This is a genomic window from Streptomyces sulfonofaciens, from assembly GCF_014656295.1.
Classification (GTDB): Bacteria; Actinomycetota; Actinomycetes; order Streptomycetales; family Streptomycetaceae; genus Streptomyces; species Streptomyces sulfonofaciens.
This window is the reverse complement of the sequence record NZ_BNCD01000015.1, coordinates 56161-111715: the sequence shown is the minus strand read 5'-3', so window position 1 is coordinate 111715 and position 55555 is coordinate 56161. Positions and strand designations below refer to the sequence as shown.

Sequence of the window (55555 nt, the reverse complement as noted above, 5' to 3'; positions counted from 1 at the left end):
CGCCGCCCCCCGGGAACACGGTCCCGTGGGCCGGCGCCCCCACCGGCCCCCTGTCCGTCCGGCGCGTTCCGGTCCCCCGGAGCCACTGCCCCTTGGGGACTACTCCCGACCCGCCGAGGTGAAGTTCATGTCGGCGTACCGGTCGCCGGCGACCTGCCCCGCGATCGGTTCCAGCAGCGCCAGCTCGTCGTCGGTCAGGACGACGCGGGTGGCGGCGGTGTTCTCCTCCACCCTGCTGCGCTTGCGGGTGCCGGGGATCGGCACGACGTCGAGCCCGTGCACCGCGGCCCGCTGCTGCACCCATGCCAGGGCGATCTGGCCGAGCGTCGCACCGTGCGCCTGCGCGACGGTGCGCACCGGTGCGAGCAGCGCGGCGTTGGCAGCGGCGTTGTCGCCGGTGAAGCGGGGCTGCTGGCGGCGGAAGTCGTCCTCGCCGAGCTCCTTGTCGGCGCTGACGAACGCACCGGTCAGAAAGCCCCGGCCGAGCGGCGAGTACGGCACGAGGGTGACGCCGAGGTCCGCGGCGGCGGGCACGACACCGGCCTCGATGTCCCGGCTGAACAGCGACCACTCCGACTGCACGGCCGCGATCGGGTGGATGGCGTGTGCGGCACGCAGCTCGGCCCCGGTGACCTCGCTGAGGCCGAGCTGCTTGACCTTGCCCGCCCGGACCAGCTCGGCCATCGTGCCGATGGAGTCCTCCAGCGGCACGCTCACATCGCGGCGGTGCATGTAGTAGAGGTCGATCACGTCGACGCCGAGGCGCTGAAGGCTCGCGTCGACGCAGGCCCGGATGTACGCGGGGTCGTTCCTGATGACGCGCTTGAACGGGTCGGAGGGGTCGCTGCTGATGGCGAACTTGGTCGCCACCACCACGTCGTCGCGGTGGGCGTTGACGAAGGACGAGATGAACCTCTCGTTCTCACCCCCGCCGTAGGCGTCGGCCGTGTCGTACAGCGTGACGCCGAGTTCCAGGGCGCGTTCCAGGGTGGCCCGTGCCTCGTCGGCGTCGGTGGGGCCGTACGCCCAGCTCATGCCCATACAGCCGAGCCCCTGGACGCCCACCCGGGGTCCGTCGCTGCCCAGCCGTGCCGTTGCGATCGCGGTCATGCGCCGCTCACACCCTCTCCGACGCCCGTCCGGCGTCAGCGTAAATGTTGATCTTGTGGTCGAGTACCGCCAGGGTGTCCCGGAGCTCGGCGATCCGGGACAGCACGTCCCGGCGGGTCGCCTCCAGCAGGTCCCGGCGTTCCGCGTAGGTGTGGTCGCCCTGGCGCACCAGCTCCGCGTAGCGGACCATGTCGGCGACCGGCATACCGGTCAGCCGCAGCTTGCCGACCAGCTTGAGCCAGTCCAGGTCGCGGTTCGAGTACTGGCGCTGGCCGGTGTGCGAGCGGTCGACATGGGCCATCAGCCCGATCCGCTCGTACCAGCGCAGCGTGTGCGCCGTCAGACCGGTGAGAGCGACGACCTCGCTGATGGTGTACTGGTCGCGCCCGTCGGGGCGCGGGTGGACCTCGGCCCTGGTGGCACAGGGATCGGCCGGGTCCCGCCCGGCGGACCTGGCCGGTACGCGCATGGTCTCCGTCACCGTCATGGCCACCACGCTATGACCTTCGAGTGCACTCCAAGCAAGCACCGCCCGCAGGCTCGCGGATCCGCCGGAGGTCCTGCGCGCGGAAATCCGCGCGACGGTGCCGGGCGGCGATGGGTACCGTGCCGGCCATGGACTACCCGAGCGCCGTCCGGCGCGCCACCTCCGAGGACGCCGAGGAGCTGGTCAGGCTGAGGAAGATCATGCTCGACTCGCTGGCGCCCAGTGACGACGTCGCATGGCAGCCCTTCGCGGTGGAGGACCTGCGCAAGCGGCTGTCGGATCCGGACGGCGACCTCGCGGTCTTCGTCGTGGACCGGCCGGACGGCGGGCGCGCGGGCCGCGCCTCGGCCCTCGCGGCCTGTGCGGCGGGCACGGTGGAGCGGCGGCTCGCCGGGCCCGGCAACCCCCTCGGCCTGACGGGGCACGTCTTCAACGTCGCAACCGACCCCGACATGCGGCGACGCGGCTACTCACGGGCCTGCATGACGGCGTTGCTCGACTGGTACCGCGGGCGCGGGGTGCCCAGGGTCGACCTGCACGCCTCTGCCGAGGGCGAGCCCTTGTACAGGTCGCTGGGCTTCGCCCGGCACGACGCACCCGCGATGCGGCTGAGCCGCTGACGCGCCCGAGCGACGGCCGGCCCGGGCCGCCACCAGGGACGCCACCGATCCGGGACGCCACCAGGGACGCCACCGATCCGGGACGCCACCGATCCCGGCCGGCACCGGCCCGGGCCATCCGCGCCGCGGGCGCGGCACCCCGCACGTCCACCGCTACCGCCGCCGCCACTGCTTCCCGGTGCACCCGGGCATGAGGAGCGGTGGCGCCGGTCGCTAGGCTCGGGGCATGCAGAGCCTGGCACTGATCGACAACTGGCCCGTGACGGCCGCCGCCACGGCCGTCGTACGGGCGGACGGCACCGTCACGGGGGCCCACGGCCCGGTCGAACGCCGCTTCCCGCTGGCCTCGGTGACCAAGCCGCTCGCCGCCTACGCCGTACTGGTCGCCTACGAGGAGGGCGCCGTCGACCTGGACGAACCGGCAGGGCCCGAGGGCTCGACCGTACGGCACCTGCTCGCGCACACCAGCGGGCTCGCCTTCGACGAGCACCGTGTCACGGCACCGCCCGGCACCCGGCGGCTCTACTCCAACGCCGGTTTCGAGGCGCTCGGCGCCCATGTCGCCGAGGCCACGGACATCCCGTTCGCCGAGTACCTGCGCCAGGCGGTGCTCGAACCGCTCGGCATGGCCGGGACCGCGTTGGAGGGAGACGGATCGCCCGCCAAGGACGGGGTGTCCTGCGTGGCCGACCTCGTGCGCTTCGTCGCGGAGCTCCAGGCGCCGCGGCTGCTCGACGCGCGGACGGTGGCGGCGGCGATGTCGGTGCAGTACCCCGGGACGAAGGGGGTGCTGCCGGGCTACGGGCACCAGAGCCCCAACGACTGGGGACTCGGCTTCGAGATCCGCGGCCACAAGGAGCCGCACTGGACCGGCCGTTCGTCCTCACCGGGGACGTTCGGGCATTTCGGGCAGTCCGGAACGTTCCTCTGGGTGGACCCGGAGGCGGGGCTGGGCTGCGCCGTGCTGACCGACCGGGCCTTCGGGCCCTGGGCGGTGCAGTCCTGGCCGGAGTTCACGGACGCGGTACTGCGCGAGTACGGCCCGGCGGCCGGGCAGGCCTAGACCGGCGCCGGCCACGCGCGGGCCGACCCGCACCGATCGGCCCGCACCACTCGGCCTCGCGCCCCGCCGGACCACCCGGGACAGCGCCGCCTGCGCGCCGGGAGGGCGGCCCACGGGCGTACCGGGGGGCGTACCGGGACCATGGGCGTGGCGCGTACTACGCCATCTCCCACAGCAGCAGCTCCGCGTGGACGTCGCCCACCGCCTGCGCCGCCAGGTCCCGCGCCGCCGTGATGCGGGCCTCGTCACCCGGGCCGAGGTCGGTGCCGTCGATGCGTATCGTGCCGCGGACCACATGGACGTAGACGTGCGGCGCGTCCGGTACGGCGGTGCGCTCCCCGGGGTGCAGACGGCGGACGTGCAGCATGGCGCCCGCGGCGGGCAGGGCGTACGGGGTCGAGTCGGCGATGCCGCGTACCACCTCGTACGCGGGCTCACCGCCCGGCGCGAGCGGGGCCAGCCACATCTGGACGAAGACCAGGGGCAGCGGTCCTTCGTTCCGCTCCACGTGCCGGACACCGGCGCCCGCACTGAGGTGCTGGACGTCCCCGGACCGGACGAGGGAGGCGTGGCCCGCCGAGTCGCGGTGCGTCAGCTCGCCCTCGACGACCCAGGTCACGATCTCCGTATGGCTGTGCGGGTGCTCGTCGAAGCCCGCACCCGGCGCAAGGCGCTCCTCGTTGCAGGCGATGAGCGCACCGAAGCGCAGGTTGTCCGGGTCGTAGTGGGATCCGAAGGAGAAGGCGTGCAGGGATTCGATTCCGGCGGCGGGATCACCGCCGCGCTGGCGCGTGCCGGCGCGCCTCACATCCATCACGCCATCCACGGTAGACCCGGCACCGGACAGGACCGTACCGATAAGGCAGTCTTGTCCCCGTGCCAGAACCCGAAGCCAGCAAGAGCGAACCCGCCCCGCCCGAGGCGCAGGCCCGGAACGGCCGGCCGAGCGGGCACGCCGCCGCCCACCCGGTGCACGCGCACGCCGCGACGTTGAAGCGCCTGGAGAAGTCGTCCGGCAGCCTCGCGGCGCAGGCCATCGCGCGGATGGACGAGACGCTCCCGTGGTACCGGGCGATGCCGCCGGAGAACCGCTCCTGGATCGGTCTGGTGGCCCAGGCGGGCATCGCCGCCTTCACCGAGTGGTTCCGGCGCCCTGACTCCCCGCAGGCCATCTCCACGGATGTCTTCGGGACGGCACCGCGCGAGCTGACCAGGGCGATCACCCTGCGGCAGACCGTGGAGATGGTGCGCACCACGATCGAGGTGATGGAGTCCGCGATCGAGGAGGTCGCCGCTCCGGGCGACGAGGCGGCACTGCGCGAGGCGCTGCTCGTCTACGCCCGGGAGATCGCCTTCGCCACCGCCCAGGTGTACGCGCAGGCCGCCGAGGCACGCGGCGCGTGGGACGCCCGCCTGGAGTCGCTGGTGGTGAACGCCGTGCTGTCCGGCGAGGCAGACGAGGGCGCCGTCTCACGGGCGGCCGCGCTCGGCTGGAACTCGCCGGAGCACGTCTGCGTGGTGCTGGGCACGGCACCCAACGGTGACAGCGAACTGACCGTGGAGGCCATCCGGCGGGCCGGGCGGCACGCCAAGCTCCAGGTTCTGACCGGGGTGCTGGGCGACCGGCTGGTCGTCATCGCGGGCGGCAGCGACAATCCGCTGGGCGTGGCCAAGGGGCTGATCGGGCCGTTCGCCCCGGGGCCGGTGGTGGCCGGGCCCGTGGTGCCCGACCTGATGGCGGCCACCCGCTCCGCCCAGGCCGCGGCCGCCGGACTCAAGGCGTGCTCGGCGTGGCAGGACGCACCACGGCCGGTGTTGGCGGATGATCTTCTTCCGGAGCGCGCGATCGCGGGCGACCCCTCCGCCCGGGAGCAGTTGGTGGAGGAGATCTACAGACCACTGGAGGAGGCAGGCTCGGCACTGCTGGAGACGCTGAGTGTCTATCTGGAGCAGGCGAGCAGCCTGGAGGGAGCCGCCCGTATGCTCTTCGTGCATCCGAACACCGTGCGCTACCGGCTCCGACGTGTGACTGATGTCACCGGCTGGTCGCCCTCCGATGTACGCTCCGCGTTCACACTGCGGATCGCGCTGATCCTGGGGCGCTTGGCCGACGGGGACACGCAGTTCTAAGGTTTTGTCGGGGATCTACAATTCCCCCTCTGGTTCTTCGTCCCTGTCCCCACGGGCGGGCAGCGCCATCCACAAGAGAGAGTGGGAGAGTGCTCGTACTCGTCGCTCCCGGTCAAGGCGCGCAGACGCCTGGTTTCCTGACTCCCTGGCTCGATCTTCCCGGTGCCGCGGAGTCCCTCGCCGCATGGTCGGACGCGATCGGTCTCGACCTCGTCCACTACGGGACGCGGGCGGACGCCGACGCGATCCGGGACACCGCCGTGGCGCAGCCCCTGCTGGTCGCGGCCGGGCTGCTGTCCGCGGCCGCGCTCGGCAACACCCTCGCCCTGGGCCCGGAGGCGCCCGGCGCCGCGGCGTCCGGCCGCGTCGCGCCCGGCGCCGTCGCGGGCCACAGCGTGGGCGAGATCACCGCCGCGGTGTTCTGCGGTGCGCTGGAGGCCACCGCGGCCCTGCGCCTGGTGCGCGAGCGCGGCCTGGCCATGGCGGAGGCCGCCGCCGTCACCGAGACCGGGATGTCCGCCCTGCTCGGCGGGGAGCCCAAGGACGTGCTGCCGGCCCTGGAGAAGCTCGGGCTCACCGCGGCGAACGTGAACGGCGCGGGGCAGATCGTGGCCGCGGGGACCGCTGCGGAGCTCGCCGAGCTGGCCGCCGACAAGCCCGAAGGGGTGCGCCGCGTGGTGCCGCTGAAGGTCGCCGGCGCCTTCCACACCCGGCACATGGCTCCTGCGGTGGACCGTCTGGCACGCGCCGCCGAGGACCTGGTGCCCGCCGAGCCCGTCCTCACCTACGTCTCCAACAAGGACGGCAGGACGGTCGGCACCGGCTCCGCGATCGTCGAGCGCCTGGTGGGGCAGGTCGCCAACCCGGTCCGCTGGGACCTGTGCATGGAGACGTTCGGGGAGCTGGGCGCGACCGCGCTGGTGGAGGTGTGCCCGGGCGGCACGCTGACCGGTCTGGCCAAGCGCGCGCTGCGCGGGGTCAGGACGCTGGCGCTGAAGACGCCCGACGACCTCGACGCGGCCCGTGCGCTGCTGCGCGAGAGCGCCGCACCGGCGCCCGCGGCGGCCACACCCGCGGCGTCCGCCGCGGCAGGCGCCGCGAGGCACACCGACTCACCGGTCGCCGCCACCACGGCCACCGCCACCAAGGCCTGAGAAGGAGCCCCCAGAGCATGTCGAAGATCAAGCCGAGCAAGGGCGCCCCGTACGCGCGCATCCTGGGCGTGGGCGGGTACCGGCCGACCCGGGTGGTGCCCAACGAGGTGATCCTCGAGACGATCGACTCGTCCGACGAATGGATCCGCTCCCGCTCCGGCATCACCACGCGGCACTGGGCGAACGACGAGGAGACCGTCGCGGCGATGTCGCTGGAGGCGTCCGGCAAGGCGATCGCCGACGCCGGCATCACGCCGCAGCAGATCGGCGCCGTGGTGGTCTCCACCGTCTCGCACTTCAAGCAGACGCCCGCGGTGGCGACCGAGATCGCCGACAAGCTGGGCACCGACAGGGCCGCCGCCTTCGACATCTCCGCGGGCTGTGCGGGCTTCGGCTACGCGCTCACCCTCGCCAAGGGCATGGTCGTCGAGGGTTCCGCCGAATACGTGCTGGTCATCGGCGTGGAGAGGCTTTCGGACCTGACCGACCTACAGGACCGCAAGACCGCCTTCCTGTTCGGCGACGGCGCGGGCGCGGCCGTCGTGGGCCCCTCCAAGGAGCCCGCGATCGGGCCGACGGTCTGGGGCTCGGAGGGCGACAAGTCCGAGACCATCAAGCAGACGGTGCCGTGGACCGACTACCGCGAGGGCGCCGCCCACCGGCCCGAGAAGTTCCCCGCGATCACGCAGGAAGGCCAGGCGGTCTTCCGCTGGGCCGTGTTCGAGATGGCGAAGGTCGCCCAGCAGGCGCTGGACGCGGCCGGAATCACCGCCGCCGAACTGGACGTCTTCATCCCGCACCAGGCCAACATGCGGATCATCGACTCGATGGTGAAGACGCTGAAGCTGCCGGAGTCGGTCACGGTCGCCCGCGACGTGGAGACCACCGGCAACACCTCGGCCGCCTCGATCCCGCTCGCCATGGAGCGGCTCCTGGCGACCGGCGAGGCGAAGAGCGGCGACACCGCCCTCGTCATCGGTTTCGGGGCGGGTCTCGCGTACGCCGCCACGGTCGTTACCCTCCCCTAGGCACCTTGTGGATCTTCCGTGGCGTCAGTCGCGGAAGGTGCACGACCTCCGTGCGGAGCCAGCTCCGTCCGGAGAGCCGCCACCCCCTTTATGGATACACATCGAAGGAGCGCCAACATGGCCGCCACTCAGGAAGAGATCGTCGCCGGTCTCGCGGAGATCGTGAACGAGATCGCCGGCATCCCGGTCGAGGACGTCCAGATGGACAAGTCCTTCACCGATGACCTGGACGTCGACTCGCTGTCCATGGTCGAGGTCGTCGTCGCCGCCGAGGAGCGCTTCGACGTCAAGATCCCGGACGACGACGTGAAGAACCTCAAGACCGTCGGCGACGCGACCGACTACATCCTCAAGCACCAGTCCTGACCCGGACCTGAGGCTTGTGCCTGCCGCCACCCGGCGGTGGCGCCGCTGAATCCCTCGTAACCGTGGAGAAAGAATTCCTGTGAGCTCGACCAATCGCACCGTGGTCGTCACCGGTATCGGCGCAACCACACCGCTGGGTGGCGACGTGGCTTCCACCTGGGAGGGCCTCATCGCCGGCCGGTCCGGCGTCGGCCCCCTCGAACAGGACTGGGCGGCCGAGATGCCGGTCCGGATCGCCGCGCAGATCGCCGTGGAGCCGGGGAAGATCATTCCTCGGCCCCAGGCCCGCCGGCTCGACCGCTCGGCGCAGTTCGCGCTGATCGCCACCCAGGAGGCCTGGAAGGACGCCGGCTTCACCGCCAAGGCGGGCGAGGACGGCTCCGTCGACCCGGACCGGCTCGGCGCGGTCATCGCCTCCGGCATCGGCGGTGTGACCACCCTGCTCGACCAGTACGACGTGCTCAGGGACAAGGGCGTACGCCGGGTCTCCCCGCACACCGTGCCGATGCTGATGCCCAACGGCCCGTCCGCCAACGTCGGCCTCTACGTGAACGCCCGGGCCGGTGTGCACACCCCGGTGTCCGCCTGCGCGTCCGGCGCCGAGGCCATCGGCTACGGCATCGAGATGATCCGCACCGGCCGCGCCGACGTGGTCGTGGCGGGCGGCACCGAGGCCGCCATCCACCCGCTGCCGATCGCCGCGTTCGGCAACATGATGGCGATGTCCAAGAACAACGACGACCCGCAGGGCGCCTCGCGGCCCTTCGACGTCGACCGCAACGGCTTCGTGCTCGGCGAGGGCGCGGGCGTGGTGGTGCTGGAGTCCCAGGAGCACGCCAGGGCGCGCGGCGCCGCGATCTACGCGGAGGCGGTCGGACAGGGCATCTCCGCCGACGGCCACGACATCGTGCAGCCCGAGCCCGAGGGCAACGGCATCGCGCACGCCCTCCAGAACCTCCTGCAGAACACCGACGTGCGGCCGTCCGAGATCGTCCATGCCAACGCCCACGCCACCTCGACGCCGGCCGGTGACATCGCGGAACTGAAGGCGCTGCGGAAGGTCTTCGGCGACGAGACCGACCACATCGCGGTGGCCAGCACCAAGTCGATGACCGGCCATCTGCTGGGCGGAGCGGGTGGCATCGAGTCGGTGGCGACGATCCTCGCGCTGAAGAACCGTCTGGCCCCGCCCACCATCAACATCACCACGCTCGACCCGGAGGCGGGCGTCGCGGACATCATCCGCGACAAGCCGCGCCCGCTGCCGCAGGGGCCCATCACCGCCATCAACGACTCGTTCGGCTTCGGCGGCCACAACGTGGTGCTCGCGTTCCGGCTCGACGGTTAGTCTGGGGGGCTGTAGCGGCCGGGTGGTCCGCCGTCCGGGCGCTCCCGCCGGCCGGGGCCACGAACCCCGGCCCCGGGTCCGAGAGGAAGGCGCACCCCCTGAGCACCGAAGCCCTGGAAGCACTGCTCGCCCGCTCGCGGCAGGGCGTGCTGACGACCATCAAGTCCGATGGCCGCCCTCAACTGTCCAACGTCGTCTACACCTACGACCCGGATGCCCGGCTGGTCCGGATGTCGGTCACCGCGGGCCGTGCGAAGACGGCCAACCTGCGCCGTGACCCGCGTGCGAGCCTGCACGTCACCACGCCCGATTTCAGGACGTACGCGGTGGCCGAGGGGATGGCCGAGCTGACGGCCGCCGCCGCCGATCCGCGGGACGCCACGGTGGCGGAGCTGATCGAGGTCTACCGGGCCCTGGCCGGCGAGCACCCGGACTGGGAGGACTACCGCAGGGCCATGGTCGCCGACCGCCGGCTCGTGGTGCGGCTGCCCGTCGCGCGCCTGTACGGCGGCGGCGGTAGCTGAGGCGCCGCTCCCGGGCGCCGACCGGTCCGGCGCGGGCGCGCCGGCACGCCCGGCCCTGCCGCTTGCGGGCTCCCGCCACCGCCGCGTGCGCGTCCACTTCCGGCCGCGCACCTCCGGCATCGGCCGCCTCGGTGCCCTCCCGCACCCTCCGGTGGATCACGCACCCGGGGGTGCGTCCCGCACCACCTGGTGGTTCCCACTCCATACGGGGGATCCCGCACAGCCCGGGGCTCTCACCCCGTCCGGGGGTCCCACACCATCCGGGGGCTCTCACACCACCTGGTGGAGCCATCGCACCGGAGCACCCTCGCCCGCGTAGCGGAACGGCTCCAGTTCGTCGTCCCACGGCTTGCCCAGCAGCCGGGCGATCTCCGCCTGGAGGTCCGCCCCCTCGCGCTGGGCGCGGGCCAGCGCGGCGCGCAGCCGGTCCTCGGGGACCAGGATGTCGCCGTGGATGCCGGTGACGGCGTGGAAGATGCCCAGGTCGGGTGTGGCGGAGTAGCGCTCGCCCTCGGCCGTGGGGCAGGGCTCGGCCGTCGCCTCGAAACGCAGAAGCTGCCAGCCGCGCAGCGCGGAGGCCAGCTTGGAGGCCGTGCCCACCTCGCCCTGCCAGGAGAACTCCGATCTCCAGGTGCCGGGAGCGGCGGGCTGCCTGATCCAGTCGAGGTTGACGCGCGTACCGAGCACGCCCGCGATCGCCCATTCGACGTGCGGGCACAGCGCGCGCGGTGCCGAGTGCACGTACAGAACTCCACGAGTCGTCACCGGGACCTCCAGTGTGGGAACGAGTGCGCCTGCGCCGACGGCCTCGCGCCCGTGCCGAGCAATTTTCCTCAAAAGGGACAGATGTGACGTGATGTAATTTAGCGGAACCGTAACAGCGGATTGCCACGGGGCCGGCCGGCGGCCTGTCGCCGTCGCTCCATGGTGACCCGGTCACCAACGGGGCCGAGGCTACCGTGCGGCGGGGCAGGGAGTGTGACGTACCGTCCGTCCCGCGGCGCGGAGACACGGACCTTTCACTCACAGGGACGCCATGCCCACACAGAGCGGACGACAGGGAACACAGTGGGTCCTTCGCGACACCCGAAAGAGGTCCCGGGCCCTGAAGGGTGACGCCCGGAAGGGACTCGTGGGCGACCATGACAGGACGAAGACGGATCCGCGGCCCACTCGCCGCGATGAGGAACGGGCCACGGCCGGCCGGCACGACCGCCGTCCGGCCGACGCGTACCGCCCGCGCGGCGCGGCGCGCGGCGCGCCGCAGGTCCGGCGGACGGGCCGGCCACACCACACAGGAGGACGTCACGGGGATGCGCAGAAGTAGCCACCGCCCGGCCGCCGCCGTCGCCGTGGCGGCGGTGCTGGGTGCCACGACGCTCACCGGCTGCGACGCGGTCGGCGGCGCCACCGGTACCCGCGGTACCGCGGCGCCCGGCAACGCGGCGCCCGGGCCCGCCGTGCTCTGGGACCGCAGCCCCGGGTCGCTGGCGGCGGTGGGCGACTCCATAACGCGTGGCTTCGACGCGTGCTCGGCGCTCGCCGACTGCCCCCGGGTGTCCTGGGCGACCGGCTCCGACCCGGCGGTGCGCAGCCTCGCGGTGCGGCTGCTCGGCAGGCGGGGAGCCGCCGGGCACAGTTGGAACTACGCCGTGTCGGGCGCCCGCATGGCGGACCTGCCCGGCCAGATGAGACGGGCCGCGGCGCGCCGCCCGGAGCTGGTGACGGTGCTGGCCGGGGCCAACGACGCCTGCCGGAGGTCCACCGCCGCCATGACGCCGGTGGACGACTTCCGCGCGGACTTCGAGAAGGCCCTGCGGACGCTGCGCGCCAAGCTGCCCAGGACGCAGGTCTACGTGGCCAGCGTGCCCAACCTGAAGCGGCTGTGGTCCCAGGGCCGCTCCAACCCGCTGGGCAAGCAGGTCTGGAAGCTCGGCATCTGCCCGTCGATGCTCGCCGACGCCGACGCCGTGGACACCGGGGCCACCAAACGGCGCGCCAAGGTGCAGGCGCGGGTGGTGGCGTACAACAAAGCGCTGAAGGAGGTCTGCGCCAAAGACCTGCGGTGCCGGTACGACGGCGGGGCGGTCTTCGACTACCGCTTCACCACCGCGCAGTTGAGCCACTGGGACTGGTTCCATCCCAGCCGGGACGGCCAGAGCCGGCTGGCGGAGATCGCCTACCGCGGTGTGACCGCGAAGGGGGCGGTCTCCTGATCCACGGCGTTTCCGCGTAGGGTCTCGATCATGGGTACTGAACCTTTCGGCGCGCTGCCCGACGGCACGCCCGTGCACCGCTGGACCCTTGAGCGGGCCGGGGTGCGGGTGCGCGTCCTCACCTACGGCGGCATCGTGCAGTCGGTGCGCACCCCGGACCGCGAGGGCCACGGCGCCGAGGTGGCGCTCGGTTTCGACGACCTCGACGGCTACCTGGAGCACACCTCGCCGTACTTCGGCGCGCTGGTGGGACGGTTCGCGAACCGGATCGGGCAGGCCCGGTTCCCCCTCGACGAGCGGATCTACCACCTGCCCGCGAACGAGGGCCCGAACCTCCTGCACGGCGGTGACGGCGGCTTCGACAAGCGGGTCTGGGACGCCGCCCCGGTGCCGCACGGGGTGCGTCTGACCCGGGTCAGCCCGCACGGCGAGGAGGGCTTCCCCGGCCGCCTGGAGGTCTCGGTGACCTACGCACTCGACGAGGCGGGCGCCCTGGCCATCGACTACTCGGCGGTGACCGACGCCCCCACCGTCGTCAACCTGACCAACCACGCCTACTGGAACCTGAGCGGCGCCGACTCCGGCACCGCGACCGGCCACGAGCTGCGGATCGCCGCGTCCCGGATCACCGCCCTGGCCGCCGGGAAGATCCCCACGGGCGAGCTGGCCCCGGTCGACGGCACCCGTTTCGACTTCCGCGAGCCCCGCAAGACGGGCCCGGGCCACGACCAGAACTACGCGCTGGACAAGGGCGTCACCAGCGTCGCCGAGCCCGTGGCGGAGCTGTACGATCCCGCGTCCGGACGGGTGCTGACGGTGGCGACGACCGAACCGGGGCTCCAGCTCTACACCGGCGACTACATCGACCACGGCCCCTACGGCCCCTGCGCCGGCACGGCCCTGGAGACCCAGCACTTCCCCGACGCGCCCAACCGCCCCGAGTTCCCGAGCACGGTGCTGCGGCCCGGTGCGGTGTTCACCTCGCGCACGGTCTACGGGTTCTCCGCGCGCTAGCCGCGGGCCGCCCGGCCGCCGGGCGCGGCCCGACGGGCGCCGGTGGCCGGTTGCGGTTGCGGTTGCGGTGGCCGGTTGCAGGGCCGACCCCGGGTGGCGGGGGCGGGGTGCGGGGTGCGGGGCAGGCAACGGCCTCGGGCGCCCTTCCCGGGCCCGGCCCCGGGTGGCGGCTCAGAGTTCCAGGACGGTGGTGACCCTGAGGTCGGCGACGGAACGGCCCGCCTGGACGGTGTACGCGCCCTTCATCGCGGCCCAGCCGCCGCTCGGCTCGTCCCAGGTCTCGAAGGCGCGGGGGTGCAGTTCGACGGCCACCTCGACGCTGCGGCCGGGGGCGGCCTCGACCCCGGCGAAGCCGGCCAGCACCCGGGCGGGACGCTCCGCCTCGCCCTCGCCCCGGTCGACCGGTCCCACGTAGACCTGCACGACCTCGCGCCCCGGACGCTGGCCGGTATTGCGCAGCCGGACGGTGGCCGTGGTGTCGGTGACGGCGATCGACTCGTAGGTCCAGTCCGTGTAGCCGAGGCCGTGCCCGAAGGGGTAGACCGGTGCACGGCCCGCCCGCTGCCAGGCGCGGTAGCCGACGAAGACGCCCTCCCGGTAGCGCAGGTCGCCGTCGACCGGGGTCACCTCGGTCACCGGGGCGTCCCGGAGCGCGCCCCAGGTGGTGGGCAGCCGGCCGCCCGGCTCCGCGGCGCCGAGCAGTACATCGGCGAGGGCCGCGCCGCCCTCCTGGCCGGGGAACCAGCTCAGCAGCACCGCGGCGACCTCCTCGCGCCACGGCAGCTCCACGGGGGAGCCGGCGTTGACCACCACGACGGTGTGCGGGTTGGCGGCGGCGACCGCGCGGACAAGGTCGTCCTGGCGGCCGGGGAGGGCGAGGTCGACCCGGTCGAAGCCCTCCGACTCGACACGTTCCGTGGTGGCCACCACCACCACGGCGGCATCGGCGGCCGCGGCCGCCTCGGTGGCCTCGGCGATCAGCTCGTCGGCGGGGCGCCGCGGCGGACGGTGCAGCAGTGAGAAGGTCACCCCGGGCAGCGGCGGCACGTAGCCCTTGTCGAGCGTGTTCAGCAGTGAGATCTCGACGGGCTCGCCCGCGGTGAGGGGGACGCTCGCGCGTTCCACCGGGGCCCCGAAGAGCGACTCGAACGGGTCCGAGGGCGCGCTCGACTCCTCGGCGCTCTCGTACACCATGGTGAGGGAGACACGGGCGTCCCCCAGGGGCACCCCGAACATCGAGTGGTCGTCCGGGGAACCGTCGGACCGCTGGACGCCTTCGTACACCACCCGGTCCCCGACTCTGAGTCTGAACGCGCCGACGCCGCGGGTGCCGAGCAGGTGGTCGCCGCTCTCGCGCGGGGTGAAGGTGCCGGTGATCTCGATGCTGTGCAGGGCCTCGGAGGTGACGCCGTCGGGCAGGCTGTCGCCGATCCACTGGAGCTTCCCGGTGGGCAGCGGGCATCCGCCGAGCACGGTGCCCCGCGCGTTGCGGCAGACGGCGCGCAGTTCGAAGCCCTGGTCGGCGGTGGACAGTTCCTCGGCGAGGTCGACGCCCAGGGACCAGCTCACCGCGCCGTCGGGCAGGGCCGCGGTGAAGCCGTCCAGCGGGGAGACGACGTGGTCGGGGAAGACGGTGGCCGAGCCGCCGCCCTGCGCCCTGGGGTCGCGTGCGGCGGCGCCGATCAGAGCGACCCTGCGCAGCCGGGCCGGATCCAGCGGCAGCGCCCGCCGGGCGGCACCCGGTTCGCTGCCCTCGCCTGGCGCGAGGGCGCCGGGCACGCAGGGGCCGGGCAGTAAGGCGTTGCGCAGCAGGACGAAACCGCGGCGCGCGGCCTCGCGGGCCAGCGCCCTGCCGTCGACATCGGGCGGCAGGTCCCCGGCCGGCACGGCCGGCACGGCGCCGGCCAGCACCCCGACCCTGGCGGCCAGCCGCAGCACGCGGCGCACCGCCCGGTCGACGGCGGCCTCCTCGACCTCGCCGGAGCGCACCGCGGCGGCCAGCGCCGCGCCGTAGACCGTCTCGGGACCGGGCATAGTGACGTCGAGCCCGCCCGCGAGGGCGCCGGCGGTGGAACGGGCGGCCGCCCAGTCGGAGACGTTGACGCCGTCGAAGCCCCACTCGCCGCGCAGCACGCCCTCCACCAGCTCGCGGTGCTCGCTCATCGTGGTGCCGTTGACCGCGTTGTAGGCGGTCATCAGGCCCCAGGGGCGCGCGGAGGCGACCACGGCCTCGAACGGGGCCAGGTAGACCTCGCGCAGGGTGCGGTCGGACAGGACGCCGTTGACCGTGAAGCGGTCGGTCTCGGCGTCGTTGGCGACGAAGTGCTTGACGACGGCGCCCACGCCGCCGGACTGCACGCCCTGCACATAGCCGGTGCCGATCACACCGGTGAGGTACGGGTCCTCGCTGTACGCCTCGAAGTGCCGGCCGCCGAGCGGTGTGCGCTGAAGGTTGAGCGTGGGGGCGAGCAGGAGGTGCACGCCCTTGCGGCGGGCCTCCTGGGCGAGCAGCCTGCCGACGCGGCGGGCCAGGTCCTGGTCCCAGGAGGCGGCGAGTGCGGTGGGCGAGGGCAGCGCGACCGACGGGTCGTCCGCGGTCAGACGCACGCCGCGGACACCGATCGGGCCGTCGGACAGCACCATCGAGCCGAGGCCGATCTCGGGGAGCGCGGGCATCGACCACATGTCCTGTCCCGCGAGCATCCGGGTCTTGCCGTCCAGATCGAGCCCGCCGAGCGCGGCTTCGACGACCGCCTCGCGCGCCTGGTCGGCCGCTGTCTGGGCCATGGCGGTGCCTCCTACTCGATCGCTCCCCCTGACGTGCGTACGCCGGCATCCGCGTCAGGCACTGTCGGTGTGGCGGTCCATCCTGCATGCGGCATCTGTAGATCGGTAGGTTTCGTTACCTTGATGTGACCATGTGCCCGTACGGTCGGCAGTCGGACGCCGGGGGGCGGCAGGGCGGGCGGCCACCGCCGCGAGTGGGTGGAGGAGGGGAGGGACCGGGACAGCACGGGAGAGGCGGGCATCGGAGCATGGTGGACAGGGCGAAGGGGCCGGGCAGGGGTGACGGGCGGCGTGCGGAGATCCTGCGGGCCGCCTACGAGGTGATCGCCGAGCGCGGCTACCGGGGCGCGACGCTGGGCGCCGTCGCCGAGCGTGCCGGCCTCACCCAGCAGGGCCTGCTGCACTACTTCCCCAGGAAGGAGGCGCTGCTGCTGGCCATGCTGGAGAAGCGCGACGAGTGGGACGCGGTGCCCGAGGGGCGGTGGCGGCTCGATCTGCTCGTGTCGCTGATCGAGTACAACACCATGCGCCCGGGCGTCGTGCAGGCGTTCTCCGCGCTGCTCGGCGAGAGCGTCACCGAGGAGCACCCGGCGCGCGCCTTCTTCACCCGGCGCTACACGCGGTTGCGCCAGAGCATGGCCGGGGTGCTGCGCGACGCGTACGGGGACGTGCTGCCCTGCGGGCTGACGCCGGAGCGTGCGGTACCGCTGCTGGTGGCGGTGATGGACGGCCTGGGATACCAGTGGCTGCTCGATCCGGCGGCGGTGGACATGCCCGCCGCGTTCACGGACTTCCTGTCGCTCCTGACCGGGCCGCCGGCCGAGACCGGACGGACGGCGTCCGGCAGGGCCTGAGAGGGACCGGGCCCGCCCGGAATTGACCGAATCGGCCCGCAGGTGACCGAGTCGGCCCGAGAGGACCAAGCCGGAGCCGGTACCGATGGGACGACCGGACCCGGTCGAACGGCCGGACCCGGTCGAACGGCCGGGACAGACGGAACGGCCGGGACAGACAGGCGGCCGGGACAGACCGAACGGCCGGGACAGACGGGCGGCCGGGACAGACGGGCGGCCGGGACAGGTGGGCGTGCGGGCCCGCCTGTCCCGGCCGCGGCGCCGGGGCTCAGGTGTCCTGGCGGCGGATGTGCGCAACGATGCGGGCGATGTCCTCGTGGGCCGTTTCGGGCCTTTGCGCGGCCGCGGCGTAGTGCTCCCGGATCGCGGCCATGACGGGCAGCGCCACGGCGTCGGTGGCGAGTTCGGTGTCCTTGCGCGCCAAGGCCATGTCGAAGTGCAGGCCCTCGGCGAAGGCCCGTGGCACGGCGCCGCCGAGTGCGCCCGACTCCAGCGTCCTGCGCACCGTCTCCTCCGGCAGGCCCAGCGCGTCCCCGAGCGCCAGCGCCTCGGCGACCAGTGCCACGCCGCCCAGCAGCGAGGCGTTGACCACCAGTTTCAGCGCGGCGGCCGAGCCGAGCGGTCCGGTGGGGGTGACGGTGCCGAAGTGGGCCAGCACCGTCTCGACGGACGCGGCGTCGCCGCCCGCCAGGATCCCGAGCTGTCCGGCCTCGGCCTTGTCGGTGCTGCCCATCACCGGCGCGTCCACCAGCGTCACGCCCTGCGGTACCCGTGCGGCAAGGTCCCGTACCGCCCGGGGGCCGATGGTGGACATCTCGGCCCAGCGGACGCCGGGGCGCAGCACGGGCAGAAGCTCCTCGGCGACGCCGTGCACGGCCGGCGCGTCGGCGAGCATGGTGATGACGACGTCGGCGTCGCGGACCGCGTCGGCGGGGGACGCGGCCGCCGTCGCGCCCCGTGCGGTGAACGGCTCCGTCCTGGCCGCGGTGCGGTTCCAGACCGTCAGCGGGTGGTCGGTGTCCAGGAGCTGACGGGCCATCGCGGCACCCATGTGCCCGAGCCCGAGGAATGCGATCTTGTCCATGGCCCCGACGCTAGGCCGGGCCCGGGACGGGAGCAAGCGCAGCCGCCGTCCCGGGCCCGGCGGCGCCCGCGGCGAAGCGTGCGCGGCCGCCCTCACTCGTACGCGGCGGCCGCACTGCGCAGTGCCGCGGCGACCGCGTCGGGCGAGTAGGGGCCGGGGGCGCCGGGGCGGTAGGTGACGGACGCCAGACGGCCGCTGTAGCGGAAGGTGCCGTGGCGTTCGTGCACCGGCCAGGACACCGGCGACTTGCGGTCCACGCCGACGCTGATGCCCTGCAGGGGCGCCATGCCGATGAGCTGGTGCACGCTGTCCGGCGCGGCGCGGCGTGCGCCGTCCACGTCGAGGGTGAAGCTCCAGCGCAGCCCCTCCTCGGCGGTCGCGGACAGCAGGACCTCGCGGGTGCCCGCGGTCAGTGGACCGGCGTCGGTGTCGTGCAGCGCGCCGTAGGCGTTGTAGGCGAAATGCAGGTGCCCGTCCTCGACGTAGAGGCTGTACCCGCCGCCCTGGTCCCCGTGCGAGACGAGGACTCCCGCGTCACCGTCGGCGTGGGACTCCAGGCGGACCGCGATCTCGAAGGAGCGGAACGAGATCAGCCGGGAGGAGCGGTAGCGCTCCAGCTCCGGTGTGCCGGGCAGCAGGGTGAGCGGGCGCAGGTAGCGCTCGTCGGCGGGGTGGCGCAGGGCGAGGGCGGCGCTGCCGTCGGGCAGCGGGAAGACCCCGTTGCGCCAGGCGGCCCGCTCCCACGCCGCGGCCAGCTCCCGTACGGTGCCGGGCCGCTCGGCGGCCAGGTCGTGGATCTCGGTGGGGTCGGTGCGGATGTCGTACAGGGCCCACTCGGAGTCGTCGTAGGGGGTGCCGGGGCGGTGCAGGGTGACGAGTTTGCAGCCCGCGCGGTAGTAGCTGCGGTTGCCGGCCGTCTCGCAGTACTGCTCGTGGTGGGTGGAGGCGGCACACGGGTCGGCGAGCACGGCGGCGAAGCTCGCCCCGTCCGTTTCTTGGACGGGGGTGCCGTGTCGCTCGGCGGGGCGCCGCAGGCCCGCGAGGTCGAGCAGGGTGGGCAGGATGTCGGTGACGTACTGGTACTGCGGCCGCACGCCCCGCGCCAGCCTGCCGTCCCGCACGCCCTTCGGCCAGGAGAGCACGAAGGGCACCCGCACGCCGCCCGCGTAGGTGTGCCCCTTGTAGAGCCGGAAGGGCGTGTTGGAGGCCATGCCCCAACCCCGCGGGTAGTGCACCAGGCTGCGCGGGCCGCCGATCAGCTCGGGGTCGCGGTCGACGTCCGGGTCCCAGTCGCCGGGCAGCCGCGGCTGGTGCACGAAGCGGCTGAAGTAGGAGCGGGTGCCCTCGGCACCGCCTTCGCCGGTGCCGCCGTTGTCGGAGGTGAACAGGATGATGGTGTTGTCCAGTTCACCGAGCGCGGAGAGGGTGGCGGTCAGGCGGCCCAGGTTCCGGTCGACGGTGTCGACCATCGCCGCGTAGACCTCCATGTAGCGGGCGTACAGCCGCTGCTGCTCGGGCTTCAGCGCGTCCCAGGCGGGCACGTCGTGGCCGGCCTCGCTGTTGCGCTCGGGCAGTTCGGTGCCGGGCGGGAACAGTCCGGCGGCGAGCTGGGCGGCGAAGCGCCGCTCGCGCAGCGCGTCCCAGCCGTCGTCGTAGCGGCCGCTGTGCCGTTCGATGTCCTCGGCTCTGGCCTGGAGCGGGCCGTGCACGGCGTTGTGCGACAGGTACAGGAAGAAGGGCTTGTCCGGTCGTGGGCGCGCAGCGACGTGACCATGGAGATGGCCTGGTCGGTGAGGTCGTCGGTGTGGTAATAGCCCTCGGGGAAGGATTCGACGTCCAGTGGCGTGTTGTCGCGGACGAGTTGGTGCGGGTGGAAGAGGCTGGTGAGGCCCTCCAGGACGCCGTAGTAGCGGTCGAAGCCCTTCTGCAGCGGCCAGTTGGCGAGGTCGTCGGCGGCGTTGGACGCGGAGTCCCGCACCAGGTGCCACTTGCCGACCGCGTAGGTGGCGTAGCCGGTGTCGTGCAGCAGCTCGGCGAGGGTGGGGACGTCGTCGGCCACCTCCATGCCGTATCCGGGGAAGCCCGGGTCGGAGTTGGCGACCGAGGCGTAGCCGACGCGGTGCGGGTTGAGGCCGGTGAGCAGGGCTGCGCGGGCCGGTGAGCACAGCGGCATGGTGTGGTAGTTGGACAGCCGTACGCCGTCCGCGGCCAGTGCGTCCAGGACCGGCGTGGGGATCTCGGAGCCGAACGGGCCGATGTCGCTGTAGCCCATGTCGTCGGTGAGCACGACGACGACGTTGGGCGCGCCGGCCGGCGCGGTGTGCCGGGGCGGCCAGGCGGGCGCGGACGCGGCGAAGGTGCGTCCGACGCGGCCCGCGAAGCCGTCGTACGGGTCGCGCCGGGCGGCCCCGGGGACGACGGGCCCGGCTCCGGGTCCGCCGGGTCCTGCTCCCGGTCCGCCGGGTCCTGCTCCCGGTCCGCCGGGGCGGGACCCGGATCGTGCGGGTTCTGGCGTGTCGGACGCGGTGTTGCCGGACGCGGTGTTGCCAGACGCGGAGTTGCCGGACGCGGCATTGCCGGACGCGGCATTGCTGGGGGTCATGCGACTGCCTCCCTCGGAGTCGTCCGTGCGGGTGGGGCGCTGAGGGGCCGTGGGGCGTGCGGGTCCGGGTCGGGTGCGGCGGTGAGCAGGGACCTGGTGCAGGGGGCCCGTGGACGTGCGCGGATGTCGTCGGCGGTCCCGGTCTCTCCGGCGCGCCCGTCCCGCAGCACCGCGATGCGGTGGCCGACCTGCCGCACCACGGCGAGGTCGCGGGCGGTGAGGACCAGTGCGAGGCCCAGGTGGCGCTGGAGGCCGGTGGGCAGGCCCGCGATCTGCGCCTGCACGCACACGTCGGGGGCGGACACCGGCTCGCCGCGGATCAGCACGGGCGGTTCGGGGCCAGGGCGCGGGCGATGCCGATGCGCCGACCGCCGGCCGCCGGCCGCCGGAGAAGGAGACCGGCCGGCCGCCGGCGGCGGACTCGTCCGGACCGACCTGCCGCATCGGATAGTCGGATAGGAGGGGGGCGCTGTGCGCGGGGGGCGTGCGGCGCCCGAGGAACGTGCGGCGGGCGACACGGGCGCCGGGTGCCGCTCAGGCGCCGGAGGCTTCGCGGTGTCCGTGGTGAGGGCTCAGCCGGACGAGGTCAGCGGCGCCCGGGAGCGGGACCGGGGCGGGCGCGGCCGCCCGGGCGGCGGCTGCCGCGGCGGGGCGTCAGATGCGGACGGCACAGACCGCGCTGGCCTGTCGGCAGAGGTCGACATGCCTGCGGGAGATGAGGCGCACATCCGGATTCACGCGAGCAATATGACAGCGCCCGGGGAACCGGTCAACCACGCACCGCCCCCGACGAGCGGTCTCATCCGGCCCCGGTGCGGGGTCGGCACGGCCGCGGCACGGCCGCGCCCAGGGCCTCCGCGCCCTTGGGGGGATCCCTGAACAACCGGCTCAGGACGACCGTGGGCGCGGTGCCCAGGGGTCGCCTCGGGGCCGGTATACGGACCGACGATGCGTTCCGGTTCTTCGCACGCGTGCGACCGGTGGACCGCCGTGCCGGGGATCTCCTCCGGGTACGCCGACTCACGGACGCCGGACAGCTCGGTGGTCACCACCAGGTCGGGTCGAGGACGTCGGGCAACAGCCCGGTGGCCCGGCCGAACGCGCCGCCCGTCCGTCACTCGGACGCCGCGGGCGCGACTGTTGCCGCGGTGTGAAATCGTGCCGTCAGGCGCGCACCCGCACCGGTGCCCGCTTCCGACCGCCGGACGCACCGCGGCGGGTGCGCGGAAAGAGCAGGCCAGGGCCGCCGGGGCGGCTGCCTTACGATGGCCGGCCGGCCGGAGTGCAGGCGCCGGCTCAACCACTCGCGTACGGTCCGCGCCGAGGCCGCCCGTCCTTGACGCACCGGTGGCCGGCTGCGACGCTCCGGTCCATGTCCGCGATGACCGTTCCGACTCCGCGGCACCGCCACGCTGCCGGGCCCCGCCCGGCGGGGGCGTGTACCGGCGGGCGCCCGGCCGTGCTCCGCCGCCGCTGAGCCGCGCGCCCCTCCCGGCGCCCCTCGCGTTCCCCGGTCCGCGTCCCGCCCGCCCGCCCGCAGCGTCCTGTTCGCCTCCCGCGTCCCGCCCTCCGTCGTGTGCACCGCGTCCCTCGCGTCCCGCCGGCTCCTCGCGCCAGCCCGCGCACCCTGGGGCCGCCGCCCACCGTGCCTCCGCCGCTCCCGCGCCCGCCCCGCCCCACGCCTTGCGGCCGGGCCCCGCCCCGCGCGGGGCCGCGGTCCGCCGGGTCCCGATTGCTTCCGCTCCCGGGCAGACCAACTCCGGAAGGACACCGCCCATGACCTCCGCCCCTCCCACCGACGCCCCCTTCCCCGCCGGGCCCGCCGGCCCCGCCGGCCTCACCGTGCAGAAGGTCGGCGGCCGACTCGGCGCCGTGATCTCCGGTGTGCGGCTCGGCGGCGACCTCGCCCCCGAGACCGTGGCCGCCGTCCGGGCCGCGCTGCTCACGCACAAGGTCGTCTTCTTCCACGGCCAGCAGCACCTGGACGAGGAGAGCCACGAGGCGTTCGGACGGCTGCTCGGCTCACCGGTCGCGCACCCCACGGTCCCGTCCGGCGACGGCCGTTACGCCCTGCGCATCGACTCTGACTACGGCGGCCGTGCCAACCAGTGGCACACCGACGTCACCTTCGTGCCCGCCTACCCCGCCTTCTCCATCCTGCGGGCACTGGTCGTCCCGCCGTACGGGGGCAACACGATCTGGGCCAACACGGCCACCGCGTACAGCGCCCTGCCCGCGCCGCTGCGCACCCTCGCCGAGAGCCTGCGCGCCGAGCACTCCAACGACTACGACTACGCGGCGCTGCGCCCCGACGCGCTGCCGGAGCAGTTGGAGCACTACCGCGAGGTGTTCACCTCGACGAAGTTCCGCACCGAGCACCCGGTCGTCCGGGTGCACCCGGAGACCGGTGAACGGGTGCTGCTGCTCGGCAACTTCGTACAGCGGATCGTCGGTCTCACCGGCCGTGACTCAAGGGCGCTCCTGGAACTCTTCCAGCGGTACGTCGAGAGCCCGGAGAACACCGTCCGCTGGCAGTGGCAGGTGGGCGACGTGGCGATCTGGGACAACCGCGCCACCCAGCACTACGGCGTGGACGACTCCGACGACCACGCACGCAGGCTGCGCCGGGTGACCGTCGACGGCGACGTGCCGGTCGGTGTGGACGGCCGGGCCTCGGTGCTGCTTGCGCCGAAGGCCGTGCCCGAGCCTCCGTTCGGCGCCCCGTCCGGCGCCTCGACCGCGGCGCCGGCGGCCGCGTGAGCACTGCCGCCCCGCCCCCGGCGCGGCCGGTGCCCGGCCAGGCCCCCGAACGTCCTCGTGGTCCTCACCGGCCGGCAGCACCGGAACACCACGGCACGAGCGGCAGTCCGGCGGCGGCCCGGTCCGGCATCCGCCGGGCACCACCCGCCTGATGCCGACCCCGTCGGCGGCGGCCGGGATCGCGGTGCCGGACGGGGTGCGGGGGGGGCCTTACTGCCGCTGCTCGTCGGCGGCACGGACGAGGTGCGGCCGCCGGGCGTCCTGGTGCGGATCAGCGGGGACCAGGTGGGCCGTGCGGTGCGCGGCGTCCGGTCCGGGTACCGGCCGCGGGAGCACCGTGGGCGGTGGCCGGCTCCCTCGGGACAGGCTCCCTGGGGACCGGCTCCCGCGGGTTCGGCGGGACAGCTCCCGCGGGGGGTTCGGCTCCCGCGGGGGACCGGCTCCCGCGGGTTCAGCGGGTGGCTCCTGGTCTTCCCGCGGCCCGCGCCGCGAGCCGGTCGACGCGGTCCAGGGCGGTGTCGAACGGGGCCTGCCCGGCCAGGAGGCGGCGGCACTCGACGAGCGCGCGCGGCCAGTTGACGGTGACCGCCGCGCACAGCCGCCCGCTGTCGTCGCCGTACAGCGCCCCGCCGCGTGCCGTGCCGCCGGACAACCGCCCGACGACGGTGTGGCGGGTGGCGTCCGCTGGTGTGCCGGCGATCTGGATCTTCCAGTCGTACTGGTCGCTCCACACGTACGGAACGGGCGCGTAGGGCTGCGGGTGCTCGGGGCGGGTGATGTTGCGGGCCACCAGGGCCGCCTGGTCGACGGCGTTGGTCCAGTGCTCGACACGCACCCGGGTGCCGTGTCCCGGGTGGTACCAGCGGGCGACGTCGCCGGCCGCGTACACGTCCCCGGTCCCGACGGCTCGGCAGAACTCGTCGCAGACCACACCGTCGTCCAGCAGGAGTCCCGAACCGGCCAGCCAGCGGTCGTTCGGTACCGCGCCGATGCCGACCACGACGGTTGCGGCGGGCAGCACGGTTTTGTCGGTGAGCGCGACGCGGAGCCGGCCGGATTCCCCGGTCACGGCTTCGACGCCGGTGCCGAAGCGGGTGGCGACGCCGTGCCGCTCGTGCAGGGCGGTGAAGTGGGCGCCGACCTCCGGGCCGAGCAGCCGGCCCATCGGCACCGGCAGCGGGTCGACGACGGTGACCGCGCAGCCGAGGCCGCGTGCGGTGGCCGCGACCTCGGCCCCGACGAAGCCGCCGCCGACCACCACCACGGGACCGCCGCGCAGCAGGTCGGCGCGGAGCGCGGCACTGTCGGCCAGGGTGCGGACCACGTGCAGGCCGGACCGTACCGGCCAGGGGGACGGGCGGGCGGCGGCGCCCGTGGCTATCACACAGGTGTCGTAGGCCAGTTCGGCGCCGTCGGCCAGGCGCAGCCGCCGGGCGGCCACGTCCAGGCACCGTGCCGCGCTGCCGAGGCGCAGTTCGATGCGGGCGAGGTGGGCCTCCTGCGCGGTCAGCAGGGTGACCTCGTGGGCCTGCCGGGCACCGGACAGGAACTGCTTGGACAACGGCGGCTTGTCGTACGGCGGCCCCGGCTCGGCGCCGACGAGGACCACCCGGCCGTCGTAGCCCTCGGTGCGCAGCGCCTGCGCGGTGCGCACACCGGCCACCGAGGATCCGACGACGACGGTGGTGCTCATGCGTCCTCGATGGTGAGCGCCGAGACCGGGCAGCTCCGCGCGGCCTCCTGGAGCCTCGGCAGGTCCTCGGCACCGATGCGCTCCTTGAGCAGGACGACGGTGCCGTCGTCGTCGATGTCGTAGGCGTCGGGTGCCCCGGCGACGCAGTTCGCGTATCCCTGGCATGCGCCGAAGTCCGCCTTGAGGACGGGCATGGTCCGGCTCCTTTCGCGTCGTGCACGCGTGTCGTGTGCGGGCACCGGCGGTGCGGTGCGCGCGGTGCGGGGGGGGTGCGGTACGGGGTGGTGCAGTGCGGGGTGGTGCAGTGCGGGGTGGCGGGTCAGGCCTTGACGCCGATGCCGCCGTCGGAGTGCAGGGCCGTGCCGGTGATGCCGCGGGAGCGGTCGGAGGCGAGGAACACATAGCTCCAGGCGTGGTCGGCGCCGGAGAGCGCCACCCGCAGCGGGACCCGGCCGGCCAGTTCCTCGGCCCGGCCCGGAGTGCTCCCGAGGCTGCGCTCGTCCATGCCGAGGCTGCCCAGGCCCCGCAGGTCGGTGCCCAGGGTTCCGCCGGGTGCCACGCCGTTGACCCTGATGTCGGGGGCGAGTTCGTGGGCGAGGGTGGTGACCAGGCCCCGTACGGCGAACTTGGACGAGACGTACAGCACCCCGCCCCGGCCGGGGAAGTAGCCTGAGGTGGACTCGGTGAGGACGATCGAGCCGCGGGACGCGCGCAGGGCGGGCAGGGCCGCCTTCACCGTGTGCAGGTGGCTCTTGACGTTCACCGCGAACATCTCGTCGAACGCCTGGTCGAGGAGGTCCGCGTCCAGTTCCCCGATGCCGCGGTAGAAGTCGAAGACGCCGACGCAGTCGACGAGGACGTCGAGTCCGCCGAAGGCGTCGACGGCCCGTGCCACCGCTTCGTCGTTGGCGGCTCGGGTGGTGGCGTCTCCGCAGGTCACCGGGGTGTCCGGGACGGCCTCGCGGAGGGCGTCGCACTTGAGCGGGTCGCGTTCGAGGACGGCCACGCGCGCGCCCTCCTGCCGGAAGGCGTCGACGACCGCGCGGCCGATGCCGGATCCCGCGCCCACCACGAGCGCCCTCTTCCCGTCCAGCCAGTCGCTCATGCGTCGTCCTCCAGGAGCGGTCCGAAGGGGTGGCCGACCATCGCCGAGAAGGTGGCCGTGTTCTGCCAGGTCAGTGCCTCCAGCTCCAGCGGGCAGAGCGCCACCCACTGGCCGGAGCGGGTGGACTCGATGAGCAGCCGCGAGCCGTTGCGGGTCTCCACCCGGCTGACCCGGACCTCGGAGAACTCGTTGCCGACGGTGAGCGGTTCGCCGCTGGTGCGGGCCGCCAGGGCGTCGCGCCGCGCCGCGGCGCCGCGGGCGGCGCGCGCGTCCTCCTCCTCTCCCTCCCAGCGCAGGTTCACAGGAAGACCGCCAGGTTCTGCATACGGATCACCGAGTCGTCGACGAGGATGGTGCGGCGCGCGAGCCGCCAGCCTTCCGCGTCCCTGCGCAGCAGGTCCTCGCGGCCCGCGGAGACCTGCGCGGCCTCGCGGACGTCCCCGCGGCTGCGGTACAGCAGCACACCGGACTCGACGACGATGTGGTCGGGGTCGTCGGTGGCGAAGGTGCGCACATTGGTCAGATGGTGGCGCAGCCTGGACGGCGGGTCCTCCGTCCAGGCGTGCTCGGTCAGGAAGCGGGCCACGCGGCGGCTGAGCGAGTACTTGTCCTCGTCGAAGTGGGCCATGCCGGGCGCGGTGTCGAAGCCGGCGCCGAGGGCGGTGGTCACCCGCACCGGCATCACGTAGTGGATGTCGTCGGTGAGCAGGGTGAGCCACTCCTCGTACTCCTGGGCGTCCAGCAGGTAGGCCTCGTCCACCAGCCACCGGTGGGCCGTCAGGTGCCGCTCGTCGCCGAACGGGAGCGTGCGCCCGGTGCGCCGGGTGCGGGGCGCGCCGGCGCCGAGGACGGCGCGGGAGGAGTGGGTGTCGCCCGGGGTGGTGCCGGGGCGGTAGGCCGGTGTCGGTGCAGGTGCCGGTGTCTTCGGGATGGTCATGCTCCGTTCACCACCGTGTTCGGGTCGCGGGACGGCTCGGGCACCGGGCCGCCGACGTGTGTCGCGGTCGCCGAGCGGGCCGGGGCGGCGAGATGGTCGGCCCACTCGTTCAGCATGGCCCGCTGGTTGTACTCGCCGTAGCCGGTACGGGCGGTGCCGGGGCCCGCGAACTGCTCGGGCGTGAGGGCGGGCACCACCTCCGTGTCGTCGGCGAGGATGCCCATCCGGCTGTTCAGCCGCAGCCTGCGGGCCATGGAGCCGGCGGCGGTGTTGGTGAGCGAGACCCAGTTCTCGACGTCGTCCTGCTCGAACATGCCGGTCGAGCCGAAGCACATCAGGTAGGCCTTGTACGAGAGCTTCTTGAACTCCTCCGGCGCCTCGGCGTCCACCGCGAACCAGGACAGCACCTCGGTCTCGTCCCTGCCGACCGGCTGCCACTGGCGCAGGGAGATGAACGGCAGCACGGCCTCGCTGTCCGCGACGCGCGGCCAGTTGTGCACGAGGCTGAGGTTCGGGAAGGCGGAGGCCGCGGAGATCATGAAGCCGTCCTGGCCGACCACCCTCAACTGCTCGGCGGACCAGGACCGCTTCATCCGCTCGATCATCTCGTCGGGGTAGCCGACGTAGCGCAGCCGCTCCTCCAGCGAGCCGGGCGGCAGCTTGTACGTGGTGCCGCCGCCGCGGCCCGCCCAGTAGGTGCAGCCGTCCTTGCGCTTCTCCGCCTTCGGCTCGCGGAACAGCCCGATCTCGACGACGCTGGTGTGCGTCTGGGGCGTGTGGTACATGTCGCCGGCGAAGTTCTCGGCGCCGATCTTCCAGTTCGCCTTCACGCGCCAGCGCTGCGGGCCGCGCAGTTCGATGCCGCTCGGGCTCTGCCTGGTGTAGTAGTCCAGGTAGAAGGTGAAGTCGCCGAGGTAGTCGCGCAACGCGGGCGCCTCGGGGTCCATGCTGACGAAGACGAGGCCGTTGTAGCTGTCCAGCCTGGGCGCGGGCAGCAGCCGCTGGCCCTTGCGCCGGAAGCCGGCCTCGCCGCCGTACGCGTCCTGGTGGAAGGGCAGGCCGACGATCCGGCCGTCGTTGCGGTACGACCAGCCGTGGTAGGGGCAGCGGAAGTGCGAGGCGTTGCCCATCTCCGCGCGGCACACCTGCATGCCGCGGTGCAGGCACATGTTGAAGTGGGCGTGCACGCTGCCCTGCTCGTCCCGGGCGACGATGAAGGAGTCGTCGAGGACGCGCCGGACGACGTAGTCGCCGGGCTGGGGGATCTCCGACTCGTGCGCCACGAACATCCAGGCGCGGCTGAAGAGGCGCTCCTTCTCCAGCTCGAAGATCTCCTGGTCGTTGTAGATGTGGGCGGGGATCATCCCGCGGCGCACGTCCTCGAAGACGTCGGCATGGTCGTCCATCGCGACCTTCCTCCCTGACCTGGGCCCAGTGCTGACTTTTTCTCCTGAGCAGATATGTCCTCTGTCAAGTAGAACAACGATCCCGGATGGCGTCAACTGCCCTCTTCCATGGCCGATCAGCTAACCCCCAAGGCGGTCCAAGACATGCAAAAGGGACGCAGGATGCCCGCGCAGAAGCGCGGGACCTGCGCAGGCGGCCACGGCGCGCCCGCGGTCGCGCACCCGGCCGGGCCCGTGCGAGTCGCCGCCGCACGGGCCGGCCCCGTGCGGGTCGCCGCCGGGCGGCCGGTCCGGTGGCGGGGGGCGGCTGCCCGCGCGCCCGCGTCTCGTCAGATGCGCAGCTCCCGCAGCCCTTCGGGCAGCACGCGCGCGGGGGACGGCGCCGCGCCGTCGTCCGCACCGCCCACGCCGAGGTAGTGCCGGCTCACGTCGTCGTCGGCGAGCAGGTCGGCGGCCGGTGCGCGGTGGGTGACGGTGCCGTTGGACAGGACGATGCCCTGGTCGGCGGTGCGCAGGGCGGCGGCCGCGTTCTGCTCCGCGAGCACGACCGCCGTCCCGGTGTCGGCCAGTTCCCTGACGACGTCCAGGATCTGGCCGACGTACGCGGGCGCGAGGCCGAGCGAGGGCTCGTCGAGGAGCAGCACGCGCGGCTCGCCCATCAGGGCCCTGCCGACCGCGACCATCTGCTGCTGGCCGCCCGAGAGCATGCCCGCCCGGCGCTCCGCGAAGTCCCGCAGCACCGGGAAGAGGCCGAAGACCCGCTCGAACCGCAGCCGGGCCGCAGCCCGGTCGCCGGGCGCGCGGTAGCACCCCATCTGGAGGTTCTCCCGCACCGTCAGGTCCGCGAACAACTGCCGGCCCTCCGGCACCAGGCTGAGCCCCCGGCGGGCCACGGCGTGGGCGCTCCGCCCGGTGATGTCCTCGCCGAACAGCCGGATCACCCCGCTCCGCACCGCGTCCAGTCCCGCCAGCGCCCGCAGCAGCGTCGACTTGCCCGCGCCGTTGGCCCCGATCAGCGCCAGCACCTGCCCCTCGGCGACCTCGCAGGTGACGTCGCGCAGGGCGCGGGTCGCGCCGTGGCGCACTTCGAGCCGCTCCGCCTGAAGGATCATGCCGTCGCTCCCAGGTATGCCTCGATGACGGCGGGGTCGCTGCGCACGTCCGCGGGCGTGCCGTCCGCGATGACCCGGCCCGCGTCCAGGACGAGGATCCGCTCGCCCACCTTCATCACGAGGTCGATGTTGTGCTCGATGAGGACGAGCGCCACGCCGGAGGTGTGCACCGCCCGCAGGACGTCGGCGAGTTCCGCGGTCTCGGTGTCGTCGAGACCGGCCGCGGGCTCGTCGAGGAGCAGCACGCGGGGGCCGCCGGCGAGTCCGCGGGCCACCTCCACCAGGCGCTGTGCGCCGGCGGGCAGATCGGCGGCGGGCCGGTCGGCGAAGGCGGTGAGGCCGAGGAAGTCCAGCAGCGCGGCGGCCCTGCCGCGCAGGGCGCGCGCCTCGCGTCGGGCGCGCGGCAGGCGCAGTCCGTCGCAGAGGAAGCCGGAGCGGGTGAAGTGGTGCGCGCCGAGCATCACGTTCTCGCGGACGGTGAGCAGGGGCACGAGCCGGGCCGACTGGAACGTCCTCATCAGGCCGCGGCCGGGCAGCCGGTGCGGCGGCAGGCCCGTGATGTCCCGGCCGTCCAGCAGGACCTCGCCCTCGTCGGGCCTGGTGAAGCCGGTGACCATGTCGAGCACGGTCGTCTTGCCTGCACCGTTCGGCCCGATGACGGCGCGGGCGCTGCCGGCCCGTACCGAGAAGCTGACGCCGCTGACCGCCTGCACGCCGCCGAAACTCCGGCTCAGCGATCTGACCTCCAGCAGGGGTGTGTCGCTCATGGTGTGCTCCTTCGCCGGGCCAGCGCCTTCGCCGTGCCCCACAGTCCGCGCGGGAAATAGGTCATGACCACGATCAGGACGATGCCGGCGACCAGCGGTTCCCAGCGCGAGAAGGTCTGCCCGGCCTGCGGCAGGCCCTGGAGGACCAGCGCGCCGAGCAGCGGCCCGACCAGGGTCCTCGACCCGCCGAGCGCCAGCATGATCACCACACTGAAGGCGACCGTGACGCCGATCACGTCCGGTGAGATGAATCGCAGGTAGAAGGTGTAGAGGCTGCCCGCCACCGAGGCGAAGACGGCCGAGGCGACGAAGGCCCGGGTCTTGTAGCGGGCGGTGTCGATGCCGAGCATGGCGGCCGCCGGGGTGTCCGCGGCCACGGCGCTCAGGGCCCGGCCGGTACCGCCGCGCTGGATGCCGGCGACGAACCAGGCCCCCGCGGCGCAGACCACCAGCAGGACGTAGTAGTTGGCGCGGTCCGAGAACACGGTCCAGCCGCCCAGTTGCAGGCTCGGCACGGCGACGAGCCCCGAGGGCCCGCCGGTGAGGTCGCCGAGCCCGCTCGCCAGCGACTCGGTGATCACCGCGAGGCCCAGGGTGGCCAGCGCCAGGTAGTAGCCGCGCAGCCGCAGCAGCGTCGTGCCGAGACCGGCCGCCACCAGCGCGGACACCAGGGCCATCACGACGGTGGCGAGTGCGGTGGGCCAGTGCAGCCGCAACGTGAGCAGGCCCGCGCCGTAGCCGCCGAGGGCCATGAAGAGCGTCTGGCCGAGCGAGACCTGACCGGACAGGCCGGTGAGGAGGTCGAGGCCGAGCACGACGAGGAAGAAGACGCCGACGACCACCAGCAGCCCGACCCAGCCGGGCACCACGAAGGGCAGCACCGCCGCCACCGCGATCGCCGCGAGGGCCGCCACCGGTCCGCGCAGGCGGCCGGGGCCGTGCGCCGCGCGGTGCACGGCGCCCGCGCCGCCGCGCACGCTCTGGTCGGCCCCTCGGCCGGGGACACGGACGGTGCTCATCGGCGTACCTCGCTCACCTTTCCGAACATCCCGCTGGGCCGGAGCAGCAGCAGCGCGATCAGTGCGCCGATCGCCACCACCTCGGCCAGTTGGCTGCTGATGTAGCGGCTGAAGACGGCCTGGAGCAGGCCGAGGACGAGACCGCCGACGACGGCTCCCGCCTTGCTGCCGAGCCCGCCGGCGACCGCGGCGATGAAACCGGCCACCGCATACGGGGTGACCGTGCTGAACTGGAGGAAGGTCACCGGGATCACGGTCGTTCCGGCCAGGGCGGCCATCGCGCCGGAGAGGCTGAAGGCGATCAGCCGGATCCGGTCCGTGTCGACCCCGAGCAGTTCGGCCGCCTGCGGATTGCCGGCGGTGGCGCGCATCACCAGACCGAGCCGGGTGCGGTGCAGCAGCACCCACACGGTGGCGACGGACAGCGCGAGGACGCCCACGATCCAGATGTACTGGGAGTTGATGCGCACCCCTGCGGCGACGGCGGTGCCACCGGGCGGGAAGGGCCGCATGGTGTAGGGGAGGTTGCCCCAGACGAGCAGCAGAAAGCCGCCGATGGCCTGCAACAGCCCCACGGTGACCAGCAGCATCCGGTCCGGGGTGGCCCGCCGCGCACCGGGCAGCACCACGATCCGGTCGACCACCGCGAGGCCCGCCGCGAACATCACCACCACGATCGCGGCGACGGCCAGCGGAGCCCACCCGGTGTGCTGTTGCAAGGAGACCGCCGTCAGCGCGGCGAGGACCACGAAGCCGCCCTGGGCCAGGTTGATCACCCGGCTGATCGAGTACACGAGTGTCATGCCGAGCGCGATCAGGGCGTAGACGCAACCGTCCACCAGGCCCGAGACCACTATCTGAAGAGTGCCTGTCACCGTCCCCTACCTTCCCGCGTAGGTGAAGCCCTTGGCGGTCGCGCGCACCACGGCCACGTCGTCGGCGCCGAGGCCCCGGTGGTCGCTCGGGGCGAAGGAGTAGGTGCCGAGCACGCCCTGGTACGCGCTGGTCCTGCTCAGTTCCGTGACCGCCTCCTCCGGGTCGCCCTTTGCGCTGTGCAACGCCTGCGCGAAGAGGTGGACCGCGTCGTAGGCCACGCCGGGCCCGAAGTCGGGCTGCTCGCGGAACCGGTGCCGGTACGCGGTCTGGTAGGAGCGGACCAGGTCCGCCGCGTCCCCGCCGCCCGCCTGGTCGGCCCAGAAGTCCCGGGTGGCCGGGATGAGCAGGGTCTTGGGCGCGTACTCGGCGATGCGCTGCATGAAGGTGAAGGTGAGGTTGGCGTCCGTGGTGGCCACCGGCAGGGTGCTGCCGGACTGCGCGAGGCCCTTGAAGGCGACGCCGGCCGCCGCCCCGCTGGCCCACACGACCAGGGCCTGGGGGTGGCCCCCGCCCGCGACCTGGAGCTGGGGGGTGACGGAGATGGCGTTGGGGTCGTAGCCGGCGGCACCGGTCAGGCGCATGCCCGGCTCGTTGGCGACGGCCTCGTGCACCGCGCGGGCACCGTCGATGCCGCTGGCGTCGGTGGTGGTCAGCAGGCCGATCCGGGTGATGCCGCGGCGGTGCCAGTAGCCGACGAGGCGCTCGGCGAGCGCGCGGGTGTCGGCGCTCGACGACCAGGTGGTGGAGCCGGGCGCCGGGCGGATGCCGGGCGAGAGGCAGTAGTCGATGCGGTGGCCGCTGGTGGCCAGCGGTGCGACCGCGTTACAGGATCCGGCCACCGACGGGCCGATGATCGCGCCCACCTGCGCGAGCATCTTGCGGGCGGCGAGTACCGCCTGCGCCGGGTTGCTCTGGTCGTCCGCGGTGCGCAGGGTGAGCCGGTGGCCGTTCACACCGCCCGCGCGGTTGATCTGGTCCACCGCGAGCCGGGCGCCGCGCAGCTCCCCCACGCCGAGTTGGCTGGCGGTGCCGGTCTGGCTGGTGACGAGTCCGATGGTGTACGGATCCCCGCCGGCGGCGGACGCCTGGCCGCCGCAGCCGGTGCACAGCACACCGAGGGCGGTGACCGCGGCGGCGGCGAGGCCGCCCCGCCGAGCTGCCCGGGCGCCCCGGCGCCCGGCGGTTCCGGCACCCGGGTGCCCGGCGGTCCCGACGCCCGGCGGCCGGGCGGTGCGCGGCGCCCTCGGCGGCCGGAGCCCGAAGGCCGCGGCCAGACTCGGCCAGCCCATGAGATCAGCTCCCTTTTCTGCAATGAAGAAGGTTGCTCTGTCCTACAGTGAGGTTGGGATCCAGTCAATACATCGCGTCGTATGTACGTCCCCATATCCACCACCGAACGCGCTTTGGAAGGTCGACGGCGCGGAGCGGTGGGCACGGAACAGGGCCGTGAGGAAGGGACCGGACGAGGACCCTCCGGCAGAGGTGGCCTATTCTTCTGCTATGAAGAAAAACGCGGACGACGTGGCGTCCATCGGCGGCCCGGAACCGCAGTACCCGATCGAGTCGGTGGACAACGCCCTCAAGATCCTTCTGCTGCTGGGCGAGCGCAGCGAGCTGCGCCTCACGGACGTCGCCCACTACCTGGGAGTGGCCACCTCCACGGCCCACCGGCTGCTCGCGATGCTGCACTACCGCGGTTTCATCCGGCAGAGCGAGCGCGGCAAGGCGTACGAGGCGGGCACGGCACTGACCGGTGTCGCCTTCTCGGTGCTCCAGCGCTTCGACGTGCGGTCCACCCTCCACCCGTTCCTGGAGCGGCTGAACGGGGAACTGGCGGAGACGGTGCACCTCGGGATCCTGGACGGCACCACGGTCCGGTTCATCGACGCGATCGAGAGCCCGCGCGCGGTCCGCGTCGCCTCCCGGCTCGGCCAGTCGATGCCGGCGCACTGCACGTCGACCGGAAAGGCGATGCTGGCCCAGTTGACCCCGGCCGACCTGCACCGCCTCTATCCGGACGAGGAGTTGGAAGGGCTGACCCCGAACTCCATCCGGCGCCGCTCCGAGCTGGAGTCGGAGGTCGAGGTGGCCCGGCGCCTCGGCTACGCCACCAGCAGCGAGGAGAGCGAGGAGGGCGTGACCTCGGCGGCCGTGGCCTTCCCCGCCCGCCGCACCCCGATGCAGATGGCCTTCAACGTCTCGGTGCCGGTGAGCCGGACGAACCGCACGGACCTGCGCCGGATGAGCACGGTCCTGCGCGAGACCGTCGACGAGGCGACGGCCCTGCTGCACTGACGGCGGCCGGCCGAGGGGTTGGCAGGGTGCGCACGGTGCACGGTGCACGGTGCGCATGGCGCACGGTGCGCGTCCGATCGGCGACGGGGCCGGCGCCGGGGGCGCGCGCTGCCGCCGCGCCGCTCCCCCATTCCCGGTGGCATGCTGGCCCGATGTCCACACCTGTGCCCGCGCCGCTCGGCGCGCTCGTCGAGGAACTGCTCGAAACACCCGGTCCGCTGCCCATCGTCGCCGCCGGGGACCCGGTGCTGCGCCGCCCCGCAATGCCCTACGAGGGCCAGTTGCCGGGTCCGCTGCTGGCCCGGCTCCTCACGGCGATGCGGGAGGCCATGCACGCCGCTCCCGGCGTGGGCCTGGCGGCACCGCAGGTCGGGATCCCGCTGCGGATCGCCGTCGTCGAGGACCCGGCCGAGGTCGCCGAGGAGGTGCGGGACGCCAGGGGGCGGGTGCCGCAGCCGTTCCGGGTGCTCGTGAACCCGTCGTACGAACCGGCGGGGGCGGCCCGCGCCGCCTTCTTCGAGGGCTGCCTGAGCGTGCCTGGCTGGCAGGCCGTGGTGGCCCGGTACGCGCGGATCAGGCTACGGGCCGAGGACGAGCACGGACGGCGGGTGGACGAGGAGTGCGCCGGGTGGCCGGCGCGCATCGTGCAGCACGAGACGGACCACCTCGACGGCATGCTCTACCTGGACCGCGCCGAGCTCCGCTCGCTCACCTCCCAGCAGGCGCTGGTGGACCGTTGGGCGCAGCCGACTCCGCACACCGCGGCCCGTGCGCTCGGCTTCAGCCTTCCTGTGGACGGCTGACCGGCGGCGCGGGCGGTCCGTCCGACGGGCCGGGGGGCGGCGGGGCGAGGGGCTGGGCGTACTCGCCCGTGCCACCGGCCCCGCCGTCAGGTCCGCCCCCCGGCACCGTCTCCTCGCCGAGCAGTTCACGGGCCATCAGGGTGGCGCCCGCGACCGCGCCCGGCATCAGGAAGACGGCGACCAGCGGCACCACGAAGGCGGCGGCGAGCGGCGCGCCGAAGCCCCACACCAGGGACCTGCGGGCACGCAGCAGGGCGAGCCGGTCGCGCAGTTCCACGTCCCGGCGTTGCAGCGCCACCGCCGTCAGCTCCTCCACCAGGAAGAAACCGGTGACGAAGAAGCCCACCACGGGCACCACGGTCTGCCCGACCCCCGGCAGGAAGCCGAGCGCGAAGAGCAGCACGCCCCAGAGCGTGGCGCGCACCAGGATGCGCAGGCTGTCGCGGGCCGACACCCACAGTCCGCGCCAGAGCGGCAGCCGCGACTTCGGGGCGGTGCCGTCCGGCGAGACGGAGCGGTCGACCCGTTCGGACAGCGCCTCGTAGAAGGGCTGGCCCACCAGCAGCGTCACCGCCGTGAAGGTGAGCACGGCGAGCAGCAGCACCAGCGCGAACAGCACTGCGGTCAACAGCCCGCGGAAGAGGCCGGCCCACGGCGAGGGCCAGTCGTCGGCGAAGGGCGTAGCCCAGCCGACCAGGTCGTCGCCCCAGACGGCGAGGGCGGTCAGCAGGGCCAGGTAGAGCACCAGGGTGACCAGCCCGGGCAGCAGGGCGAAGCCGTACTGCCTGCCGTGCCGGGCAACCCATCGCTGCCCCTTCACCAGATGGCCGAAGCCCGCCCCGAGATCACGCATGGCGGGCACCTTACCGGCAATGCCCGCGGCGCCGTCCGGGTCGCCCGCGCGAGGTCACCCGCGGCAGCCGAGGGGATCTCGCCGAGATGGTGCAGCAGGGCACGGCGCAGCACCGCGGGCGCACGTGCCGTGCCGCATCGGCATCACCGCGCCACAGGCGTGTGTGCGCGGGCGGCCGTGCGCGGAACACCACGGGGCTCTCCTTTCTCCGCGATTCCTTTGCCCGGAGGTGTCCACACGGGTCCCGCACGGGTGCGTAATCATCGCCGCGCCGACCTCGCGGAAGGATTTCCAGACGGGTTTCCTGAGCGGTTTCCTGGGCGGTTTCCTGACGGATTTCCGGGGCACTTCCTGGCCGGTTTCCTGAGGGGTCTGTGACGGGTTTGCGGGATCCTTACGCGCCCTCGCCCGCGGGCCGGCCCCGCCGTTTTCGGTGATTGAGCAGTTCACGGTTGCAGGCACCTACGACGTCCTGGCGCCCCGCCGCCCGCGCGGCCTCACGCCGGCCGCACAGCGCCGTGCAGACATCGCATCCGGCGGTCGGCACCGGCTCGGACACCGCGACCTGGCCGGACGCCGGGTCCGGGGCGGCGGCCGGGCGCGTCCCGCTCAGGCTCCCGCCCCGCCGCGCCGAAGAGCCTCGGCGATCAGCCGGGCCGTCCGCAGGTTGCAGCGGCCCAACTCCACCAGCGGACGGGGCCTCTCGTCCGCGTACGCCGCGGGCTCCACCCGCAACGACGGCAGCACGACGCCCGCCCCGTGCAGCGCCGCGCACAGCTCGTCGCGTACGTCCTCGGCCTCTTCGATCCGCTCGGCCGCCGCCCGCCGGATTTCTTCCGCGCTCATTCTTCCCGAGATCCTCGCGTCAATGGTCCTGTCCTGCGCCGAAAAACACGGGGAGCCGACGACCGGGCCCGAGTTCACCTTCCCGTGGGCCGCGTTAATCCTTTCGGGCGACGGCGACTTCCCGTAATCCGAGCATCGTCCCGCGTACGTACGATCTGAAGAGGGCGGGCATCCCGACGCCGCCCTGGAACAATGGGGGTTCACATGGCACGTCCGCTGCGCGAGCTGACGCCGTACCGCTCGAACAGGGATTTCTACGGCGCGGAAATGCGCCGCCACCGCACCGGTGCGGAGATGTCGTTCGACACGCTGGCCGCGCGGATCCCGTACAGCAAGAGCCAGTTGCACCGCGTGGAGACCGCGGAGATGCTGCCGCCACCTGGCCTGTCCGCCGCCCTGGACCGGCTCTTCGGCACGGACGGCCTCTTCGACCGGTTGAGCGAACTGGTCCGGCAGAGCCAGGAGATCCATCCGGAGCAGTACCGGAGGAGCATGCGGATGGAGGCTCGGGCGCAGTTGATCGAGGTGTACAGCGGGGAACTCGTGCCAGGGCTCCTCCAGACCGCTGCCTACGCACAGGCGCTCTTCCGCGTCAGCAAGCCACAGGCGAGTGACGAGGGGATCCAGGAACTCGTCGCGGCTCGGCTGAGCCGTCAGGAGCGTCTGCGGTCGGTTTCTCCGCCCCGGCTCTCCGTCATCCTCAACGAAGCGGTGGTGAGGCGTCCTGTCGGAGGCCCGGCAGTGATGCGGGAGCAGTTGGCCGCCGTACTGGACGTGGCGGACACCCGAACGACAGTCGTCCAGCTCCTACCGTTCCGCAACGGTGAACATGCCTTGATGGGAGGCACACTGAAGCTCATGACCCTCGACGACGGCACGTCAGTGGCCTGGGACGAGAGCATCGTCACCGGGGTGCTCCTCGAGGACGAGGAGACCGTCTGCGATTGCCGGGACAAGTACGACCTGCTCAGGACCTACGCCCTGCCGCCGGGCGAGACGGCATCGTTCATCCGAACAGTCATGGAGGAGTTATCCGCATGAACAACTACCCTCTTCACTCCGCGACGGGGTGGGTCAAGTCCACGTACAGCAACGGGGACGGCGGCGACTGCCTCGAATGGGCCCCCGCCGCCGCCCGCAGATCCGGCACCGTCCCCGTCCGCGACTCCAAGACCCCGTACGGGCCCGTGCTCGCCATACCGGCGCACCACTGGTCGTCCTTCGTCACCGCCGTGAAGCACGGCGAACTCCGGGCCCCGTAGGGAGAAGGGGTCGAGCCCGACGGCCCGGCCCCTTCGCTCCACCGCGCCCGTGGCCGACCCGCCGCACGGGCGGGCCTCAGCCACCCAGGCTGACGACCATCTTCCCCGTGTTCTCACCCCTGAGCATGCCGAGGAAGGCGTCCACGGCCTTCTCGATGCCCTCGGCGAACGTCTCGTGGTGGCGCAGCTCGCCCGAGCGCAGCCAGCCGGAGACCTCCTCGACGAAGCGCGGTTGCAGCGCCGCGTGGTCGGTGACGAGCATGCCCTGCAGGCGCAGCCGCTTGCCGATCGCAAGAGCCAGGTTGCGCGGCGCCGGGGTGGGCTCGGTGGTGTTGTACTGGGCGATCATGCCGCAGAGGGTCGCACGGCCGTGTGGGTTCATTTGGCCGATGGCCGCCTCCAGGTGCTCGCCGCCGACGTTGTCGAAGTACACGTCGATGCCGTCCGGCGCGGCCTCCTTGAGCTGCTCGGCCACCGGTCCGTCCTTGTAGTTGAACGCCGCGTGGAAGCCGTACTCCTCGAGGAGCAGCTTGACCTTGGTGTCCGAGCCGGCCGAGCCGATCACCCGCGAGGCGCCCTTGAGCCGTGCTATCTGCCCGGCCTGGCTGCCCACGGCGCCGGCCGCGCCCGAGACGAAGACCGCGTCGCCCGGCTTGAGCGAGGCCACCTCCACCATGCCCGCGTACGCGGTGAGGCCGGTCATGCCGAGCACGCCGAGGTACGCGGAGAGCGGCGCGAGCGAGGTGTCCGCCTTGGTGGCGGCCCGCGCGTCGAGTTCCGCGTACTCCCGCCAGCCGAGGCCGTGCACCACGAGGTCGCCCGGGGCGAAGCCGTCGGCCGCGGAGGCGATGACCTCGCCGGTCGCGCCGCCGTCCATCGGACGGTCGAGCTCGAACGGCGGCACGTAGGACTTCACGTCGTTCATCCGGCCGCGCATGTACGGGTCCACCGAGAAGTGCAGGTTGCGGACCAGGATGCGGCCCTCGGCCGGCGCGGCCACCGGTTCTTCACGCAGCGCGAAGTCCTCCGGGACGGGCCAGCCGTGGGGGCGGCGCACCAGGTGCCAGGCGCGGCCGGTGGTGGGGAGCTGCGGGGACGGGGCGGTGGTGCCGGACATGGTGGAAGGCCTCCTGTGACAACGCGGTTTTCCTCGAACCGAGGCCGCCGCTTCCCTCTCCACGGTTCCGGAGAGGGAAGCGGCGAGCAAAAGCTTCAGCCTCTGAAACACCATGCTCGTAGATATTTCATGTTGTCAAGTAAACGGGTACCCTGTGGGGCATGACGACCACCCCTGCCGCGCGGACCGACCCGCTGACCGTTGAGGTCGTCGACCTCATCGGCAGTGTGGTGGCGCGCTATCACCAGGAGTACGAGCAGGCGGCGGCCCGGCACGCGCTGACGGGAGCCCAGGCGCGGATACTGAGCCTGCTGAGCGTGGAACCGCTGCCGATGCGCCGGATCGCCCGGGCCATGAAGTGCGAGCCGTCCAACGTGACCGGAATCATCGACCGCCTGGAGGCGCGGGGCCTGGTCGAGCGCCGCCCCGATCCGGCCGACCGGCGGGTGAAGCTGGCCGCACCCACCCGGGAGGGCGCGCGCACGGCGCGGAGCCTGCGCGACTCCCTCGACTTCGCCCGCGAGCCGCTCGCCGGGCTCTCCCGGCAGGAGCGGCTGCTGCTGCGGGGGCTGTTGCGCCGCATGCTGGGAGAGGATGCGGGTTAGCGGACGCAAGCGGTCGTGCGGCCATGACGGCGACCACTGGACCGGTCGGCCCAGGCCACTGTCACGCCGTCTTGATGATGCCTCCGTCGATCACGAGATCCGTGCCGGTGATCCACCGCGCCTCCGGCCCCAGCAGGAACGCGACGGCCGCGGCGACCTCCTCGGCCTCGCCCATCCGGCCGAGCGCGATGTTCATGCTCGCCGGCACGCCCTCGTCCAGTATCTGCTCGCGCGTGGCGCCCGACGCCGCGGCCATGCCGTCGGCCATCCCCCCGTCACCTGTCCAGCTTGGCGTGCGGACCGGCCCGGGCGACACCGCGTTGACCCGGACGCCTCGCGGCGCGAACTCCTCCGACAGCGTGGTCGTGAGGTTGGTCAGCGCGGCCTTGTGCGCGGAGTAGTCGACGACCATGGGGAACGGCAGTCGTGCGTTGATCGAGGAAACGTTGACGATCGCCCCGCCGCGCTCCAGCAGGGCCGGCAGCAGCGCACGGGTGAGCCGCACGGCCGACAGCACGTTGGCGGCGAACCCCTGCTCCCACTGCTCGTCGGTGACATCGAGGAAGGAACTCCGGGCGCCGAACCGCCCGACGTTGTTGACGAGCGCGTCCACCCGCCCGCGCACGAGCGCCGCCTCGGCGAGCGCCTGCACCCCCTCGGCCGTCGACAGGTCGGCGCGCACCACGGTCAGGTCGTCGCGCTGCTCCGGCACGGCCGAGCGGGAGCCCGTGACGACGGCGTAACCGTCCTTGCGCAGGCGCTCGACGACCGCCGCACCGATGCCCTTCGTCCCACCGCTGACAACGGCCACCTTGTCGCTCATCACTGCCTCCTAGTTCGGGAACGTTCGCTCCCGTATGACCCACACACTAATACGGGAGCGACTGTTCCACAACTTGGGTAGGATGGACGCATGCCACGGCCCCGGGAGTTCGACGAGCAGCAGGCGGTCGCGCGCGCCGCGGAGGTTTTCCACCGGCACGGCTACCACGCCACATCCACACGCGACCTGAGCGAGGCGCTCACGCTCAACCCGAGCAGCCTCTACCGGGCGTTCAGCGACAAGCACACACTGTTCCTGCGCGCGCTGGACCACTACCAGGCATCCGAGTCCGCACGCGCCGCCGCGGCCCTGGGGGACGGCCGGCCCGTCCGCGCGGCACTGCGCGACTGGCTCACCTCGATGGTCGCCCCGTCCGAGCTGCCGGGCTGCTTCGTCGTCCACACCGCCGTCGAGCTGGGCACCGACGATCCGGAAACGGAAGGGCGCGTGCGCGCGGCCTTCGACGGCACGAAGACCGCCGTCGCCGAGCTGCTGCGTCGCGGCATCGCCACCGGCGAACTGCCGGCCGACCTCGACGCGGACGCCACCGCCGACCTGCTGTTCACCATCCTCACCGGCCTCCGGGTGCGCCACCGCGCCGGCCAGGACCCGCAAGAACTGCGCGCGACGGTCGACCAGGCGCTGCGCCTGCTCGACTGAACACGACGCGGACCCGCGCGCTCGCCGGCCTTCGCACACGGCCAGTGCACACACGGCACCGCCCGCGCTGGACGGCTCCAGCATCCGCCCAGGGGTGCGTTGAGCACCGTAAGCGAGTGCGACGCGGCGGCGAGCTGGGTGATCACCGGTGGCGGTGCTTGGACCGGCAACGAAGACCGGCCACAAGTAGCGCAGCACCGTCGAACCGGCGATCAGCCGGCCGAAACAGCCCCGGGCAGTCGCCACCCGCTACGACGAGCGCGGACACGTCCTCCTCGGCACCGCCACAGCAGCAACCCTGGTCACCCGGCTGCGAACATGACCGCCCGGACAAGTCCTAGTCGCACACCCACACGATGACCCAGGTGCACGAGCGGGACGGGCTCGGCCGGGGCTGGGACGGGGGCGGCTGGGAGGCGGTGGGGGGAGGGGGGTCCTGCGAGCCGCCGCCGGGGGCGCCGGGGGCGGAGGTCGGGGTGCCACCGGGGGCGGGGGGCCGGGTGTCCTCGCCCCGGCCGTCGCCACCGCCCTTCCCGCCGTCACCGCCGCCCTTGCCGTCCGCGCCGCCCTTGGCGTCCTCGCCCTTCTCGGCATCCGGGCCGGACGCCGACGAGGCGGCAGAGGTGACGCCGGCCTCCGGGGCGCCCGCGGACGGGGCGCTGCCGGACGAGCCGGCACCGCCGGGGGTGCCGTCGTCGGCGGGTGCGGCATCGGAACCGTCCGGAGCCGAGGCGTTGTCGGCGCTCCTGAACGGTGTCTCGATATGGATCTCGGCCAGGCTCAGGGCGCCCAGCGCGAGCACCAGGCCCGCGCCGACGACCAGTGCCCTGCGCCGCTTGCGCCGGTGGACCGCCCTGCGGCCCGCGCGTCCACGGTGGCCCGCGCGGACGTCCTCGGCCTCCTCCTCGCCCTCCCAGGCGCCGTCGACAGGGGCCGCGGTGCCGTCGGCGCGCGTCTCGGCGTAAGCGCGGCAGTCCTCGGCGGGCGTCCCGCACCCAGGGCACGCATAGGCGCCGTTGAGGTGCCTGCGGCACGGGTGGCAGTAGTCCATGACGCACGAAGGCTAGGACGCGCGCATGGCGTGAAGAAAGCCACGGCTGTGAAAGTTGTGTGCAGGGGGAAGGGATGCCGGTGTGCCGTCCCACCAGTCCGCGGTGACAGGTCCCTCACATCGCGATATGTCCCCGCCAGGGGCCTTGCGGGGACCCGCCCGGGTGGTACACAACCATTGACACCCCCGGTGTCGCGTCTCTACTGTCACGCCAGCATTTCGAACGTATGACGAAATATCGAACATGCCCGGGCCGGCCGACGCGCCGTCAGCGAGCAGCACTGGGGAGCTACCGTGCGCATCACGGGAATCAGCACGCATGTGGTGGGAACGCCTTGGCGCAACCTCACCTACGTCCAGGTGCACACCGACGAGGGCCTCACGGGAGTGGGTGAGACCCGGATGCTGGGCCGCACCGACGCCCTGGTCGGCTATCTGCGGGAGGCGGAGGCGAACCACCTCGCCGGCTCCGACCCGTTCGCCGTGGAGGACCTGGTGCGCCGGATGAAGTACGGCGACTACGGGCGGGCCGGTGAGATCGTGATGTCCGGCATCGCCGTCGTCGAGATGGCCTGCTGGGACATCAAGGGCAAGGCGCTCGGCGTACCGGTGTGGCAGTTGCTCGGCGGCCGGGTCACCGACCGGGTGAAGGCGTACGCGAACGGCTGGTACACCACGGAGCGCACCCCGGACGCCTACCACAAGGCGGCGCGGGCCGTGGTGGAGCGCGGCTACCGCGCCCTGAAGATCGACCCGTTCGGAACCGGCCATTTCGAACTCGACCACGCCGAGACGCGGTACGCGGTCTCGCTGATCGAGGCCGTGCGGGACGCGATCGGTCCCGAGGCGGAGCTGATGCTGGAGATGCACGGCCGCTTCTCGCCCGCCACCGCGGTGCGGCTGGCCCGCGAGATGGCGCCGTTCCACCCGGCCTGGCTGGAGGAGCCGGTGCCGCCGGAGAACCTCAAGGCCCTCGCGAAGGTGGCGCAGAAGGTGGAGATGCCGATCGCGACCGGCGAGCGGATCCACGACCGCATCGAGTTCCGCGAGCTCTTCGAGGCACAGGCCGCCGACATCATCCAGCCCGACGTCGGCCACATCGGCGGCATCCTGGAGACCCGGAAGCTGGCGGCCACCGCCGAGACGCACTACATGCTGCTCGCCCCGCACAACGTCGGCGGCTCGGTCCTCACCGCGGCCTCGCTGCACGTCGCCGGCTGCACACCGAACTTCAAGATCCTCGAACACTTCAACGACTTCGCGGATGCCGAGATCAAGAAGGTGGTCAAGGGCGCACCGCAGGTCGACCCGGAGACCGGCTGCTTCGAGCTGCCGACCGCGCCGGGGCTGGGCGTCGAGCTGGACACCGACGCGGCGGCCGAGTTCCCGCAGCAGCAGGCGCGGTTCGACCTGTGGGCCGAGGGCTGGGAGAAGCGGGCCCCCAAAGGCACCGCGCGGGCCGCGCGCGGTGCCGGTGGTCCGCGGTGAGCAAGGGCGGGGTGCCGGGCGAGGCGGTACTGGTGGAGGCGCCGGGCACCCACCGCCTCGTCCGGCACGAGCCGGTGCCGCCGGGACCTGGCGAGGCGCTGGTGCGGGTGCACGCGTGCGGGATCTGCGGCAGCGACCGCGAGATCCTGCGGGGGCAGCGGCCCGACGGCTACGTGCGCTATCCGCTGGTGCCCGGGCACGAGTGGTCGGGCACCGTCCTGGCGGTCGGCCCCGGGGTGCCAGGGGAGCTGGTGGGGCGCAAGACCGTGGGTGAGGGGTTCCGCAACTGCCAGGTGTGCGCACGGTGCCGTACGGGCGAGACGACGCTGTGCACCGCCGGGTACGAGGAGACCGGCTTCACCCGGCCGGGCGCCATGGCCGCCACCCTGACCCTGCCCGCCCGGCTCCTGCATCCGCTGCCCGACGGTGCCGACCTGTCCGCGGCCGCCCTGCTGGAGCCCGCCGCCTGTGTCGCGGCCGCCGCGCTGAAGGCGGACGTGCACCCGGGCGAGCGGGCCGCCGTGGTGGGCACCGGCACGCTGGGCATGCTGGCGGTGCAGTTCCTCGCGGCCTCCTCCCCCGCCGAGCTGCTGGCCGTCGGCGTGCACGACCACCGCAGGGCGCTGGCGCTCGGCCTGGGGGCCGGCGGCTTCCATGTGCGGGACGGCACGGACGGCACGGACCTCCCGGGCGGCTTCGACGTGGTCGTGGAGACCGCAGGATCCGCCGCAGCCGCCCGCGAGGCGGCCGCGCTGCTGCGGCGCGGCGGACGCCTCGTGCTCGCGGGCATCCCCGGCCCCGGGGCCGCCGGGCTCGATCCCACGGACCTGGTGGTGCGGCAGATCACGGTGCTGACGGTGTTCGGGGCGCCACCGGCGGCCTGGGCGCACGCCGTGCGCGCCTTCGGCGCCGGGCTCCTCACGCCCGCGCCGCTGATCACCCACGAACTGCCGCTGCGGGACTTCGGCCAAGCCATCGAACTGGTCGAGGCCGCCGCCCCCGAGACCGGAAAGGTCCTGCTCAGGCCCTGACCGGCCGCCGCACCCCACCCGGCACGCTCCCCCGTCCGCCAGGCCACGGCCGCTCCTCCACCCGTCCCTTCCACCAGGCCCCTCAGCACCGCGCCCTGCCACCGGGCCCTGCCCACCAGGTCTCCCACCGCCCGCCCCCATCACCGCCCCGATCACCGCAACGACATCACCGCGAACATCACCACGAACGCTAAGGACAGCCCGTGACCGACAAGCCCCACGCGGCACCCCGACGGCCCGGCGAGCGGGCGCTCGACGCGCTCGGCCTGGCCGGGCCCCCGCTCCTCGACGCCGACGCCTCCCCGCACGCCTTCCCCGACGGCGGCACGTGGCGCACCGAGATCCCCTCGGTGGAGGGCCCGGAGGCCCTGGCCACGGTCCTGCGGGAGGCCGCTCGGCTCGATGTGCCGGTGCACCGCATCAGCCAGGGCAGCGGGGTGTGGATGCTCACCGACTCCGAGATCGGCGAGATGGTGGCGGCCTGCGCCGAGCACGACGTCGAGCTGTGCCTGTTCACCGGGCCGCGCGGCACCTGGGACACCGGGGCCTCCACCCGCAGCCCGTCCGGCGGCGGCGGCCTGCGGGCCCGCGGCCACGACGCACTCGCGGGCTGCGTGGAGGACGCGCTGCGCGCCACCGAACTGGGCGTCAAGTGCGTGCTCGTCGCGGACGAGGGCGTGCTGTGGACGCTGCACAGGATGCGTGCGTCGGGCGCCCTGCCCGCGGACACCACGTTCAAGGTGTCGGCGCTGGTCGGCCCGGTGAACCCGGCCTCGTACGCGGTCTGGGAGGGCCTGGGCGCCGACTCCGTCAACGTTCCCTCGGACCTGACCCTCCAGCACTTCACCGAGATCCGCAGGGTCGCCCGCGCCCCGCTCGACCTCTACGTGGAGGCGCCCGACGACCTCGGCGGCTATGTGCGGATGTACGACGCGGCGGAGCTGGTCCGGCGCGGTGCGCCCGTCTACCTGAAGTTCGGCGTCTCCAAGGCACCCGCGATCTACCCGTACGGGGCCCATCTGCGGGACGTCACGCTGGCCACCGCACGCGAGCGGGTGCGGCGCGGCCGTCTCGTCCTCGATCTGCTGGCACGGCACGGCGCCGACGGCGGGATGTCGCCGCTCGGCTCCCGGCTGCCCGGCGGGCTCAGGCGCTTTCCCCAGCCACCGGAAGGGAACTGACCATGCGCACCCGCACGTCCACTACCCCGCGGCCGCCCGCCGCGGCATCCGCCCGAAGGCCGCGGCGCCCGGCCCGCCGCGCCGCCGCGGCCGCGCTCGGGCTGCTGCTCGCCGCCTCGGTCACCGCCTGCGGCCAGGAGGCCAAGGGCGGCAGCCGCTACCACCCGGACAGCGCCAAGGGCAGCACCATCGGCATCGCCATGCCCACCAAGTCCTCGGAGCGGTGGATAGCCGACGGGGAGAACATGGCGAAGCAGTTCCAGAAGGCCGGGTACAGGACCGACCTCCAGTACGGCGACGACCAGGTGGAGAACCAGGTCTCGCAGATCGAGAACATGATCACCAAGGGCGACCGGCTGCTGGTGATCGCCGCCATCGACGGGCGCGCGCTCACCGACGTCCTGGCCCGCGCGCACGACCAGGGCATCCGTGTCATCTCCTACGACCGGCTGATCCTCGGCACGCCCTACGTCGACTACTACGCATCGTTCGACAACGAGCGGGTCGGCAGGCTCCAGGGGCAGTACATCCTCGACAGGCTCGGGCTGAAGAAGCCGGAGAAGGGGTCGGGGCACACGTACAACATCGAGCTGTTCGCCGGCTCGTCCGACGACAACAACACCAAGTACTTCTGGAACGGCGCCATGAAGGTGCTGAAGCCGTACTTCGACTCGGGCCAGCTCGTGGTGCGCAGCAGGCAGACCCGGATGAACCAGGCGTTCACGCTGCGCTGGGACGGCGGCACCGCGCAGAAGCGGATGGACGACCTGCTGACCAAGAACTACGGCACGCAGGACGTGGACGCGGTGCTCTCGCCGTACGACGGGATCTCGATCGGTGTGCTCTCGGCGCTCAAGAGCGCCGGGTACGGCACGAAGGACCACCCGCTGCCGGTGGTGACCGGCCAGGACGCGGAACTCGCGTCGGTGAAGTCGATCATCCGCGGCGAGCAGACGCAGACCATCTTCAAGGACACCCGCAAGCTCGCCGCGCAGGCCGTGCAGATGGGCAACGCGGTCCTCAACCACAAGAAGCCGGAGGTCAACAACACCACCGACTACGACAACGGCAAGCGGATCGTGCCGTCGTACCTGCTCGACCCGGTCTCCATCGACAAGTCGAACACAAAGCTCCTTGTCGACCAGGGCTACTACACGAAGAAGCAGCTCTCATGACCGGGCCAAGGGCGGGCGGCGCACCCGAGCCGCACGACGGACCCGGGGCACACGACGGGCCCGGGGCGGACGGGGCCCCGGCCGGCGCCGGCGGCCGGCCGCTGCTGGAGATGCGCGGCATCACCAAGACGTTCCCGGGCGTCAAGGCGCTCTCCGACGTCCGGCTGACGGTGCGGCGCGGCGAGATCCACGCGGTGTGCGGTGAGAACGGTGCCGGCAAGTCGACGCTGATGAAGGTGCTCAGCGGAGTGCACCCGCACGGCAGCTACGAGGGGGAGATCCTCTTCGACGGCGAGCCGGTGGCGTTCAGGGACATCCGGGCGAGCGAGCAGCGCGGCATCGTGATCATCCACCAGGAGCTGGCGCTGGTGCCCTACCTGTCGATCGCGGAGAACATCTTCCTCGGCAACGAGCAGACCCGCCGCGGCGTCATCGACTGGAACGGGACGCAGCGCAGCGCGGCGCGGCTGCTGGCCAGGGTGGGGCTGCGCGAGAAGCCGGCCACGCCGGTGGCGGACCTCGGCGTCGGCAAGCAGCAGCTTGTGGAGATCGCCAAGGCGCTCTCGAAAGAGGTGCGGCTGCTGATCCTGGACGAGCCGACGGCCGCGCTCAACGACGAGGACAGCCGGGCGCTGCTCGGCCTCATCGGCGAGCTGCGCGAGACGGGCATCGCCTGCATCCTCATCTCGCACAAGCTGAACGAGGTCCGCCGGATCGCGGACACGGTGACCATCCTGCGCGACGGCCGCACCATCGAGACGCTGCCGGTGCGCACCGCCCCGGACGCCGAGCCGGAGGTCTCGGAGGACCGGATCATCCGGGGCATGGTCGGCCGCGACCTGGACCACCGCTTCCCGGACCGCACCGCCTACGAGGGCGAGGACGCCGGCACCGTCGCACTGCGGGTGACGGGCTGGACGGTCCGGCACCCGGTGGACCACCAGCGCACGGTCGTCGACGACGTGTCGCTGACGGTGCGGCGGGGGGAGATCGTCGGGGTCGCCGGGCTGATGGGCGCGGGCCGCACCGAGCTGGCGATGTCGGTCTTCGGCCGGTCCTACGGGCAGTACGTGGCCGGTGCCGTGGAGGTGGACGGCCGGCCCGCGGACACCCGCACGGTGCCCGCGGCGGTCGCGGCCGGCATCGCGTACGTCACCGAGGACCGCAAGCGCTACGGCCTGAACCTCATCGACACGGTGCACCGCAACGTCTCGCTGGCGTCCCTGCCGCACCTGGCGCGCCACGGCATCGTCGACGAGCACGAGGAGCGGCGGGTCGCCGAGCGGTACCGGTCGTCGATGAACATCAAGACGCCCACCGTCTTCGAGGAGGTGGGCAGGCTGTCCGGCGGCAACCAGCAGAAGGTCGTGCTGAGCAAGTGGATCCACGCCGGGCCCGAGGTGCTGATCCTCGACGAGCCGACGCGCGGCATCGACGTCGGCGCCAAGTACGAGATCTACACGGTCGTGGACCGGCTGGCGGCGCAGGGCAAGGCGGTGCTGTTCATCTCCTCGGAGCTGCCCGAGCTGCTGGGGATGTGCGATCGGATCTACACCATGGCCGCGGGCCGGCTGACCGGTGAGGTCAGCCGCGCGGAGGCCACCCAGGAAGTGCTGATGCGTCAGATGACCATGGATGGAAGCCGAGGCAGCTCATGAGCACCACGACCACACCGCCCAGCGATCCGCCGGTCCCGCAGGCGGTCATCCCGTCCACCGGAACGGCCCTGCTGCACAGCCTGCGCACGAACATGCGCCAGTACGGCATGCTGGTCGCACTGGCCTTCATCGTCGTGCTGTTCGAGATATGGACGGACGGCACCCTGCTGCTGCCCAACAACGTCTCCAACCTGGTCCAGCAGAACAGCTACATCCTTATTCTTGCCATGGGCATGATGATCGTCATCATCGCGGGCCACATCGACCTGTCGGTGGGCTCGCTGGTGGCGTTCGTGGGCTCGGTGGCCGGCGTCCTGATGATCAAGAACGATATGCCGTGGGTGCCGGCGCTGCTGCTCTCCCTGCTGATCGGCGCGGTGGCCGGGGCCTGGCAGGGGTTCTTCATCGCCTACGTGGGCATACCGTCCTTCATCGTGACGCTGGCCGGGATGCTGCTCTTCAGGGGCCTGACGCAGATCATCCTCGAAGGGCAGTCGATCGCCCCGTTCCCCGGCGGTTTCCAGGACATCGCGCAGGGCTTCATCCCGGAGATGGGCCCCTACACCCAGTACCACAACCCGACCCTGGTGATCGGCCTGGTCGTGGTGGTCTGGCTGCTGGTGCAGCAGTGGCGCGACCGGCGGCGGCAGCTCAGGTACGAGCTCGAAGTGGTGCCGGTCGGGCTGTGGGCGCTCAAGTGCGGGGCGATCACGGCCGCGGTGGTGGCGTTCACGCTGACGCTGGCGAGCTTCCACGGCGTGCCGGTGGTGCTGCTGATCATGTGCGCGCTGCTGATCGGGCTCGGCTACGTGATGCGCAACGCGGTGGTCGGCCGGCACGTGTACGCGCTCGGCGGCAACAAGGCCGCGGCGATGCTCTCGGGCGTGAAGGACAAGCGGGTGACGTTCCTGGTCTTCGTCACCATGGGCGTGCTCGCGGCCCTCGCGGGCTGTGTCTACGCGGCACGGCTGAACGCGGCGACACCGAACGCGGGTCTGAACTTCGAGCTGGAGGCGATCGCCGCGGCGTTCATCGGCGGTGCGTCGATGAGCGGCGGCGTCGGCTCGGTGCTGGGCGCGGTGATCGGCGGCCTGGTCCTCGGCGTGCTCAACAACGGTATGTCGCTGGTCGGGGTCGGAACCGACTACCAGCAGGTCATCAAGGGCCTGGTGCTGCTGACCGCGGTCGGCTTCGACGTATGGAACAAGCGCAGGGCAGGACGGTAGGGGCCCTTCGCGGCCCACGGCGCCCCCGGGTGCCCGCGGGGCCGCGGCGCTCGCGCCCCGTGGCGTGGCCGCGCCGCGGGGCGCGAGCGGCCGTCCACCGGCCGCGGTGGTCCGGCCGCGCCCCGAGCAGTCCCCCCGGGCCGGCGGCGACTGCCGGTCCCGTCGTGGTCACCCGCGCCCCTGACGGGGCGCGCCCGCCTCGCAGGAGCGCGGGGGACGCGCGGCGGGCCCCGGCGGAGCCGCCGGGCCCGCCCGGACCGCCTCCGGTCGGAACGGCAACCAGAACATCGAGGAAGGCAGGAGCTGCACATGACCACGAGCAGGCGCACCATCCTGGCCGGGGCGGCGGGCACCGCCGCCGCGACGACCGCGGCAGGCGGCACCGCCCGCGCCGCCACCGGCGCCGCGGGGACCGCCCCGGCGGGGAGCCGAACGGGCCGCGTCCCCACGAAGGAGCCCTTCGGCTCGCTCCCCGACGGCACCGCGGTGGACCGCTGGACCCTGGAGCACGGCGGCATCCGCATGAAGGTGCTGAGCTACGGCGGCACCGTCCAGAGCCTGGAGCTGCCCGACCGCTCGGGCCGGTACGCGAACGTCGCCCTCGGCTTCGGCACGCTCGACGAGTACCTGGCGTCCACCACCTACTTCGGAGCGCTGATCGGCCGGTACGGCAACCGCATCGCGCACGGCCGCTTCACCCTGGACGGCACCGGGTACCAACTGCCGCAGAACGACGGCGACAACAGCCTGCACGGCGGCACCCAGGGCTTCGACAAGCGGGTGTGGGACGTGGCCCCGTTCGCCGACCGCAGCGGCGTGGGCCTCGTCCTCGACTACGTCAGCGCGGACGGCGAGATGGGCTACCCGGGCACCCTCACGGTGCGCGTCACCTACACCCTCACCGCGGACGCGAGCTGGCGCATCGACTACCTGGCGACCACCGACAAGCCCACCGTCGTCAACCTCACCAACCACACCTACTTCAACCTCGCCGGTGAGGGCAGCGGCGACGTCTACGGGCACGAGCTGGCCCTGGACGCCTCCCGCTACACCCCCGTCGACGCCACGCTCATTCCCACCGGCGAACTCGCGCAGGTCAGGGGCACCCCGTTCGACTTCAGAGCGGGCAAGCCGGTGGGCCGCGACATCCGCGCCGACCACGACCAGCTCCGCAGGGCACGCGGGTTCGACCACAACTGGGTGTTCGACAAGGGCATCACCGCCCGGCCCCGGCAGGTCGCCGTCCTGCGCGACCCGGGCTCGGGGCGCACCGTGCGGATCGCGACCACGGAACCCGGCGTGCAGTTCTACTCGGGCAACTCCATCGACAACGACGGGTCCCTGCTCGGCACCTCGGGCCGCCTCTACCGGCAGGGCGACGGGCTCGCGCTGGAGACCCAGCACTTCCCGGACTCGCCGAACCAGCCGTCGTTCCCCTCGACGGTGCTGCGTCCCGGCGAGACCTACCGCTCGACCACGGAGTACCTCTTCCGTGCCTGACGCCGCCTCCCACGCCGCCGGAAACGCCCGCTTCACCCTGGACGCCGACTTCACCGTCGGCGAGGTCGACCCGCGGCTCTTCGGCTCCTTCGTGGAGCACCTGGGGCGCTGTGTGTACTCGGGCGTCTTCGAGCCGGGCCATCCGGCGGCCGACGGGGCGGGGCTGCGCACCGACGTCCTGGAGCTGGTCCGCGAGCTGGGCGTGACCACCGTGCGCTACCCGGGCGGCAACTTCGTCTCCGGCTACCGCTGGGAGGACTCGGTCGGCCCCGTCGAGGAGCGCCCGCGCCGCCTCGATCCGGCCTGGCACTCCACCGAGACCAACCGCTTCGGGCTGAGCGAGTTCATCGCCTTCGTACGCCGCCTCGGCCCGGAGGCGGAGCCCATGCTCGCCGTGAACCTCGGCACGCGCGGCGTCGCCGACGCGCTGCGGCTCCAGGAGTACGCCAACCATCCTGGCGGCACCGAGCTGTCCGGGCTGCGCAGGGCGCACGGCGACGAGGAGCCGTTCGGGATCCGGCTGTGGTGCCTGGGCAACGAGATGGACGGGTCCTGGCAGATCGGCGCCAAGACCGCCCGGGAGTACGGCCGGCTGGCCGCCGAGACGGCGCGCGCCATGCGCCGTCTCGACCCGGCCGTGCAACTGGTGGCCTGCGGCAGCTCCCACCAGGCGATGCCCACGTTCGGCGCCTGGGAGGCCACCGTCCTCGAAGAGGTCTACGAACTGGTCGACTACGTCTCGCTGCACGCCTACTACGAGGAGGTGGACGGCGACCGCGACTCGTTCCTGGCCTCGGCCGTGGACATGGAGTCGTTCATCGAGAACGTCGTCGCCACCTGCGACCACGTGGGCGCCCGGCTGAAGTCGGGCAAGCGGATCGACCTCTCCTTCGACGAGTGGAACGTCTGGTACATGAGCAGGTTCCACGAGGCCACCGCGGAACCCTCCGCCGAGTGGCCCGAGGCGCCGCGGCTGCTGGAGGACCACTACTCGGTCACCGACGCCGTCGTCGTCGGATCGCTGCTGATCGCGCTGCTGCGGCACGCGGACCGGGTGCGGGTGGCGTGCCTGGCGCAGTTGGTCAACGTGATAGCGCCGATCATGACGGAGCCCGGCGGTCCGGCCTGGCGGCAGACCACCTTCCACCCCTTCGCACAGGTCTCCCGGTACGGTCGCGGCCAGGTGCTCGACGTCCGGGTGAGGGCGCCGGCACACCGCACCGCGGCGTACGGCGAGGTGCCGCTGCTACAGGCGACGGCGGTGCGGGACCCGGACACCGGCGCCGTCACCGTCTTCGCGGTCAACCGCGATCAGCACGGATCGCTGCCCCTCGACGTGACCCTGCACGGCCTCGGGGTGACCCGGGTGGTCGAGCACACCGTCCTCGCCGACGCGGACCCCGAGGCCCGCAACACCCGTGATGCGCCCGATCGTGTGACACCCCGTCCGGTGGCCGGGACCACGCTCGCGGAGGGTCGTCTGCGCACGGTTCTCGAACCGCTGTCCTGGAACGTCGTGCGCCTGGTGTGACGGCGGTCGGGGCACGGGCGGCCCCGCGGGTCCTGCCGGGCGGGACCCGCCGAGAGCGGCGGCCCGCACCAGGGGATGGGTGCGGGCCGCCTTCACGTCTCTCAACTGGCCATCGAAGCCAACGTCAAGCACTGGCACCTGACTCACCAGCACCCGGACCTCCGACGCTTCTTCCAGACCAAGACCGCCGAGCTGGCGACGAGAAGGACCTCGAACGCGCAAGTCCACAGCGCCGGGCAGGGGGGCTCTCACAGTACCTGTATCACCAGGGTCTTCCAGCCGTCCAAGACGCTTGTCAACCTGGTTGAGCCGAAAACGGCAAAACTCCATGGGCACGCACTGAAGCTCTACCCTCATCAGTTCAATTCCGGCTGCACCGAACGCGCTACCGTGCGGGCGCATTCTTCCCGCGACAATAGGGACGGAGACCAATGGCGGACGACCAATTCACCACTCACATAGAACTCTTCGATCTGAGTGGGAAGTACGCCCTTGTCACTGGCGGCACCAGGGGCATTGGGATGATGATAGCGCGCGGCCTTCTCCAGGCGGGCGCCCGCGTCGTTATCAGCTCACGCAAGGCAGACGCGTGCGCGGAGGCACAGCAACTGTTGTCCGAATTCGGCGACGTCAGAGCAATTCCCGCCGACCTGTCCAGGCGCGACGAGTGTCAGCGCCTCGCTGATCTCGTCAAGGCCGACTCGGGCTTTCTGGACATCCTTGTCAACAACGCGGGAGCGATGTGGCGCGAGCCGCTGGCGACGTTCCCGGACGAGGGCTGGGACGCAGTGATCGACCTCAACCTCAAGTCGCCGTTCTGGCTCGTGCAGGCGCTGCTCCCCGCACTTCGCAGGGCGGGCACCGCCGATGATCCCGCGCGGATCGTCAACATCGGCAGTATCGCCGCCATCCACGTCGCCCAGGCGCCCAACTACTCGTACGCCAGCAGCAAGGCAGCACTCCATCAACTCACCAGAGTGCTCGCCAGGGAGCTGGGCCCACAGCACGTCACGGTGAACGCGGTAGCACCGGGAGTGTTCCCGTCGCAGATGATGGCGTCCACGCTCGATGCCATCGGGGACACGATCTCAGCGGCGGCCCCTCTGCGCCGGCTCGGCCGCGACGACGACATGGCGGGTATCGCCGTGTTTCTCGCCAGCCGGGCCGGGTCCTACCTCACGGGCGCCATCATCCCGGTGGACGGCGGCGTCGCGACGACCGCAACGGGTACTCCTTAGGCTGCGGACGGGCTTACGGTGAGGGGATGGCTACGGTGGATCTACGCACCGAGATCCGGGAGTTCCTCAGTTCGCGTCGCGCCCGCATCGCACCCGAGCAGGCGGGCCTGCCCGCTTACGGCGGCAACCGTCGGGTCAAAGGTCTGCGCCGCGAGGAGGTAGCGCTACTGGCGGGCGTATCGGTCGACTACTACGTGCGCATGGAGCGCGGCAGCCTCGCTGGTGCCTCCGATGGCGTGCTCGACGCGTTGGCCTCTGCCTTGCAACTCGACGAAGCCGAGCGCGACCACCTGTTCCACCTCGCGCGCCAGTCCACGGTCCCCAGCAGCCCACGCCGGCGGAGGCCTGCCGTGACGGTGCGCCCGACGCTGCAGCAGGTGCTCGACGCGATCTCCGATGCGCCGGCCTGGATCAGTAGCGGCCGTTACGACGTGCTCGCCATGAATCAACTCGCTCGCGCGCTGTATTCACCGGTGCTGGCCGACCCGCGACGGCCCGCGAACGCAGCGCGGTTCGTCTATCTGAGCCCCGAGGCGGCCAGAGATTTCTTTGTCGACTACGACCGAATTGCCGGTGACGTGGCCGCGAAGCTGCGCATGGAATCCGGCCGCAATCCGCACGACGAGGAGCTGATTGCCCTGGTCGGCGAACTGTCGACGTGCAGTGAGCTGTTTCGGCAGCGGTGGGCATCTCAGGACGTGCGGCTGCACCGGTCCGGCCGCAAGCGTGTGCGCCATCCGATCGTCGGCCGGCTCGACCTGGACGTCGAGTCCCTGGTATTGCCCACCGAACCCGGCCTGCACCTCAACGTCTACACCGCACCTGCGGGCACACCGACCGCTGACAATCTAGCGCTCCTGGCGTCGTGGGCGGCCACCCAACAGACGCTGGCGACCGAGCTCGAAGCACACAACGGATAGTCCAACCCCTTCAGCCGTCACCTCACTGACCGCTACACGACATCCGCCGGGACAAGCGGTCCACCGGCCGAGAACCGAAGTATGCACGCAGGGCTTCCCGACCCTCGATCCGGCGCCCGTCATATGGCAATTCCACACCTGTTTCAGCCCGCGAAGGACGGCTGCGGCAGGCCCCGGCCCGCGTCAGGGACCACCAGCAGCGACCCGGACAGCGGGTGCGGGGCGCTGAG

At 72.7% G+C, this 55555-nt stretch carries 53 protein-coding genes and 2 pseudogenes (1 of these 55 cut by a window edge); 28 read left to right on the top strand and 27 right to left on the bottom strand.

Annotated features, from left to right (window positions below):
- Positions 1-99: 99 nt before the first annotated feature.
- Together IE313_RS23495 and IE313_RS23490 are read right to left on the bottom strand one after the other, a co-directional pair.
- Positions 100-1110: an aldo/keto reductase gene (locus IE313_RS23495; RefSeq protein WP_189935484.1), complete on the bottom strand. Its 1011-nt coding sequence runs from the start codon at positions 1108-1110 to the stop codon at positions 100-102.
- A gap of 7 nt (positions 1111-1117) precedes the next feature.
- Positions 1118-1597 (bottom strand): MerR family transcriptional regulator, encoded by a 480-nt coding sequence (locus tag IE313_RS23490; RefSeq protein WP_189935482.1) that lies wholly within the window; start codon positions 1595-1597, stop codon positions 1118-1120.
- A 128-nt stretch (positions 1598-1725) separates the two neighbouring features.
- On the opposite strand from IE313_RS23490, the gene IE313_RS23485 reads away from it, so the two are divergent.
- Both IE313_RS23485 and IE313_RS23480 read left to right on the top strand, forming a co-directional pair.
- The gene (locus IE313_RS23485; RefSeq protein WP_189935480.1) at positions 1726-2217 is read left to right on the top strand and encodes a GNAT family N-acetyltransferase; all 492 of its coding nucleotides are present in this window, start codon (positions 1726-1728) and stop codon (positions 2215-2217) included.
- Between the two features lie 226 nt (positions 2218-2443).
- Positions 2444-3280, top strand: a complete 837-nt coding sequence (locus tag IE313_RS23480; RefSeq protein WP_189935478.1) for a serine hydrolase domain-containing protein — start codon at positions 2444-2446, stop codon at positions 3278-3280.
- A 157-nt stretch (positions 3281-3437) separates the two neighbouring features.
- On the opposite strand, the gene IE313_RS23475 is transcribed toward IE313_RS23480, so the two are convergent.
- Positions 3438-4097 (bottom strand): pirin family protein, encoded by a 660-nt coding sequence (locus IE313_RS23475; protein WP_189935476.1) that lies wholly within the window; start codon positions 4095-4097, stop codon positions 3438-3440.
- Between the two features lie 59 nt (positions 4098-4156).
- On the opposite strand from IE313_RS23475, the gene IE313_RS23470 reads away from it, so the two are divergent.
- The 6 genes from IE313_RS23470 to IE313_RS23445 all read left to right on the top strand — a co-directional run bounded on the left by IE313_RS23470 (position 4157) and on the right by IE313_RS23445 (position 9830).
- On the top strand, positions 4157-5410 hold the full coding sequence (locus IE313_RS23470) for a PucR family transcriptional regulator (RefSeq protein ID WP_373317045.1): 1254 nt from the start codon (positions 4157-4159) through the stop codon (positions 5408-5410).
- Between the two features lie 89 nt (positions 5411-5499).
- Complete coding sequence (locus IE313_RS23465) at positions 5500-6564, top strand: ACP S-malonyltransferase (RefSeq protein WP_189935474.1); 1065 nt, start codon at positions 5500-5502, stop codon at positions 6562-6564.
- A 17-nt stretch (positions 6565-6581) separates the two neighbouring features.
- Positions 6582-7592, top strand: a complete 1011-nt coding sequence (locus tag IE313_RS23460) for a ketoacyl-ACP synthase III (protein ID WP_189935472.1) — start codon at positions 6582-6584, stop codon at positions 7590-7592.
- A 117-nt stretch (positions 7593-7709) separates the two neighbouring features.
- Positions 7710-7958 carry an acyl carrier protein gene (locus IE313_RS23455; RefSeq protein ID WP_189935470.1) on the top strand — a complete coding sequence of 83 codons (249 nt, stop codon included), beginning with the start codon at positions 7710-7712 and terminating at the stop codon, positions 7956-7958.
- 79 nt (positions 7959-8037) lie between these two features.
- A complete protein-coding gene (locus IE313_RS23450; RefSeq protein WP_189935468.1) occupies positions 8038-9306 on the top strand; it encodes a beta-ketoacyl-[acyl-carrier-protein] synthase family protein in 1269 nt (422 codons plus the stop codon).
- 98 nt (positions 9307-9404) lie between these two features.
- Positions 9405-9830: a PPOX class F420-dependent oxidoreductase gene (locus tag IE313_RS23445; RefSeq protein ID WP_189935667.1), complete on the top strand. Its 426-nt coding sequence runs from the start codon at positions 9405-9407 to the stop codon at positions 9828-9830.
- Between the two features lie 270 nt (positions 9831-10100).
- On the opposite strand, the gene IE313_RS23440 is transcribed toward IE313_RS23445, so the two are convergent.
- Entirely contained in the window at positions 10101-10595 is a 495-nt protein-coding gene (locus tag IE313_RS23440) for a DUF3145 domain-containing protein (RefSeq protein ID WP_189935467.1), read from the bottom strand.
- Between the two features lie 548 nt (positions 10596-11143).
- On the opposite strand from IE313_RS23440, the gene IE313_RS23435 reads away from it, so the two are divergent.
- Positions 11144-12046 (top strand): SGNH/GDSL hydrolase family protein, encoded by a 903-nt coding sequence (locus IE313_RS23435; RefSeq protein WP_189935465.1) that lies wholly within the window; start codon positions 11144-11146, stop codon positions 12044-12046.
- Positions 12047-12076: 30 nt separating this feature from the next.
- Positions 12077-13060 carry an aldose epimerase family protein gene (locus tag IE313_RS23430; RefSeq protein ID WP_189935462.1) on the top strand — a complete coding sequence of 328 codons (984 nt, stop codon included), beginning with the start codon at positions 12077-12079 and terminating at the stop codon, positions 13058-13060.
- A 171-nt stretch (positions 13061-13231) separates the two neighbouring features.
- Here the strand turns inward: IE313_RS23430 and IE313_RS23425 are convergent, their stop codons facing one another.
- Positions 13232-15847, bottom strand: coding sequence for a beta-glucosidase (locus tag IE313_RS23425; protein WP_189935460.1), 2616 nt, complete (start codon positions 15845-15847; stop codon positions 13232-13234).
- A gap of 248 nt (positions 15848-16095) precedes the next feature.
- Between IE313_RS23425 and IE313_RS23420 the strand changes: the two genes are divergently transcribed.
- Positions 16096-16701 (top strand): TetR/AcrR family transcriptional regulator, encoded by a 606-nt coding sequence (locus tag IE313_RS23420; RefSeq protein ID WP_189935458.1) that lies wholly within the window; start codon positions 16096-16098, stop codon positions 16699-16701.
- Positions 16702-16969: 268 nt separating this feature from the next.
- Here the strand turns inward: IE313_RS23420 and IE313_RS23415 are convergent, their stop codons facing one another.
- The 4 genes and pseudogenes from IE313_RS23415 to IE313_RS36450 form a co-directional block, all read right to left on the bottom strand.
- A complete protein-coding gene (locus IE313_RS23415; RefSeq protein ID WP_189935456.1) occupies positions 16970-17785 on the bottom strand; it encodes an NAD(P)-dependent oxidoreductase in 816 nt (271 codons plus the stop codon).
- Positions 17786-17877: 92 nt separating this feature from the next.
- A pseudogene (locus IE313_RS23410) lies at positions 17878-20192 on the bottom strand (arylsulfatase); the annotation flags it as partial.
- 191 nt (positions 20193-20383) lie between these two features.
- Positions 20384-20713, bottom strand: a complete 330-nt coding sequence (locus IE313_RS23405) for an ABC transporter ATP-binding protein (RefSeq protein WP_189935453.1) — start codon at positions 20711-20713, stop codon at positions 20384-20386.
- Between the two features lie 328 nt (positions 20714-21041).
- On the bottom strand, positions 21042-21113 hold the full coding sequence (locus IE313_RS36450; protein ID WP_351768172.1) for a putative leader peptide: 72 nt from the start codon (positions 21111-21113) through the stop codon (positions 21042-21044).
- 1050 nt (positions 21114-22163) lie between these two features.
- On the opposite strand from IE313_RS36450, the gene IE313_RS23400 reads away from it, so the two are divergent.
- Entirely contained in the window at positions 22164-23147 is a 984-nt protein-coding gene (locus IE313_RS23400) for a TauD/TfdA dioxygenase family protein (protein WP_189935451.1), read from the top strand.
- A 451-nt stretch (positions 23148-23598) separates the two neighbouring features.
- Here the strand turns inward: IE313_RS23400 and IE313_RS23395 are convergent, their stop codons facing one another.
- The 11 genes from IE313_RS23395 to IE313_RS23345 form a co-directional block, all read right to left on the bottom strand.
- Positions 23599-24840 (bottom strand): NAD(P)/FAD-dependent oxidoreductase, encoded by a 1242-nt coding sequence (locus IE313_RS23395; RefSeq protein ID WP_189935449.1) that lies wholly within the window; start codon positions 24838-24840, stop codon positions 23599-23601.
- Positions 24837-25034, bottom strand: coding sequence for a ferredoxin (locus IE313_RS23390; protein WP_189935447.1), 198 nt, complete (start codon positions 25032-25034; stop codon positions 24837-24839). The genes IE313_RS23395 and IE313_RS23390 overlap by 4 nt, the downstream gene beginning before the upstream one ends.
- 125 nt (positions 25035-25159) lie before the next feature.
- On the bottom strand, positions 25160-25945 hold the full coding sequence (gene hcaB, locus IE313_RS23385) for a 3-(cis-5,6-dihydroxycyclohexa-1,3-dien-1-yl)propanoate dehydrogenase (RefSeq protein ID WP_189935445.1): 786 nt from the start codon (positions 25943-25945) through the stop codon (positions 25160-25162).
- Complete coding sequence (locus IE313_RS23380; RefSeq protein ID WP_189935443.1) at positions 25942-26247, bottom strand: hypothetical protein; 306 nt, start codon at positions 26245-26247, stop codon at positions 25942-25944. The genes hcaB and IE313_RS23380 overlap by 4 nt, the downstream gene beginning before the upstream one ends.
- On the bottom strand, positions 26244-26882 hold the full coding sequence (locus IE313_RS23375) for a 3-phenylpropionate/cinnamic acid dioxygenase subunit beta (protein WP_189935441.1): 639 nt from the start codon (positions 26880-26882) through the stop codon (positions 26244-26246). The genes IE313_RS23380 and IE313_RS23375 overlap by 4 nt, the downstream gene beginning before the upstream one ends.
- Positions 26879-28288 carry a Rieske 2Fe-2S domain-containing protein gene (locus IE313_RS23370; protein ID WP_189935439.1) on the bottom strand — a complete coding sequence of 470 codons (1410 nt, stop codon included), beginning with the start codon at positions 28286-28288 and terminating at the stop codon, positions 26879-26881. The genes IE313_RS23375 and IE313_RS23370 overlap by 4 nt, the downstream gene beginning before the upstream one ends.
- 329 nt (positions 28289-28617) lie before the next feature.
- On the bottom strand, positions 28618-29400 hold the full coding sequence (locus tag IE313_RS23365) for an ABC transporter ATP-binding protein (RefSeq protein ID WP_229924877.1): 783 nt from the start codon (positions 29398-29400) through the stop codon (positions 28618-28620).
- On the bottom strand, positions 29397-30167 hold the full coding sequence (locus tag IE313_RS23360; protein ID WP_189935437.1) for an ABC transporter ATP-binding protein: 771 nt from the start codon (positions 30165-30167) through the stop codon (positions 29397-29399). The genes IE313_RS23365 and IE313_RS23360 overlap by 4 nt, the downstream gene beginning before the upstream one ends.
- Complete coding sequence (locus IE313_RS23355; RefSeq protein ID WP_189935435.1) at positions 30164-31186, bottom strand: branched-chain amino acid ABC transporter permease; 1023 nt, start codon at positions 31184-31186, stop codon at positions 30164-30166. Before IE313_RS23355 ends, IE313_RS23360 begins: the two co-directional genes overlap by 4 nt.
- Positions 31183-32061: a branched-chain amino acid ABC transporter permease gene (locus IE313_RS23350; protein ID WP_189935433.1), complete on the bottom strand. Its 879-nt coding sequence runs from the start codon at positions 32059-32061 to the stop codon at positions 31183-31185. The genes IE313_RS23355 and IE313_RS23350 overlap by 4 nt, the downstream gene beginning before the upstream one ends.
- Positions 32062-32067: 6 nt before the next feature.
- A complete protein-coding gene (locus IE313_RS23345) occupies positions 32068-33351 on the bottom strand; it encodes an ABC transporter substrate-binding protein (protein WP_189935431.1) in 1284 nt (427 codons plus the stop codon).
- A 211-nt stretch (positions 33352-33562) separates the two neighbouring features.
- On the opposite strand from IE313_RS23345, the gene IE313_RS23340 reads away from it, so the two are divergent.
- Together IE313_RS23340 and IE313_RS23335 are read left to right on the top strand one after the other, a co-directional pair.
- A complete protein-coding gene (locus tag IE313_RS23340) occupies positions 33563-34357 on the top strand; it encodes an IclR family transcriptional regulator (RefSeq protein ID WP_189935429.1) in 795 nt (264 codons plus the stop codon).
- 152 nt (positions 34358-34509) lie between these two features.
- Positions 34510-35160: a peptide deformylase gene (locus IE313_RS23335; protein WP_189935427.1), complete on the top strand. Its 651-nt coding sequence runs from the start codon at positions 34510-34512 to the stop codon at positions 35158-35160.
- Here the strand turns inward: IE313_RS23335 and IE313_RS23330 are convergent.
- Both IE313_RS23330 and IE313_RS23325 read right to left on the bottom strand, forming a co-directional pair.
- On the bottom strand, positions 35138-36013 hold the full coding sequence (locus tag IE313_RS23330) for an EI24 domain-containing protein (protein ID WP_189935425.1): 876 nt from the start codon (positions 36011-36013) through the stop codon (positions 35138-35140). The genes IE313_RS23335 and IE313_RS23330 overlap by 23 nt on opposite strands.
- A 609-nt stretch (positions 36014-36622) precedes the next feature.
- Positions 36623-36859 carry a hypothetical protein gene (locus IE313_RS23325; RefSeq protein ID WP_189935423.1) on the bottom strand — a complete coding sequence of 79 codons (237 nt, stop codon included), beginning with the start codon at positions 36857-36859 and terminating at the stop codon, positions 36623-36625.
- Between the two features lie 204 nt (positions 36860-37063).
- Between IE313_RS23325 and IE313_RS23320 the strand changes: the two genes are divergently transcribed.
- Together IE313_RS23320 and IE313_RS23315 are read left to right on the top strand one after the other, a co-directional pair.
- A complete protein-coding gene (locus IE313_RS23320) occupies positions 37064-37900 on the top strand; it encodes a helix-turn-helix domain-containing protein (RefSeq protein WP_189935421.1) in 837 nt (278 codons plus the stop codon).
- Positions 37897-38121, top strand: a complete 225-nt coding sequence (locus IE313_RS23315; RefSeq protein WP_189935418.1) for a DUF397 domain-containing protein — start codon at positions 37897-37899, stop codon at positions 38119-38121. The genes IE313_RS23320 and IE313_RS23315 overlap by 4 nt, the downstream gene beginning before the upstream one ends.
- 76 nt (positions 38122-38197) lie before the next feature.
- Here IE313_RS23315 and IE313_RS23310 read toward each other — a convergent pair whose 3' ends face one another.
- Complete coding sequence (locus IE313_RS23310) at positions 38198-39238, bottom strand: NADP-dependent oxidoreductase (protein ID WP_189935416.1); 1041 nt, start codon at positions 39236-39238, stop codon at positions 38198-38200.
- Between the two features lie 161 nt (positions 39239-39399).
- Here IE313_RS23310 and IE313_RS23305 point away from each other — a divergent pair, with 161 nt between their 5' ends.
- Complete coding sequence (locus IE313_RS23305; RefSeq protein WP_189935414.1) at positions 39400-39843, top strand: MarR family winged helix-turn-helix transcriptional regulator; 444 nt, start codon at positions 39400-39402, stop codon at positions 39841-39843.
- A 61-nt stretch (positions 39844-39904) separates the two neighbouring features.
- Here IE313_RS23305 and IE313_RS23300 read toward each other — a convergent pair whose 3' ends face one another.
- Complete coding sequence (locus IE313_RS23300; RefSeq protein WP_189935413.1) at positions 39905-40666, bottom strand: oxidoreductase; 762 nt, start codon at positions 40664-40666, stop codon at positions 39905-39907.
- A gap of 90 nt (positions 40667-40756) precedes the next feature.
- On the opposite strand from IE313_RS23300, the gene IE313_RS23295 reads away from it, so the two are divergent.
- Positions 40757-41326: a TetR/AcrR family transcriptional regulator gene (locus tag IE313_RS23295; protein ID WP_189935412.1), complete on the top strand. Its 570-nt coding sequence runs from the start codon at positions 40757-40759 to the stop codon at positions 41324-41326.
- A 337-nt stretch (positions 41327-41663) separates the two neighbouring features.
- Here the strand turns inward: IE313_RS23295 and IE313_RS23290 are convergent, their stop codons facing one another.
- Entirely contained in the window at positions 41664-42377 is a 714-nt protein-coding gene (locus tag IE313_RS23290) for an SCO2400 family protein (protein ID WP_189935409.1), read from the bottom strand.
- A 294-nt stretch (positions 42378-42671) separates the two neighbouring features.
- On the opposite strand from IE313_RS23290, the gene IE313_RS23285 reads away from it, so the two are divergent.
- The 10 genes from IE313_RS23285 (at position 42672) to IE313_RS23240 (ending at position 55325) form a co-directional block, all read left to right on the top strand.
- Positions 42672-43865, top strand: a complete 1194-nt coding sequence (locus tag IE313_RS23285; protein ID WP_189935408.1) for a mandelate racemase/muconate lactonizing enzyme family protein — start codon at positions 42672-42674, stop codon at positions 43863-43865.
- Positions 43862-44896 (top strand): zinc-dependent alcohol dehydrogenase, encoded by a 1035-nt coding sequence (locus tag IE313_RS23280; protein ID WP_229924876.1) that lies wholly within the window; start codon positions 43862-43864, stop codon positions 44894-44896. The genes IE313_RS23285 and IE313_RS23280 overlap by 4 nt, the downstream gene beginning before the upstream one ends.
- A 203-nt stretch (positions 44897-45099) precedes the next feature.
- On the top strand, positions 45100-46077 hold the full coding sequence (locus tag IE313_RS23275) for a hypothetical protein (RefSeq protein ID WP_189935404.1): 978 nt from the start codon (positions 45100-45102) through the stop codon (positions 46075-46077).
- A gap of 2 nt (positions 46078-46079) precedes the next feature.
- Entirely contained in the window at positions 46080-47252 is a 1173-nt protein-coding gene (gene chvE / locus IE313_RS23270; protein ID WP_189935402.1) for a multiple monosaccharide ABC transporter substrate-binding protein, read from the top strand.
- On the top strand, positions 47249-48910 hold the full coding sequence (gene mmsA / locus IE313_RS23265) for a multiple monosaccharide ABC transporter ATP-binding protein (RefSeq protein WP_189935400.1): 1662 nt from the start codon (positions 47249-47251) through the stop codon (positions 48908-48910). The genes chvE and mmsA overlap by 4 nt, the downstream gene beginning before the upstream one ends.
- Entirely contained in the window at positions 48907-50136 is a 1230-nt protein-coding gene (mmsB, locus tag IE313_RS23260) for a multiple monosaccharide ABC transporter permease (RefSeq protein ID WP_189935398.1), read from the top strand. Before mmsA ends, mmsB begins: the two co-directional genes overlap by 4 nt.
- Before the next feature lie 309 nt (positions 50137-50445).
- Complete coding sequence (locus tag IE313_RS23255; protein ID WP_189935396.1) at positions 50446-51636, top strand: aldose epimerase family protein; 1191 nt, start codon at positions 50446-50448, stop codon at positions 51634-51636.
- Entirely contained in the window at positions 51629-53167 is a 1539-nt protein-coding gene (arfA, locus tag IE313_RS23250) for an arabinosylfuranosidase ArfA (RefSeq protein WP_189935394.1), read from the top strand. The genes IE313_RS23255 and arfA overlap by 8 nt, the downstream gene beginning before the upstream one ends.
- 431 nt (positions 53168-53598) lie before the next feature.
- A complete protein-coding gene (locus IE313_RS23245; protein ID WP_189935392.1) occupies positions 53599-54405 on the top strand; it encodes an SDR family oxidoreductase in 807 nt (268 codons plus the stop codon).
- Positions 54406-54431: 26 nt separating this feature from the next.
- Positions 54432-55325, top strand: a complete 894-nt coding sequence (locus tag IE313_RS23240; RefSeq protein ID WP_189935390.1) for a helix-turn-helix transcriptional regulator — start codon at positions 54432-54434, stop codon at positions 55323-55325.
- A gap of 40 nt (positions 55326-55365) precedes the next feature.
- Here the strand turns inward: IE313_RS23240 and IE313_RS35405 are convergent.
- Positions 55366-55452: pseudogene (locus tag IE313_RS35405) on the bottom strand (nuclear transport factor 2 family protein); the annotation flags it as partial.
- A 16-nt stretch (positions 55453-55468) separates the two neighbouring features.
- Positions 55469-55555, bottom strand: the 3' portion of a protein-coding gene (locus IE313_RS23235; protein ID WP_189935388.1) for an SMP-30/gluconolactonase/LRE family protein. Its footprint extends 792 nt past the window's final position; 87 of the gene's 879 nt are visible here — the last part of the coding sequence; its start codon lies off the right edge, out of view; the stop codon is at positions 55469-55471.

What these genes read in the sequence shown, in the direction of transcription:
- IE313_RS23300 (WP_189935413.1), bottom strand. Translation starts at nt 40,666, where the DNA reads ATGAGCGACAAGGTGGCCGTTGTCAGCGGTGGGACGAAGGGCATCGGT.
- chvE (WP_189935402.1), top strand. Translation starts at nt 46,080, where the DNA reads ATGCGCACCCGCACGTCCACTACCCCGCGGCCGCCCGCCGCGGCATCC.
- IE313_RS23390 (WP_189935447.1), bottom strand. Translation starts at nt 25,034, where the DNA reads ATGCCCGTCCTCAAGGCGGACTTCGGCGCATGCCAGGGATACGCGAAC.
- IE313_RS23375 (WP_189935441.1), bottom strand. Translation starts at nt 26,882, where the DNA reads ATGACCATCCCGAAGACACCGGCACCTGCACCGACACCGGCCTACCGC.
- IE313_RS23490 (WP_189935482.1), bottom strand. Translation starts at nt 1,597, where the DNA reads ATGACGGTGACGGAGACCATGCGCGTACCGGCCAGGTCCGCCGGGCGG.
- mmsA (WP_189935400.1), top strand. Translation starts at nt 47,249, where the DNA reads ATGACCGGGCCAAGGGCGGGCGGCGCACCCGAGCCGCACGACGGACCC.
- IE313_RS23455 (WP_189935470.1), top strand. Translation starts at nt 7,710, where the DNA reads ATGGCCGCCACTCAGGAAGAGATCGTCGCCGGTCTCGCGGAGATCGTG.
- IE313_RS23245 (WP_189935392.1), top strand. Translation starts at nt 53,599, where the DNA reads ATGGCGGACGACCAATTCACCACTCACATAGAACTCTTCGATCTGAGT.
- IE313_RS23365 (WP_229924877.1), bottom strand. Translation starts at nt 29,400, where the DNA reads ATGATCCTTCAGGCGGAGCGGCTCGAAGTGCGCCACGGCGCGACCCGC.
- IE313_RS23480 (WP_189935478.1), top strand. Translation starts at nt 2,444, where the DNA reads ATGCAGAGCCTGGCACTGATCGACAACTGGCCCGTGACGGCCGCCGCC.
- IE313_RS23310 (WP_189935416.1), bottom strand. Translation starts at nt 39,238, where the DNA reads ATGTCCGGCACCACCGCCCCGTCCCCGCAGCTCCCCACCACCGGCCGC.
- IE313_RS23485 (WP_189935480.1), top strand. Translation starts at nt 1,726, where the DNA reads ATGGACTACCCGAGCGCCGTCCGGCGCGCCACCTCCGAGGACGCCGAG.
- IE313_RS23320 (WP_189935421.1), top strand. Translation starts at nt 37,064, where the DNA reads ATGGCACGTCCGCTGCGCGAGCTGACGCCGTACCGCTCGAACAGGGAT.
- IE313_RS23425 (WP_189935460.1), bottom strand. Translation starts at nt 15,847, where the DNA reads ATGGCCCAGACAGCGGCCGACCAGGCGCGCGAGGCGGTCGTCGAAGCC.
- IE313_RS23255 (WP_189935396.1), top strand. Translation starts at nt 50,446, where the DNA reads ATGACCACGAGCAGGCGCACCATCCTGGCCGGGGCGGCGGGCACCGCC.
- IE313_RS23315 (WP_189935418.1), top strand. Translation starts at nt 37,897, where the DNA reads ATGAACAACTACCCTCTTCACTCCGCGACGGGGTGGGTCAAGTCCACG.
- IE313_RS23330 (WP_189935425.1), bottom strand. Translation starts at nt 36,013, where the DNA reads ATGCGTGATCTCGGGGCGGGCTTCGGCCATCTGGTGAAGGGGCAGCGA.
- IE313_RS23290 (WP_189935409.1), bottom strand. Translation starts at nt 42,377, where the DNA reads ATGGACTACTGCCACCCGTGCCGCAGGCACCTCAACGGCGCCTATGCG.
- IE313_RS23460 (WP_189935472.1), top strand. Translation starts at nt 6,582, where the DNA reads ATGTCGAAGATCAAGCCGAGCAAGGGCGCCCCGTACGCGCGCATCCTG.
- IE313_RS23435 (WP_189935465.1), top strand. Translation starts at nt 11,144, where the DNA reads ATGCGCAGAAGTAGCCACCGCCCGGCCGCCGCCGTCGCCGTGGCGGCG.
- IE313_RS23415 (WP_189935456.1), bottom strand. Translation starts at nt 17,785, where the DNA reads ATGGACAAGATCGCATTCCTCGGGCTCGGGCACATGGGTGCCGCGATG.
- IE313_RS23340 (WP_189935429.1), top strand. Translation starts at nt 33,563, where the DNA reads ATGAAGAAAAACGCGGACGACGTGGCGTCCATCGGCGGCCCGGAACCG.
- IE313_RS23345 (WP_189935431.1), bottom strand. Translation starts at nt 33,351, where the DNA reads ATGGGCTGGCCGAGTCTGGCCGCGGCCTTCGGGCTCCGGCCGCCGAGG.
- IE313_RS23240 (WP_189935390.1), top strand. Translation starts at nt 54,432, where the DNA reads ATGGCTACGGTGGATCTACGCACCGAGATCCGGGAGTTCCTCAGTTCG.
- IE313_RS23395 (WP_189935449.1), bottom strand. Translation starts at nt 24,840, where the DNA reads ATGAGCACCACCGTCGTCGTCGGATCCTCGGTGGCCGGTGTGCGCACC.
- IE313_RS23495 (WP_189935484.1), bottom strand. Translation starts at nt 1,110, where the DNA reads ATGACCGCGATCGCAACGGCACGGCTGGGCAGCGACGGACCCCGGGTG.
- IE313_RS23355 (WP_189935435.1), bottom strand. Translation starts at nt 31,186, where the DNA reads ATGAGCACCGTCCGTGTCCCCGGCCGAGGGGCCGACCAGAGCGTGCGC.
- IE313_RS23360 (WP_189935437.1), bottom strand. Translation starts at nt 30,167, where the DNA reads ATGAGCGACACACCCCTGCTGGAGGTCAGATCGCTGAGCCGGAGTTTC.
- IE313_RS23420 (WP_189935458.1), top strand. Translation starts at nt 16,096, where the DNA reads ATGGTGGACAGGGCGAAGGGGCCGGGCAGGGGTGACGGGCGGCGTGCG.
- hcaB (WP_189935445.1), bottom strand. Translation starts at nt 25,945, where the DNA reads ATGAGCGACTGGCTGGACGGGAAGAGGGCGCTCGTGGTGGGCGCGGGA.
- IE313_RS23370 (WP_189935439.1), bottom strand. Translation starts at nt 28,288, where the DNA reads ATGGACGACCATGCCGACGTCTTCGAGGACGTGCGCCGCGGGATGATC.
- IE313_RS23305 (WP_189935414.1), top strand. Translation starts at nt 39,400, where the DNA reads ATGACGACCACCCCTGCCGCGCGGACCGACCCGCTGACCGTTGAGGTC.
- IE313_RS23400 (WP_189935451.1), top strand. Translation starts at nt 22,164, where the DNA reads ATGACCTCCGCCCCTCCCACCGACGCCCCCTTCCCCGCCGGGCCCGCC.
- mmsB (WP_189935398.1), top strand. Translation starts at nt 48,907, where the DNA reads ATGAGCACCACGACCACACCGCCCAGCGATCCGCCGGTCCCGCAGGCG.
- IE313_RS23295 (WP_189935412.1), top strand. Translation starts at nt 40,757, where the DNA reads ATGCCACGGCCCCGGGAGTTCGACGAGCAGCAGGCGGTCGCGCGCGCC.
- IE313_RS23430 (WP_189935462.1), top strand. Translation starts at nt 12,077, where the DNA reads ATGGGTACTGAACCTTTCGGCGCGCTGCCCGACGGCACGCCCGTGCAC.
- IE313_RS23325 (WP_189935423.1), bottom strand. Translation starts at nt 36,859, where the DNA reads ATGAGCGCGGAAGAAATCCGGCGGGCGGCGGCCGAGCGGATCGAAGAG.
- IE313_RS23335 (WP_189935427.1), top strand. Translation starts at nt 34,510, where the DNA reads ATGTCCACACCTGTGCCCGCGCCGCTCGGCGCGCTCGTCGAGGAACTG.